General features: G+C 69.9%; 34 protein-coding genes (1 of these 34 only partly in view). 18 read left to right on the top strand and 16 right to left on the bottom strand.

Annotated elements, in window-relative coordinates; all coding sequences use genetic code 11:
• Window positions 1–22 precede the first annotated feature (22 nt).
• Window positions 23–1,228: an IS110 family RNA-guided transposase gene (locus MCHLDSM_RS19475; protein ID WP_006247666.1), complete on the bottom strand. Its 1,206-nt coding sequence runs from the start codon at window positions 1,226–1,228 to the stop codon at window positions 23–25.
• Window positions 1,229–1,583: 355 nt separating this feature from the next.
• Between MCHLDSM_RS19475 and MCHLDSM_RS19470 the strand changes: the two genes are divergently transcribed.
• Genes MCHLDSM_RS19470 through MCHLDSM_RS19445 form a run of 6 tightly spaced genes read left to right on the top strand, consistent with a single transcriptional unit; the run spans window position 1,584 to window position 12,602 of the window.
• The gene (locus tag MCHLDSM_RS19470) at window positions 1,584–3,338 is read left to right on the top strand and encodes an NAD(P)/FAD-dependent oxidoreductase (protein ID WP_048471607.1); all 1,755 of its coding nucleotides are present in this window, start codon (window positions 1,584–1,586) and stop codon (window positions 3,336–3,338) included.
• Between the two features lie 5 nt (window positions 3,339–3,343).
• Entirely contained in the window at window positions 3,344–8,845 is a 5,502-nt protein-coding gene (locus tag MCHLDSM_RS19465) for a type I polyketide synthase (RefSeq protein WP_048471606.1), read from the top strand.
• Between the two features lie 2 nt (window positions 8,846–8,847).
• Window positions 8,848–9,699 (top strand): ABC transporter ATP-binding protein, encoded by an 852-nt coding sequence (locus MCHLDSM_RS19460; protein WP_048471590.1) that lies wholly within the window; start codon window positions 8,848–8,850, stop codon window positions 9,697–9,699.
• Complete coding sequence (locus MCHLDSM_RS19455) at window positions 9,699–10,556, top strand: ABC transporter permease (RefSeq protein ID WP_048471589.1); 858 nt, start codon at window positions 9,699–9,701, stop codon at window positions 10,554–10,556. Before MCHLDSM_RS19460 ends, MCHLDSM_RS19455 begins: the two co-directional genes overlap by 1 nt.
• Window position 10,557: 1 nt before the next feature.
• Entirely contained in the window at window positions 10,558–11,901 is a 1,344-nt protein-coding gene (locus tag MCHLDSM_RS19450; protein ID WP_048471588.1) for a cation:proton antiporter, read from the top strand.
• 50 nt (window positions 11,902–11,951) lie between these two features.
• The gene (locus tag MCHLDSM_RS19445; protein ID WP_048471587.1) at window positions 11,952–12,602 is read left to right on the top strand and encodes a TetR/AcrR family transcriptional regulator; all 651 of its coding nucleotides are present in this window, start codon (window positions 11,952–11,954) and stop codon (window positions 12,600–12,602) included.
• Window positions 12,603–12,611: 9 nt separating this feature from the next.
• On the opposite strand, the gene MCHLDSM_RS19440 is transcribed toward MCHLDSM_RS19445, so the two are convergent.
• The 5 genes from MCHLDSM_RS19440 to MCHLDSM_RS19420 form a co-directional block, all read right to left on the bottom strand.
• Window positions 12,612–13,670 carry a hypothetical protein gene (locus tag MCHLDSM_RS19440; RefSeq protein WP_060937662.1) on the bottom strand — a complete coding sequence of 353 codons (1,059 nt, stop codon included), beginning with the start codon at window positions 13,668–13,670 and terminating at the stop codon, window positions 12,612–12,614.
• Window positions 13,671–13,754: 84 nt separating this feature from the next.
• Window positions 13,755–14,084: a heme-binding protein gene (locus MCHLDSM_RS19435; protein WP_407661927.1), complete on the bottom strand. Its 330-nt coding sequence runs from the start codon at window positions 14,082–14,084 to the stop codon at window positions 13,755–13,757.
• Window positions 14,085–14,113: 29 nt separating this feature from the next.
• Window positions 14,114–14,446, bottom strand: a complete 333-nt coding sequence (locus MCHLDSM_RS19430; protein ID WP_048471604.1) for a hypothetical protein — start codon at window positions 14,444–14,446, stop codon at window positions 14,114–14,116.
• A 95-nt stretch (window positions 14,447–14,541) separates the two neighbouring features.
• A complete protein-coding gene (locus MCHLDSM_RS19425) occupies window positions 14,542–14,877 on the bottom strand; it encodes a hypothetical protein (protein WP_053083030.1) in 336 nt (111 codons plus the stop codon).
• 246 nt (window positions 14,878–15,123) lie between these two features.
• Window positions 15,124–17,322: a winged helix-turn-helix domain-containing protein gene (locus MCHLDSM_RS19420; RefSeq protein WP_048471602.1), complete on the bottom strand. Its 2,199-nt coding sequence runs from the start codon at window positions 17,320–17,322 to the stop codon at window positions 15,124–15,126.
• Window positions 17,323–17,503: 181 nt separating this feature from the next.
• Between MCHLDSM_RS19420 and MCHLDSM_RS39550 the strand changes: the two genes are divergently transcribed.
• The 4 genes from MCHLDSM_RS39550 to MCHLDSM_RS19405 all read left to right on the top strand — a co-directional run bounded on the left by MCHLDSM_RS39550 (window position 17,504) and on the right by MCHLDSM_RS19405 (window position 24,025).
• Complete coding sequence (locus tag MCHLDSM_RS39550) at window positions 17,504–17,653, top strand: SDR family oxidoreductase (protein ID WP_280513800.1); 150 nt, start codon at window positions 17,504–17,506, stop codon at window positions 17,651–17,653.
• Between the two features lie 46 nt (window positions 17,654–17,699).
• Entirely contained in the window at window positions 17,700–22,229 is a 4,530-nt protein-coding gene (locus tag MCHLDSM_RS19415; protein ID WP_063840642.1) for an ATP-dependent helicase, read from the top strand.
• A complete protein-coding gene (gene nei2, locus MCHLDSM_RS19410) occupies window positions 22,229–22,990 on the top strand; it encodes an endonuclease VIII Nei2 (RefSeq protein WP_048471585.1) in 762 nt (253 codons plus the stop codon). Before MCHLDSM_RS19415 ends, nei2 begins: the two co-directional genes overlap by 1 nt.
• 111 nt (window positions 22,991–23,101) lie before the next feature.
• Complete coding sequence (locus MCHLDSM_RS19405; RefSeq protein WP_048471584.1) at window positions 23,102–24,025, top strand: type IV toxin-antitoxin system AbiEi family antitoxin; 924 nt, start codon at window positions 23,102–23,104, stop codon at window positions 24,023–24,025.
• Window positions 24,026–24,066: 41 nt separating this feature from the next.
• Here MCHLDSM_RS19405 and MCHLDSM_RS19400 read toward each other — a convergent pair whose 3' ends face one another.
• On the bottom strand, window positions 24,067–25,185 hold the full coding sequence (locus tag MCHLDSM_RS19400; protein ID WP_048471583.1) for a fatty acid desaturase family protein: 1,119 nt from the start codon (window positions 25,183–25,185) through the stop codon (window positions 24,067–24,069).
• A 45-nt stretch (window positions 25,186–25,230) separates the two neighbouring features.
• Window positions 25,231–26,286, bottom strand: a complete 1,056-nt coding sequence (locus MCHLDSM_RS19395) for a ferredoxin reductase (RefSeq protein WP_048471582.1) — start codon at window positions 26,284–26,286, stop codon at window positions 25,231–25,233.
• A 71-nt stretch (window positions 26,287–26,357) separates the two neighbouring features.
• Here MCHLDSM_RS19395 and MCHLDSM_RS19390 point away from each other — a divergent pair, with 71 nt between their 5' ends.
• Window positions 26,358–27,062 (top strand): TetR family transcriptional regulator, encoded by a 705-nt coding sequence (locus MCHLDSM_RS19390; RefSeq protein WP_048471581.1) that lies wholly within the window; start codon window positions 26,358–26,360, stop codon window positions 27,060–27,062.
• A gap of 10 nt (window positions 27,063–27,072) precedes the next feature.
• Entirely contained in the window at window positions 27,073–27,930 is an 858-nt protein-coding gene (locus MCHLDSM_RS19385) for an enoyl-CoA hydratase/isomerase family protein (RefSeq protein WP_082168978.1), read from the top strand.
• A gap of 3 nt (window positions 27,931–27,933) precedes the next feature.
• Here the strand turns inward: MCHLDSM_RS19385 and MCHLDSM_RS19380 are convergent, their stop codons facing one another.
• The 4 genes from MCHLDSM_RS19380 to MCHLDSM_RS19365 form a co-directional block, all read right to left on the bottom strand.
• Entirely contained in the window at window positions 27,934–28,704 is a 771-nt protein-coding gene (locus MCHLDSM_RS19380) for an SDR family NAD(P)-dependent oxidoreductase (RefSeq protein ID WP_048471580.1), read from the bottom strand.
• A 477-nt stretch (window positions 28,705–29,181) separates the two neighbouring features.
• Window positions 29,182–30,045: a pseudouridine synthase gene (locus MCHLDSM_RS19375; RefSeq protein ID WP_048471579.1), complete on the bottom strand. Its 864-nt coding sequence runs from the start codon at window positions 30,043–30,045 to the stop codon at window positions 29,182–29,184.
• On the bottom strand, window positions 30,042–31,772 hold the full coding sequence (gene glpD, locus MCHLDSM_RS19370; RefSeq protein ID WP_048471578.1) for a glycerol-3-phosphate dehydrogenase: 1,731 nt from the start codon (window positions 31,770–31,772) through the stop codon (window positions 30,042–30,044). The genes MCHLDSM_RS19375 and glpD overlap by 4 nt, the downstream gene beginning before the upstream one ends.
• 46 nt (window positions 31,773–31,818) lie before the next feature.
• The gene (locus MCHLDSM_RS19365) at window positions 31,819–33,234 is read right to left on the bottom strand and encodes an NAD(P)H-quinone dehydrogenase (protein ID WP_048471577.1); all 1,416 of its coding nucleotides are present in this window, start codon (window positions 33,232–33,234) and stop codon (window positions 31,819–31,821) included.
• A 41-nt stretch (window positions 33,235–33,275) separates the two neighbouring features.
• Here MCHLDSM_RS19365 and MCHLDSM_RS19360 point away from each other — a divergent pair, with 41 nt between their 5' ends.
• A complete protein-coding gene (locus tag MCHLDSM_RS19360) occupies window positions 33,276–33,755 on the top strand; it encodes a gamma-glutamylcyclotransferase family protein (protein WP_048471576.1) in 480 nt (159 codons plus the stop codon).
• Between the two features lie 3 nt (window positions 33,756–33,758).
• Here MCHLDSM_RS19360 and MCHLDSM_RS19355 read toward each other — a convergent pair whose 3' ends face one another.
• Window positions 33,759–34,925, bottom strand: coding sequence for an amidohydrolase (locus MCHLDSM_RS19355; RefSeq protein WP_048471575.1), 1,167 nt, complete (start codon window positions 34,923–34,925; stop codon window positions 33,759–33,761).
• Window positions 34,922–36,118: a M20 family metallopeptidase gene (locus tag MCHLDSM_RS19350; RefSeq protein WP_048471574.1), complete on the bottom strand. Its 1,197-nt coding sequence runs from the start codon at window positions 36,116–36,118 to the stop codon at window positions 34,922–34,924. Before MCHLDSM_RS19350 ends, MCHLDSM_RS19355 begins: the two co-directional genes overlap by 4 nt.
• 47 nt (window positions 36,119–36,165) lie before the next feature.
• On the opposite strand from MCHLDSM_RS19350, the gene MCHLDSM_RS19345 reads away from it, so the two are divergent.
• On the top strand, window positions 36,166–36,960 hold the full coding sequence (locus MCHLDSM_RS19345; protein ID WP_048471573.1) for a purine-nucleoside phosphorylase: 795 nt from the start codon (window positions 36,166–36,168) through the stop codon (window positions 36,958–36,960).
• Here MCHLDSM_RS19345 and MCHLDSM_RS19340 read toward each other — a convergent pair.
• The gene (locus tag MCHLDSM_RS19340) at window positions 36,906–38,027 is read right to left on the bottom strand and encodes an AbrB family protein (protein WP_048471572.1); all 1,122 of its coding nucleotides are present in this window, start codon (window positions 38,025–38,027) and stop codon (window positions 36,906–36,908) included. The genes MCHLDSM_RS19345 and MCHLDSM_RS19340 overlap by 55 nt on opposite strands.
• 88 nt (window positions 38,028–38,115) lie before the next feature.
• On the opposite strand from MCHLDSM_RS19340, the gene MCHLDSM_RS19335 reads away from it, so the two are divergent.
• Together MCHLDSM_RS19335 and MCHLDSM_RS19330 are read left to right on the top strand one after the other, a co-directional pair.
• Complete coding sequence (locus MCHLDSM_RS19335) at window positions 38,116–38,559, top strand: MarR family winged helix-turn-helix transcriptional regulator (protein WP_048471571.1); 444 nt, start codon at window positions 38,116–38,118, stop codon at window positions 38,557–38,559.
• Window positions 38,560–40,161: a phospho-sugar mutase gene (locus MCHLDSM_RS19330; RefSeq protein WP_048471570.1), complete on the top strand. Its 1,602-nt coding sequence runs from the start codon at window positions 38,560–38,562 to the stop codon at window positions 40,159–40,161.
• Window positions 40,162–40,168: 7 nt separating this feature from the next.
• Here the strand turns inward: MCHLDSM_RS19330 and upp are convergent, their stop codons facing one another.
• Window positions 40,169–40,792, bottom strand: coding sequence for a uracil phosphoribosyltransferase (upp, locus tag MCHLDSM_RS19325; RefSeq protein WP_048471569.1), 624 nt, complete (start codon window positions 40,790–40,792; stop codon window positions 40,169–40,171).
• Window positions 40,793–40,844: 52 nt separating this feature from the next.
• Here upp and MCHLDSM_RS37340 point away from each other — a divergent pair, with 52 nt between their 5' ends.
• Both MCHLDSM_RS37340 and MCHLDSM_RS19315 read left to right on the top strand, forming a co-directional pair.
• Entirely contained in the window at window positions 40,845–41,144 is a 300-nt protein-coding gene (locus MCHLDSM_RS37340) for a type VII secretion target (protein WP_048471568.1), read from the top strand.
• Window positions 41,144–41,481: the beginning of a C40 family peptidase gene (locus tag MCHLDSM_RS19315; RefSeq protein ID WP_048471567.1), read on the top strand. The gene runs 760 nt beyond the window's last position; 338 of the gene's 1,098 nt are visible here — the first part of the coding sequence; the start codon lies at window positions 41,144–41,146; its stop codon lies off the right edge, out of view. The genes MCHLDSM_RS37340 and MCHLDSM_RS19315 overlap by 1 nt, the downstream gene beginning before the upstream one ends.

Raw genomic sequence — 41,481 nt, 5'->3', positions numbered from 1 at the left:
GAAAGGACTCTCAATGAAGAAGTCAAGCCGCGGCGGTGACCGGGGGTGAATCAGGTTGCCAGGTCCGGTTGTCACGGATGAGGGCGTAGAGAACGTTGGTGCGCCGTCGCGCCAGGCAGATGGTGGCGGGGATCGGCCGCTTTCCTTCGTCTCGTTTGCGCTGGTAATAGGCCTTGGAATCTGGGTCGCAGCGGATCGCGGTCAACGCCGACATGTACATGACTCGGCGCAGTCGGCGACTGTAACGCTTGGGGGTGTGCAGTCGTCCGGTGCGCTTTCCGGAGTCTCGAGACACTGGCGCCAGGCCGGCCCAGGCCGCGAGTTGGTCAGCCGATCCGATCAGCGCGGGATCACCAACGGCGGCGAGGAATTCGGCGCCCAGCCGAAATCCTATGCCGGGCATGCTGGTGATCACCTCGGCGAGTGGATGGCGGCGAAATCGGCCCTCGATGTCGGCGTCGGTGGTCTTGATGCGGTCATCGAGGGCGATCACCTCCCGCGCCAGATCAGCGATCAACCCGGCGGCCACCTCTTCGCCGGGCAGGCGCATCGTCTGGGTTTTCACTGCAGCCACCGCAGCCGCCGCGATCGAGGCGGCGTTGCGCACACCGGCATCGGTCAAGACTTTGGTCAGCCGCGAAACACCGCTTTGTCGAATCGCTTTGGGACGCTGGTAGCGCGCCAGCAGTATCACCCAGCCACGGTCTTGGCTCGGTTGGGCGGCTCGTTCCAGGGCCGGGCAGACCGCGACGAGTTGCTGGCGCAGCCGGTTGATCGTGCGGGTGCGGTCGGCCACCAGGTCGGCGCGATGGCCGGTGAGCATCCGCAACTCGCTGATCAAGTCATCATCGGGATGCAGAACGGGCAAGTCCTGGCCGCGCATGCGCGCCTGGTCGGCGATCACCCGAGCGTCTTTGGCATCGGTTTTGGCCTCCCCACCGCGGTAGGTCGCCGAGGCCTGCCACACCGCCCGGCCGGCCAGATACCGGACCGTTTTGCCGGCGTCGGCCAGCACCGTCAACACCAGTGCGGCATACACCGTGGTCAGGTCCACCGTCCACGACACTCGCTCGGCCAGCTCGTCGATTTCAGCGACGAGCTCCCGGATCGGTTGCTCGTCGTTGACCAGCCGGCGCGACAACACCACCTTCCCGCTGTCGTCGACCGCACAAACCCAGTGATGCTCTTTACCAACATCCACTCCAGCCCACACCTGGCCCGTCGTCATCCCCCCTCTTTTCGCCTGTCTACCAACATGATCCCCATGGACAACCCCGCCAGCATTTCCTTAAACAAGCGATCACATCGCAGATCTCAATCAGCGGCCAGAGGAGTCCAGGCAGGCCGGGCGGCCAGTCCTTTCAAGCCGCACCACCAGGGCCGGCTACGACCATGCAGCCTCACCCGACCCACCCGGGTCACAGCCCAACGTAACAACACGAAGTAACTGCAACTACGAACTTAAGGANGCCGCACCACCAGGGCCGGCTACGACCATGCAGCCTCACCCGACCCACCCGGGTCACAGCCCAACGTAACAACACGAAGTAACTGCAACTACGAACTTAAGGACGACCGTGGACGTGCGAGCGCAGGTGTCGCAACTCGATGACAAGGCACGGGACGCTCTCGCCCGACGCATCAAATCGCGGCTCGCCGCGGCCGGTGACGACCCGAGCGAGCACCATGTCGCGATCATCGGCGGCGGTGTCGCGGCCCTGACGCTGGCGCTGCAACTGCGCTCCGAGCGCCCCGGGACCCGGGTCCTGGTCGTCGAGCCGACACCGCACCCGGTGCCCGAGATCACCCACACCGTCGGTGAGTCCACGGTCGAGATCTCCGCGCACTATCTGCGTGACCGGCTCGGCCTGGCCGATCACCTGCAGGACGCCCAGCTGCGCAAGATGGGGCTGCGGATGTTCTTCACCAACAACGGCAACACCGACATCGCCCAGCGGGTGGAGGTCGGCAGCAGCGCGTTCGTGCCGCAGACCACCTATCAGATCGACCGCGGCCGGCTGGAGAACGAGCTCTACCGCCGCTGCGTCGCCGACGGTGTCGCGTTCGCCACCGGCCGCGTCCGGTCGGTGGACCTCGGCGCCGGTACCGCGCCGCACCGGCTGTCCATCCAGCGCGACGACGACGTCACCGAGACCACCGCCCGCTGGGTCGTCGATGCGTCCGGCCGCAACCGGCTGCTCCCCCGCGAACTGGATCTCAAGCGCGCCAACGGACACCAGTGCAGCGCGGCGTGGCTGCGCATCAAGACCGAGATCGACGTCGGCGGCTGGAGCGACGACCCGACCTGGCATTCCCGGCTGACCGAGGGCCGACGCGAATTCTCGACCAATCACCTGATGGGCGAGGGCTATTGGGTGTGGCTGATCCGGCTCGCTTCCGGCGCCACCAGCGTCGGCATCGTGGCCGACCCGGCCTTCCACCCCTTCGACGAGTACAACACCCTGGACAAGGCGATGACCTGGCTGCGCCGGCACGAACCGCAATGCGCCGCCGTGCTCGACGAACACGCCGAGCAGATCCAGGACTTCCGGGTGATGAAGAACTACAGCCACACCGTCGACAAGGTCTACGACGGACAGGCCCGCTGGTGCCTCACCGGTGACGCGGGCGTCTTCCTCGATCCGCTCTACTCGTCGGGGCTGGACCTGGTCGCCATCGGCAACGGACTGGTCACCGACCTGATCACCCGCGAGCTCGACGGCGCCGACGTCGTCGCCCGCGCCGCCATCAGCGACTCCCTGTTCCGCTCGCTGACCGACATGTGGTGCAACATCTACCGCGATCAGTACGTGCTGATGGGCTCGCCGTCGGTGATGGCGGTCAAGGTCATCTGGGACATCGCCTTCTACTGGGGCTTCATCGGATTCCTGTACAGCAACGACCGATTCACCCAGGTCGCCGACGATCCCGAACTCGTGCCCTACCTGCAGGGGTTGATCGACCTGAGCAACCGCATGCAGCAGTTCCTGCGCGAGTGGGCCGCCGTCGAACACGACCCCTCGCCGCCGCGGTTCGTCGACCTGTACGTGCCGCTGAACTTCATGGCGGTGCTGCACCATTCGATGATGGGCACGTCCGCGGCGGTCCGTGAGCAGTTCGACGCCAATGCGCTGCTGCTGCGTCAGGTCGCCGGCCAGGTGATCGACGACGTGCTCACCGACAAGGCGTCGCGCTTCTCCGACGACGACGTGATGGCCCAGGCCCAGGCGTGGCAACGGGATTCGCTGCTGCGCGAACTCCGGTCGGTGTACCGCGAGCAGCAGGCGATCAACCCGATCAGCACCGACTGGGTTCTGTGCACCGCAGCGGCCCGATGACAGGCATGACCGAACCTGCCGACCAGCACCGGGAGCCGCTGGCGATCGTCGGCATCGGCTGCCGGCTACCCGGCGGAGTCGACTCGCCGCAGGACTACTGGCGGCTGCTGCTCAGTGAGACCGACGCCACCCGCGAGGTCCCCGAATCACGCTGGCACGCCCCCCGATTCCACGATCCGCATCCGGGCAAAGCCGGCAAGATGGTCACCCGACGCGGCGGATACCTCGAGGAGATCGACCAGTTCGACGCCGCGTTCTTCGGAATCTCCCCGCGCGAGGCGAACCTTCTCGATCCCCAGCAGCGCCTGCTGCTCCACGCCACCTGGGAGGCGCTCGAAGACGGCGGCATCCCCGCAGAAGGATTGGCCGGCACCGACGTCGGCGTGTTCATCGGCGGCTTCACGCTCGACTACCAGCTGCTGCAGAACCAGGGCCGCACCAGCCGGTTCCGCTTCAAGCCGCATTCCGCGACCGGGATGATGATGACGATGCTCGCGAACCGGATCTCGTTCGCGTTCGACTTCCGCGGTCCGAGCATGGCGATCGACACCGCCTGCTCCAGCTCACTGGTCGCCGTCCACCTTGCCGCACAGAGCATCTGGAACGGTGACTGCACCCTCGCGCTGGCCGGCGGGGTCAACATCATCGTCGGCCCCAACACCGCGATCGCCGAATCCAAGAGCGGCTTCCTCAGCCCCGACGGTCGCTGCAAGGCCTTCGACGAATCCGCCGACGGCTATGCCCGCGGCGAGGGCGGCGCCGTCGTCGTCATCAAACCCCTGTCCGAGGCGGTGCGCGACGGCGACCACATCTACGCCCAGATCCTCGGCACCGCCGTCACCCAGGACGGCCACACCGACGGCATCACCGTGCCCAGCGAAGACGCCCAACGTGCGGCGATCACCACCGCGTTGCAGCGGGCCGGTGTGCAGCCCGGCGACGTCGGCTACGTCGAGGCGCACGGCACCGGAACCCCGGTGGGCGACCCCGTCGAGACACGGGCGCTGGCCGGTGCGCTCGCCGCCGACCGTTCCGCCGACGACCCGCTGCTGATCGGCTCGGTGAAAACCAACATCGGCCACCTCGAGGCCGGTGCCGGCGTCGCGGGGCTGATCAAAGCCGCACTGGCGCTGCAGCACGGGACGATCCCGGCGAGCCTGCACCTCACTACCCCGAGCAGCCCGCTGGCCGACCTGCATCTCGACGTCCCGCGCACCGCGCAGCCGTTCCCCGGCGGGAAGCGGCGCGTCGCCGGCGTGAACTCGTTCGGGTTCGGCGGGACCAACGCCCACGTCGTGCTCGCCGAACCGCCGACCGTCACCGCTGCACCCCGTGAGTCTCGTGCGGACGCGGCCCTGACGCTGCTGCCCCTGTCCGCCCGCTCCGAGGAGGCGCTGACCGCCACGGCCCGGCAGCTCGCCGATCACGTTCGCGCGCAACCGGATCTGGCGCTGGCCGACCTGGGCTACACCCTGAGTCGGCGCCGTTCGCACCTGAGCTACCGCCGCACCCTGACCGTCGACGGCATCGACGACGCCCGCGATCAGCTCGACGCCCTGGCCGCCGGCGGCGGACAGGCCGTCCTGGGACGCTCGGGGCCGGAGACGCCGAAGCTGGCGTTCGTCTGCACCGGCATGGGCCCGCAGTGGGCGCAGATGTGCCGGGGGCTGCTCGACGTCTACCCCGTCTTCACCGCCAGCATCGAGCGCACCGACCGCGAGTTCGCCCGCCACAGCGGCTGGTCACTGCTGGAAGAACTGCGGCGCGACGACGACTCGACCCGGATGGGTGAGACCGAGGTCGCGCAGCCGGCCAATTTCGCGATCCAGATCGCGCTGGCCGAGCAGCTGCGCCACTTCGGTGTGGTGCCCGACGCGGTGATCGGGCACAGTGCCGGCGAGGTGGCCGCGCACCATCTCGCCGGGCTGCTCACCTTCGAGCAGGCCGTGTCGGTGATCTACCACCGCAGCCGGCTGCAGCAGCGCACCACCGGGCTGGGCCGCATGGTCGCCGTGGGCCTCGGCGCCGAAGCGCTGATGCAGACGATCGACCCCGCCAGCGCCGCGGAATTCGGCCGCCGGGTGTCCGTCGCGGCGATCAACAGCCCGCACGCCGTGACGATCGCCGGTGACGAGGACGTCCTCGCTGAGATCGTCCGTCAACTCGACGAGGCGCAGATCTTCAACCGCTACCTCGCGGTGAAGGTGCCCTATCACACGCACTACATGGACACCGTGAGAGAGGACCTGTACGCCGCGTTCGACGGCCTGTCGTCGGCGACGGCGACCCTGCCGCTGTACTCGACCGTCACCGGCGAACGGCTCACCGACTACGCAGCCGGCGCCGCCTACTGGTGGCAGAACACCCGCGCCACCGTGCTTTTCGAAGCCGCCGCGCGCCGGATGCTCGACGACGGCTACACCCATTTCGTGGAGCTGGGCCCGCACCCGGTGCTGGCCGCGTCACTGCTGGAGATCGCCGGATCCCAACGCGTGCTCACGGTGCCGAGCCAGCGGCGCGGCGACGACGACGCCCGCACCCTGATGAACTGCGTCGCCACCGTGCACAGCCACGGCCACGACATCGATTGGGAGACGGTGCATCCCGCCGACGGTGCGCGCCTCGTCGGGCTGCCGACCTACCCGTGGCAGTCGAAGCGGTACTGGAACGAGACCCCGGAGGCGGCCGAGGATCTGCACTACCAGCCGGTGCATCCGCTCCTGGGACAGCCGGTGGCGGGCGCGCACCCGGCATGGGAGGTCGAGCTCAGCACCACCGTGCTGCCGTTCCTGGCCGACCACCAGGTGCAGGGCACCGTGGTGGTCCCCGGCGCCGTGTTCCTCGAGATGGCATTGGCCGCAGCGTCGGTGACCTACGGATCTGCTTGCAGCGTCGACGATCTCGAACTCCACCGCGCCCTCATCCTGGACGACACGTGCGACCCTGTCGTGCGGACGACCCTCGACGAGGCCAAGGGCACGATCGAGTTCACCGCGTTCACCGCGATCGGCGACGGCGATTTCGGGTGGACGGTGACCGCGACCGCCGAACTCAACACCCTCGGCTCGCCGCCCGCGCACGACGTCGCCACCGACGACCGGACCGCGGTGCACCTGAGCGCCGACGAGTTCTACGCCCGCACCGCGTCGCTCGGCTTCGAGTACGGAGAGGTGTTCCGCCCGGTGCGCGACGTCGCCGGCGGCGAGGGCTGGGCCAGAGCGCAACTCGCCGTCCCGGCCGGGGTCGCCACCGATCTCGAGGACTTCCACTTCCATCCCGCGCTGATCGACGGCGCGTTCCAGACACTGTTCGGCACGACGGCCGTCACCGGGGCGGACGCAGGCACCTACCTCCCGACACGGGTGCGGCACAGCGCCGTCTACGGCAGGCCGCAACAGGACATGACGGTCCACGTGCGCGTCGTGTCGGCCGGGCGGGAGGAGATCGAGAGCGACATCACGATCGTCGACCGACTCGGCGAGACCCTGGCGGTGCTGCACGGGTTCACGGTCCAGTCGCTCAGCGCATCCTCGGCGATGTCGACCGAGCGCATCGACCGCGGCCTCTACGAGGTGCAGTGGCAAGCCCTCCCGGCAACCGCCGAGGCTGAGGAGGCCGAGGAGGCTGAAGCCACCGGGGCCGGTTCGTGGCTGATCTTCGACGACACCGTCGGATTCGGCGCGGCACTCGGCCGGCAACTGCGCGCACGCGGACACCGCGTCTGCGAGGTCATCCACCAACCGGTCGACACACTCACCGCGGTCGACGAGGGGTACGCCGTCAACCCGCAACGGGCAGAACAGGTTCGGGAGCTCCTTGCCGTACTGGCCGCACGGGACGGCGCACTGACCGGCGTCGTCGACCTCTGGCCCGTGGACATCTACGCCGGCTCCGACGACCGGCTCGGTGTCATCACGCTGCTGCACCTGGTCAACGCGCTCGCCCAACTCGACGGGGCCAAACCGCGCCTGCACGTGGTCACCGCCAACGCGCAACCGGCGCTGGGCACCGAGGAACTGGCCGTCGACCAGGCCACCGTGTGGGGTCTGGGCCGGGTCATCGGACATCAGGAATTCCCCGAACTGTGGGGCGGACTGGTCGACATCGACGACACCGACGACGTGGACCTGACCGCCGAACAGCTCTGCCGGCACCTGCTCGGCACCGACGGCGAGGACCAGATCGCGCTCCGGAGCGACGCCACGCTGGCGCCCCGCCTGCGTCCCTGCGCGACACTGACCAAACCGTTCCCGACCAAGCTGAGCGCCAACGCCACCTACGTCGTCACCGGTGGCACCGGAGCGCTCGGCCGCAGCGTCGCCCTCTACCTCGCCGAGCGCGGTGCGCGGCACATCACGCTGCTGAGCCGCCGGGAGATCCCCGCCCGCGCCCTGTGGCCGCATCTACCGCAGGACGACCCGCAAGCCGAAACCGTCGAGACGATCCGCCGGATCGAACGCCTCGGCGCCCAGGTGCGGTGCGCCGCTGTCGATATCACCGATGCCGAGCAGGTCGAACGCTGGCGCGACGAGTACCTGCAGGGCGGCCTGCCCCCGATCCGCGGCATCGTGCACGCCGCCGGATCGGTCGACGACCGGTTGCTGGTGAACATGACCGAGCAGGATTTCGCCACGGTGATGGCCCCCAAGGTCATCGGAACCCGGCTGTTGCACAACGCCTTCGAGAAGGCCGAGCTCGAGTTCTTCGTGATGTTCGGGTCGGCCGGCTCGGTGATCGCCTCCCCCGGGCAGGGCAACTACGCCGCCGCCAACGCCTACCTCGACGCCTTCGCGCACTACCGCCGGCTGCGCGGGCTGCCCGCGTTGACGATCGGCTGGGGTCCGTGGTCGGTCGGCATGGTCGAGGAGCTGAAGCTGGAACGGATCTATGCGCAGCGGGGCATCGAGCTGATCACCCCCGGCGCGGGCGTGCGGATCCTCGATCGGCTCCTCGCGCAGAAGACGCCGCACGTCGTCGCGATCACCGCCGACTGGGGGCGCGCCCGCCAGGCCAGCTTCAGCGCACACCTGCCGGCGATCTTCGGCGACCTCCAGGACACCGGCGCCGCAGGCGGGGACGCCGGAGGGGCCTCGATCATCGACATCCTGGCCGCCACCCCCGATGACGAACGGCTCGGCGTCGTGACCGAACACGTCCGCACCGTGGTGGCCAACGTGTTCGATTGCGCGCCGAGCGATATCGATCCCGAGGTGATGCTCGACGACCTGGGCCTGGACTCGATGATGGCGATGGAGTTCCGGGTGCGGGTGAACAGCATGTTCTCCATCGACCTGCCGGTGCTCGAGATCCTGCGCGGTGTCAGCGTGAACTCCCTCGCGGCACGGATACTCTCCGAGCTCCGGCAGATCCACGCGGACAGCGAGGCCGAGGCGGCCGGCCACGACGCCGAGACCGCGGTTCCCGCAGAGGACTTCGACCGCCTGATCGAGACGCTGTCCGACGACGAACTGCGCGCCTTGCTCGACGACCTGGAAGGGGCCGGCTAGCGGTGACCGCGGCAGATCAGGCGCCTGCCGTCCACGTCCGGGGGCTCAGCAAGTCCTACGGCCGGCTGGCCGCCGTCCGCGACGTCGACCTGGACGTCGCTTACGGCGAGATCGTCGCGATCCTGGGACCCAACGGCGCAGGCAAGTCGACGACCATCGAGATCCTCGAGGGACACCGCACGCGGGATGCGGGGCAGGTCAGGGTGCTCGGCGAAGATCCCGGAACCGCGGATCGGCAGTGGCGTGCCAAGATCGGTATCGTGCTGCAGGAGGCCAGCGACTTCGGTGTGCTCACCGTCGCCGAGACCGTGCAGATGTTCCGGCAGTGCTACGGACAGGCCCGCGCGGCCGACGACGTGCTCGACCTCGTCGGGCTCGCGGCGACCGCGGACTCCCGGGTGCGGACCCTGTCGGGCGGTCAGCGCCGCCGGCTCGACGTCGCGCTCGGCATCATCGCCACCCCCGAACTGCTGTTCATGGACGAACCGACCACCGGCTTCGACCCGGAGGCGCGACGTCAATTCTGGGATCTGATCCGGCTTCTCGCCGCCGACGGCACCACCATCGTGCTCACCACCCACTACCTGGAGGAGGCCGCCACGCTGGCCGACCGCGTCGCGGTCATCGCCGGTGGCCGCGTGGTGGCCGTCGACACGCCCGAACGCCTGACCGCGCAGGCGAACTCGGTGGCCACGGTGCGGTGGACGGAACACGGCGAGACCCGCGTCGTGGAGACCGACCGCCCGACCGAGTTCATCCGGACGCGGTCGGCCGACGGCACCGAGATGACCGACCTCACCGTCACCCGGCCCACGCTCGAGGACGCGTATCTGACCCTGATCGGGCAGCCGTGATGGCGACCAATCGTATCGACCAGCCGGCACGGTCCCGGCACAGTGCCGTCCCGTCGTCGCCTGCGCTGCCCTCGGCGTTGCGCATCGGGGTGTCGCGCATCGTGCCGGAACTCAAGATGTTCTACCGGCGCCCCGAGCAGGTGGTGCTGACGTTCTCGATGCCGGCGATCATCTGCCTGCTGCTCGGATCGATCTTCTCGGCGGCGATGCCCGGCAGCGACGTCAGCACCGGGGCGGTGATCGCGGCGAGCATGCTCGCCTACGGCATCCTCTCGACGTCGTTCATCAACCTGGGCATCAGCGTCGCCGCCGACCGCGAGACCGGGGCGCTGCGCCGGCTGCGCGGCACTCCGGCGACGGCCACGTCGTATTTCGTCGGCAAGATCGCACTGGTCGCGATCGCCAGCCTGGCCGAGGCGGTCATCCTGCTCGCGGTCGGGGTGCTCGTCTTCGGCCTGCGGCTGCCGACCGGCCTGGCCGAATGGTGGACGCTGGGTTGGGTTTTCGCGCTCGGCATCACGAGCTGTTCGCTGCTGGGGGTACTGGTCAGCAACATCGCGAACAACGCGGTGTCGGCGGCGGTGCTGACCAATGGCCCCGCGGTCGGGCTGCAGTTCGTCTCGGGCACCTACGTGCCGCTGATCATGCTGCCGACCTGGATGCTGATCATCGGATCGCTGTTCCCGGTGAAGTGGATGGCCCAGGGTTTCCGGTCGGTGCTGTTACCCCCGCAGATGGTCACGGCCGAGCCGGCCGGCAGTTGGGAGCACGGCCGGATCTTCCTGGTGCTCGCCGCGTGGACCGTCATCGGTCTGCTGGCCTGCCTGCGGGCCTTCCGATGGTCGGAGCAGCGCTGACATGCCGCCGCTGCTGACCATCACCTACCACTTCTTCTTGCAGATCGTGGTGATCCTGGCGACCTACCGGCTGCTGTGGCCGCTGTTCCGCCGCCTCGGCCAGGTTCAGGTGGTCGCCATCATGGTGGCCGGATTCCTGCTCGGCCCTTCGGTTCTCGGGTGGCTGTGGCCGGCCGCGCAGCAGTGGCTGTTCCCGAAGAAGCTGACCATCGGCGCCGAGACCATCACCCATCCCAACCTGATCGCCATCTACGTCGTCGGCCAGCTCGGGCTCGTGCTCTACATGTTCCTGGTCGGATCGTCGTTCAAGCTCGACATCCTCGGCGCGCACAGCCGGCAGGCGGGCGCGACGTCGGCGGCCGGCATCGGCGTCCCGCTCGTTCTCGGCGGCGTGCTCGGCTGGTGGATGGTCGATTCCGGCGGCTACTTCACCGACAAGGTCGCGCATTGGCAGGGCGGTCTTTTCGTGGCGGCGGCCGTGGCGATCACCGCGTTCCCGATGCTGGCGTGGATCGTCTACGACTCCGGGTTGCTGAACACCCGGCTGGGCACGATGTCGCTGTCCTGCGCCGCGGTCGACGACGCCTGCTCGTGGGTGCTGCTGGCGACCGTGGTGGCGACGGCGAAGGGCAGCCTGCTCGGCGCGGTCGTGGCCGTCGGCGGCGGCCTGCTCTATCTGCTGTTCATGCTGTACCTCGGCCGGCCGCTGCTGGCGCGCCTCGAGACGTGGACACCGCGCCGCGCCGACACCGAACGCACCGGCGGCCTGCCGATCGCGCAGCTGAGCATCATCCTGCTGGTGGTGCTGACCGCGAGCTGGTTCACCGACCTGGTCGGGATCTATTCGGTGTTCGGCGCTTTCGTGGCCGGGCTGGTGATGCCGCGCGGCGCGCTGCTCGACACGGTCCGCGAGCGGTTCGAACCGCTGACCGCCTACCTGTTGCTGCCGGCGTTCTTCATCTACTCGGGCCTGAACACCCAGCTGAACCTGATCCTCGACGGTTCCACCCTGCTGATGGCGGCCATCGTGCTGCTGGTGTCGTTCGCCGCGAAGTTCGGCGCCGTCGGGTTGGCGGCGCGCTGGCAGGGCATGAGCTGGTACGAGGCCGGGTCGATGGGCGCACTCGCCAACGCCCGCGGCCTGATGGAACTCATCCTGCTCAACATCGGCCTGGAGGCGGGCCTGATCTCGGGCAAGCTGTACACGATCCTGGCGGTGATGACGATCATCACGACGTTCGTCGCCACACCGCTGCAGCGACTTTTCGAACGCCGCCTGAAGCGCACCGGGGCACGGTTCGGCCCCAGCGGGGTGCAACCCGACCGGGAGGCGTCGCAGGCCTAGGCGGCGAGCCTGCTCTCGACCGCTGTCGGACATGTGTCAGGATCGGAGTCATGGCGGGACCACGCCGACGCCTGTCACCCGACGCGCGCCGCACCGAACTGCTCGCACTCGGCGCCGAGGTGTTCGGCCAGCGGCCGTACGACAACGTCCGCATCGACGAGATCGCCGAACGGGCCGGGGTTTCCCGCGCGCTGATGTACCACTACTTTCCCGACAAGCGAGCCTTCTTCGCCGCCGTCGTGCGCGCCGAAGGTGAGCGCCTGTTCGAGGCGACCAACACACCGCCGCTGCCCGGGCAGACACTCTTCGGGCAGGTGCGCTGCGGAGTGCTGGCGTACCTGCGCTACGACGAGGAACATCCGCACCGCGCGTGGGCCGCGTCGTCGGGCATCGGCCGCACGGATCCGCTGCTGCGGGGCATCGAGGACATCGACAACGACCGCCAGGCCGACCGCATCCTCGGCCGGATGACCGCCGTCGTCGGCGGGCCGATGGACGACAAGGTGGAACGGGATCTGCGCGCGACGGTCTACGGCTGGCTGGCGTTCACGTTCGAGATGTGCCGACAGCGGTTGATGGACCCGTCGCTGGACGTCGACCTCATCGCCGACCTCTGCGCGCACACGCTGATGGACGGCGTCGGCCGGGTGCCGGGCATTCCGGCGGTGCTCGCCGACGCGGTCGCCGCGCCGCAGCGCTGACCGGTCGCGTTATTCCGTGCCGCTGTCGGCAGAGTCGCTGCCGGCAGAGTCGCTGCCGGCAGAGTCGTTGTCGGCCTGCGCGGCAGCGCCCGAGTCCTTCGCAGTGTCTTTCGCAGTGTCCTTGGTGGTGTCCTCGGCCGTGTCGCTCGTCGTGTTCTCGGTCGTGTCGGCGGGATCGGCGTCCGGAGTCGCCTCCGCGTCCTGGCTCGCACCAGTGGCATCGGCGACGTCGTCGTGGGCGGCATCCTCAGTGACGGCGGCCTCCTGCGCGTCACCGGGAGCCGTCTCGTCGGGAGCTGCCTCGTCGGGAGCTGTCTCGTCGGGAGTCGCCTCCTGCGGCGTCGACTCGTTCTCAGCGGGCGCGTCGGTCGGGACCTCCGGCGCACGCGCGGCTTCCTGCGCCGGCGGCGCCGCCTCGGCCACCAGCTGATCAGCCGCGGCCGGTTCGGCATTCGCCGTCGCAACCCGACCACCGAAGATCGGCGGCCACGGCGGCAACGGCGGCAGGATCCAGTTCAACTCGTTGACGCCCAACTGCACGGTCGCGTTCCAGCTGTCGCGGGCGATGTTGCCGATGCCCTCGACGAAGGTGACATTCCCGTCGATCCAGTTGGCGAAATTGAACACCACGCTCTGCACGATGCTCTCGCCGAAGTCGTAGAAGATGCCGATCTGCGGTGCCAGCCAGCCGACGACCGGGACCCATCCGACCGCGTACTGCGCGACATCGAATCCCCACGCCACCCACGGTTCCACCGCGTTGTAGACGCCGATGATCGCGGAGCCGAGCGCTGGGAACGCAGCGAGGTCCACCGTCGACACCTGCGGCGCAATGGGATTCGCGGTCGCGGTGGAGGCCTTCGGCATGACGGCGACGGCGACCCTGCGATCCCCTGCCGGTGACGGCAGGGGTATCACCGCCGCCGACAACGCGACATCGACCGTCGTGTGGCCGGCCACCAGCGGTGGCGTCGGCGGCCTGTGCTCGACCGGCGCGATGACCGCTGCGGCCCCGAGGATCGTCGCCACGCCGGCCGACACGACCGACTGGACACCGAGATTCACCATGTTCCCCACCTCGCTCGAACACCCCCCGGCGAAATGACGATAGCGTCAAAGCTCAGGGGGCGAGGAGGTTTCGGCGCTTCTCTGTCACCCGCAGCGGTTGCGGAAGTCGACGGCGGGCTGCCGGATGCCCTGCAACTCCGCCTGCACCTGCGGGTTGGCGGTCGCGTAGTCGGACAGTGCCGCCTGGCGGTCCTCCTTCGGCACGTCCTTGAGGGACGTGAAGAAGTCGTTGACCTGAGGGTGGGTGAACAGGTAGGCCGACGTCGCAGCGGTGATGCCCGACATAATGCCCGCGAGATCGGCTGCCGTGCAGTTGGGTTGCGCCTGCGCGGGCACGGCGCCACCGGCCATGACGGCAGCGACGCCGAGCACCCCCGCCAACAGCCGCCTCGCGGTGATGAATTGAATGGCCACTGTCTTCTCCTCGATCGTCACTGATTTCGTCAACGCCGTCCCCCACGTCCACCGCCGCCGCCACCGCCGCCGCCCGGCCGGTTTCCCGGCCGGCCCGGCGCCCCGATGCCGACCCCCGGGTCCCAATCCATGTTGATGTCCCAGGTGACCCCGTCGTTGCAGTACCAGTCGTAATCGCACGGGTACGGCACGTACGGACCACCCCCCGTGCCGGGCCCCGCCCCGTTGTCGGCGCCGCGCACTTCGCCCTGCGAGCAGATCGTGGTGCCCCCCGAGCTCACACAATCGGCACGCGCGCTCGGAGCCGCCTCCAGACCCGCGCCCACCAGGACGGCGGTCGCCAGCACTGCGGCCACAGGCATCGGCCGGATCATGCCGAGCACGGCGCCACCGCGCGAAGGATGCCTCGCAACCGATGAAACCGCGCCATCGCCAACGACTTTCCGAATACGTGTCATCATCGCCCTCCGCCGCCGCCGCCCGGGCGGTTACCGGGCCGGCCGGGCTGACCGATGTCGGGCCGGCCGGGTCTGCCGATGTCGGGCGGCGGTCCCGGAGTAGGCACGTCGATGTCCAGCCCCATGTCCCACGAGGAACCGTCGTAGCAGTACCAGTCCAGATCACAGGGATAGGGCACCGCCGGACCACTGCCTGCGTCACTTCCGCTGTCGCATACCGAGATCCCGTTGGTCTTCACGCACCCGGCGGCAGCCATCGGCGTCGAGGTCATGGGTACGACGGCCAGGCCGGCCGCGACCAGGGCCGGCGTGACGACCAAGGAGAGACGGCGCACGCTTCACCCCCTCTGCCGACGATTCCGCTGATGGCCGTGCGGCCACCGCGTCACTGCTTCCGACGCTAGGAGGCGCTGCCGTCCGGGACATCCCCCACAACGGGTGAAATGCCGAAACAACGCCCAAACGATTTGCCCGCGGGGTAGTCTCCCCATCGCCTGGGGTCAGCGCAGGGTCGGCCTTCCCTTGCGCCGCACTCGGCTGCTGACCCCGGGCCTCGTCAGCCGGCTGTTCGAGCACCGAGATCAGCCGCTGAGAAGTCCAATTCTTCTGGCCTCCGCCACGGCGGCGCCGCGCGTGGACACACTGAGCTTCCGATAGATCGACGTCGCCTGACTCTTGGCGGTTTCGCGACCGATGACGAGGTCGTCGGCGATTTGCTGCAGCGATTTGTGCGTCGCCAGCAGCGGCAGCAGCCGCAACTCCGCTCCTGTCAGCGGGTGGGTACTGCCCGCCACCATGGCACGCACCCGGTCGACACGAGCCGACAGCGCGGTGGCGCCGGGTTCACGCCGACGGGCCCGTTCGGCGGCGTCGAGATGGGTGCCGAGCAGATCCCGATCGCCCAGCACCGCGGCCGTCCACGCGAGCAGCCCGTGCCCGAGCAGCGACGTGCGGGCCGCCAACCGGCCCAGCCGGACCAGCAGCCGCTCGGTCACCTCCACCGACTCGCGGGCCGCCGACGCGTCACCGATCCGGGCGGCCATCACCGCACTCACCGCATAGACGACCACCATCGGCACCACGTCACACAGGTCGTACTTGTCGACGAGTGTCCGCGCGGCATCGCTGCGTTCGATCGCACCAGCGTCGTCGCCGGCCGCCAGATCGAGCAGCGCGAGGTGGGCCAGAGCGGCTGCCTGGAATCCCGGGAGGTCTTCGGTCACCGGCAGAGCGGATTCGAGGAGCAGCCGAGCGTGCTGTGTCTGACCGCGCATCGACTCGGCGGCGCCCTTCATCACCGTGGCCGCTCCCCACCACGGATTGACCAGGCTGTCGCCGGCTGCGCGGACGATGTCGGCATGGCGCACCACCTCGTCGATGCCACCGACGCCGACCAGCGAACCGATCAGGGCCGCAGCCACTTCCACCGACGGCGTGCCGTCGGCCAGCGGTTCTCCCTGATCGGCCTGGTGGGCGAGCATCAGCGACCGGTGGATCGTGTCGGCATCCCCGGTGGTGACGCCGAGCCAGGCCCGCGCGAGCGCCGCATCGGGATATTCGACGAAGATCCGGTCCTCCAGCATCGCCAACCGACGCGCGAGCACGCCAGCACGACCGTCGAATCCGAGGCGCGCCGCATCCCGGCCCACCAACGCGGCGGCGCGGGGACGATCGCCTGCCGCGATCGCGTGCACCAGGGCACCGTCGATGTCGCCTTCCCGCTCCATGAGCTCAGCGGCCCGAGTCGCCAACTCGCGGAACCGCTTCGGCGTCTGCGTCTGCATCCGCTGACGCAGCACGTCGGCGAAAAGCCGGTGATAGCGGAACCACACCCCGTGCTGACCGAGAACCACGAGAAACGGATTGCCCCCGTCGGCGAGCCGGTCGAGCATCGCGGCGGAGTCGTCGCGGCCGAGGACCATGTTGAGCTGTGCCGCGCTGAAGCGTTCCAGCACAGACGATTCGAGGAGGAACGTCACGGCGGAGGGATCGATCCGCTCGAGCACCTCCTCGACCAGGTAGTCGACCACCGGACCCCGCCTGCCGACGAGCGCGTCGACCGGTGCCCCGTCCCGAAGAGCCATGGCCGCCAGCATGATTCCGGCCGGCCAGCCCTCACAGAGCTCGACGACCGCCGCGACCGCGCGGGCGCCGCGCTCCGCCCCGATCACCGACACCAGCGCCGCGGTCGCCTCCACGTCGGAGAACATCAGCGCCGACGCATCGATCTCCACGACGTCGTCGGTCAATCGGCGTCGGGCCAATTCGAGTCGGGGGTGCACGCGCCCGAGCACGACGATCGTGGTGTGGGCCGGTGCGGCGGCGATCAGCGCCTGCAGAGCCTCCAACGCGTCGGGCGACGTCACATGATGGGCGTCGTCGAGAACGATGACCAGCGGGTCGGCGGCCTCGAGCGCCGCGCCCAGTGCCGGCAGCAGATGGGTGAGTGGATCGCGGCCGGGCCCGCGCAGATAGCTCAGCACGGCGCCGTCGACCGTCGCCACCGCCGCGACGGCCGTCGCGATGTGCAGCAGCAGATGTGCGGGATCCTCGTCGAGTTGGTCCATGCGCGCCCACGCGAAAGGCCGGCTGTCGGCGTCGTCCCACAGCGCCGCCGCACTGGTCTTGCCGTACCCCGCGGGCGCGGTGAGCACCACCAGCTGGGCGCCGTCGGCGGTCAGCCGTCGAAGCACGTCCTCGCGGGCTACCAGGGAACCCCGGGTGTGCGGTCGCCCGATCGTGGCCGCCGGCACATTCGCCCGCCAATCCCCGGCCACCACGGATTCATCGTAGGCTTCGTGCCACTGTTGCCGCTGGTGAACGCGGGTATCGACCGGGTCGGCGGAGGTCCATTGCACGGTGGATCACGACCGTGGACGCCCCGCGCATTTCACCGTCGCAGCGTCACCGTCAACAACGTGCAGCCGGGCCCGATCGCCACCGACATGAATCCCGACGAGGGTGACTTCGCCGATCAGCTACGGCCGATGCTGGCGACCGGTAAACGGCCAGCCCGGCGACGTGGCCAACGCCGTGGCATTCCTCGCCCGACGGGACACGGGATACATCACCGGGTCCACGCTCAACGTCGACGGCGGCTTCACGCTCTGAGGGCACGGGCGCCGTTGTTGTCGGTGGTTCTTGGCACCATGGACACGTGCCCCTGACCACCGACCCGCTCGCCCGCTTCAGCGCGTTGACGCGCGAGTGGTTCGCGGGCACGTTCGTCGAGCCCACGCCGGCCCAGGCCCAGGCCTGGAACGCCATCGCCGACGGGGACAACACCCTGGTCATCGCCCCGACGGGATCCGGGAAGACCCTCGCGGCCTTCCTGTGGGCGATCGACGGCCTGGCCAGGTCCCCGGCGTCCGAGCCGGCCACGCGGGTGCTGTACGTGTCCCCGCTCAAGGCGTTGGCCGTCGACGTCGAGCGCAACCTGCGCACACCGCTGACCGGGATCTCCCGCATCGCCGAGCGCGGTGGTCAGGAGCCGCCCAAGATCAGCGTCGGAGTCCGCTCTGGGGACACCACGCCCGCCAAGCGCCGCGAGCTGATCACCAAACCGCCCGACATCCTGATCACCACGCCCGAGTCGCTGTTCCTGATGCTGACCTCCGCCGCGCGGGAGACGCTGGCCGGCGTCCAGACCGTCATCGTCGACGAGGTGCACGCGGTGGCGGGCACCAAGCGCGGCGCCCATCTGGCGGTGTCGCTGGAGCGGCTCGACGCGATGCTCGAGCGGCCCGCGCAGCGCATCGGGCTCTCGGCGACGGTGCGTCCCCCCGAGGAAGTGGCCCGCTTCTTGTCCGGAGCCGCGCCGACCACGATCGTGGCGCCGCCGGCGGCGAAGACGTTCGACCTGACCGTGCAGGTCCCGGTGCCGGACATGGCCAACCTGGAGAACAACTCGATCTGGCCCGACGTCGAGGAACGCATCGTCGACCTGATCGAGGCACACAACAGCTCGATCGTGTTCACCAACTCGCGGCGGCTGGCCGAGCGCCTGACCGCCCGCCTCAACGAGATCCACGCCGAACGCAACGGCATCGAACTGGGCGGTCCGAACCCGGGCGTGGCCGGGGGTGCCCCCGCTCATCTGATGGGCAGCGGGCAGTCCTACGGCGCCGAGCCGCTGCTGGCCCGTGCCCACCACGGCTCGGTCAGCAAGGAGGCCCGCGCCGACGTCGAGGACGCGCTCAAGAGCGGCCGGCTCAAAGCCGTCGTCGCGACGTCCAGCCTGGAGCTCGGCATCGACATGGGCGCGGTCGATCTGGTGATCCAGGTCGAGACGCCGCCGTCGGTGGCCAGCGGGCTACAGCGCATCGGCCGGGCCGGCCACCAGGTCGGCGAGATCAGCCAGGGCGTGCTGTTCCCCAAGCACCGCACCGACCTGATCGGATGCGCGGTCAGTGTGCAACGCATGCTGGGCGGGCAGATCGAGACGATGCGGGTGCCGGCCAACCCGCTCGACGTACTGGCCCAGCACACCGTGGCCGCCTGTGCGCTCGAGCCGATCAACGCCGAGTCGTGGTTCGACACCGTGCGGCGCAGCGCACCGTTCGCGACGTTGCCGCGCAGCGCGTTCGAGGCGACGCTCGACCTGCTGTCCGGGAAGTACCCGTCGACCGAATTCGCCGAGCTGCGACCCCGCATCGTCTACGACCGCGACGCCGGCACCCTCACCGCACGGCCCGGCGCGCAGCGGCTCGCGGTCACCTCCGGGGGCGCCATCCCCGACCGGGGAATGTTCACCGTGTTCCTCGCCTCCAGCGCGGACTCCGAAAAGCCCTCGCGGGTCGGCGAACTCGACGAGGAGATGGTCTACGAATCCCGCCCCGGTGACGTCATCTCACTCGGCGCGACCAGCTGGCGGATCACCGAGATCACGCACGACCGGGTGCTCGTCATCCCCGCCCCGGGTGAACCCGCCCGGTTGCCTTTCTGGCGCGGTGACGGCGTCGGCAGGCCCGCCGAACTGGGTGCGGCGATCGGCGCCTTCACCGGCGAGCTGGCCCGCCTGGATCGCGGCGCCTTCGAGACACGTTGCCAGAGCGTGGGATTCGATGCGTTCGCCACCGACAACCTGTGGCAGCTCATCGACGAGCAGCGCAACGCGACGTCGGCGGTGCCGTCGGACACCACGCTCGTGGTGGAGCGGTTCCGCGACGAACTCGGCGACTGGCGGATCATCCTGCACTCCCCCTACGGCCTGCGGGTGCACGGCCCGCTGGCTCTCGCGGTGGGCAAGCGGCTCTACGAGCGGTTCGGCATCGACGAGAAGCCCACCGCCTCCGACGACGGGATCATCGTCCGGCTGCCCGACACCGACGACACCGCCCCGGGCGCCGACATCTTCGTGTTCGACCCCGACGAAATCGAACCCTTGGTCACCACCGAGGTCAGCTCTTCGGCGCTGTTCGCCTCCCGGTTCCGAGAATGCGCCGCCCGGGCGCTGCTGCTGCCCCGCCGCCACCCCGGTAAGCGGTCCCCGCTGTGGCATCAGCGCCAGCGCGCGGCGCAACTTCTCGACGTGGCCCGCAACTATCCCGACTTCCCCGTCGTCCTCGAAGCCGTGCGCGAGTGCCTGCAGGACGTCTACGACGTGCCGATGCTCACCGACCTGATGGCCCGCATCGCGCAACGCCGGGTGCGGCTGCTGGAGGTCGAGACGCCCACACCGTCACCCTTCGCGGCGTCCCTGCTGTTCGGCTACGTCGGCGCGTTCATGTACGAAGGCGACAGCCCGCTGGCCGAACGGCGAGCCGCCGCACTGGCATTGGACCCCACCCTGCTGGCCGAGCTGCTGGGCCGCGTCGAACTGCGCGAACTGCTCGACGCCGACGTGGTGGCCAACACCACCCGGCAGCTCCAGCACCTGACGCCCGAACGGACGGTGCGCGACGCCGAAGGAGTCGCCGACCTTCTCCGGATGCTCGGCCCCCTGACGGTCGACGAGATCGCCACGCGCTGCACGGCCGACGACGTCGGCGGCTGGCTCGAGGGGCTGCTGACGGCCAAACGGATCGTCAACGTGTCCTACGCCGGGCAGACCTGGTGGGCCAGCGTCGAGGACATCGGCCGGCTGCGCGACGGCGTCGGGGTCGCCGTCCCGGTGGGTGTGCCGATCGCGTTCCTCGAGCCGGTCGTCGACCCGCTGGGCGAGCTGCTGTCGCGGTACGCCCGCACCCGGGGGCCCTTCACCACCGGTGAGGCGGCGGCGCGGTTCGGGCTCGGGCTGCGGGTGGCGGCCGACGTGCTGGGCCGGCTCGCTGCGGACGGCAAGCTGGTCCGTGGCGAATTCACCGACACGCCGGTCGATTCGGGCGACCAGTGGTGCGACGCCGAGGTGCTGCGGATCCTGCGCCGACGCTCGCTGGCGGCACTGCGCGCTCAGATCGAGCCGGTCAGCACTGCGGCGTTCGGCCGCTTCCTGCCGGCGTGGCAGCAACTGGGCAACGACAGGGTGTCCGGGGTCGACGGCCTGGCGTCGGTGATCGACCAGTTGGCGGGCGTGCCGGTGCCGGCGTCGGCGGTCGAGCCGCTCATCTTCGGGCAGCGGGTGCGCGACTACCAGCCCGGCATGCTCGACGAACTGTTGGCGTCCGGCGAGGTGTTGTGGTCGGGCGCCGGGTCACTGTCGTCGTCCGACGGCTGGGTCGCCTTCCATCCCGCCGACACCGCGCCGCTCTCGCTCGCCCCGCCCGGCGAACTCGATCTCACCGATACCCATCACTCCGTCCTCGGCGCACTCAGCGGCGGCGGCGCGTACTTCTTCCGCCAGCTCAGTGTTGACGGGGTCAGTGCCGAATCGCTGAAAGAAGCGCTGTGGCAGTTGATCTGGGCCGGCTATGTCGGCGGCGACACCTTCGCCCCGGTGCGGGCGCTGTTGGCGGGCACCCGCGGCTCCGGTACTCGGCGCACCGCCGCCCCGGCGCACCGGCACCGGCGGGCGCCGCGGCTGAGTCGCTACAGCATCAGCACGGCCGGGCTGGGCGCGCACCGTGACACCGATCCGACGGTGGCGGGCCGGTGGGCCGCGCTGCCGACGGCCGAGGTGGACACCACCGTGCGGGCGTCGTACCAGGCAGACCAGCTTCTGGCCCGGCACGGGGTGCTCACCAAAGGCGCCGTCGCCGCGGAGAACATCGCCGGCGGATTCGCGTCGATGTACAAGGTGCTGACCACGATGGAGGAGGCGGGGCGGTGTCAGCGCGGCTATTTCGTCGAATCGCTGGGCGGTGCGCAGTTCGCGACCGCCAGCACCGTCGACCGGCTGCGCAGCCACGCCGACAGCATCGACGACAAACAGCAGAACCTCCGCGCGATCGCGCTGGCCGCCACCGACCCGGCCAATCCGTTCGGGGCGGCGCTGCCGTGGCCGGCCCAGGGCGAGGCCGCGCACCGGCCGGGCCGCAAGGCGGGCGCGTTGGTGGTGCTCGTCGACGGAGAATTGGCGTGGTTCGTCGAGCGGGGTGGACGGTCGCTGCTGAGCTTCACCACTGACGCCGAAGTGCACAACGCCGCAGCGGCCGCACTGGCGGAACTGGTCACGCGGCAACGTGTTCCGGCGCTTCTGGTCGAGCGGATCGACGGTGTGCCAGTGCTCGAGAGCCGAGACTCGCTGGCGGCCGAGTCGCTGGTGCACGCCGGATTCTCCCGGACGCCGCGCGGGCTGCGGCTGCGCTGATGCCCGAAGGTGACACCGTCTTCCGCACCGCCGACAAGCTGCGCACAGCGCTGGAGGGCAAGACGCTGACGCGCTGCGACGTCCGCGTCCCCCGCTACGCCGCGGTCGACCTGAGCGGTCAGGTGGTCGACGAGGTGATCAGCCGCGGCAAGCATCTGTTCATCCGGGTCGGTGAGGCCAGCATCCACTCGCACCTGAAGATGGACGGGGCGTGGGTGATCGGCCGGGTTCGGGCGCCGGCGTACAAGATTCGCATCGTGTTGGGGACGGCCGATTCGGTGGCATCGGGCATCGACCTCGGGGTGCTCGAGGTCCTCGAGCGTGCGCATGACATGGACGCGGTCGCGCACCTGGGGCCGGACCTGCTCGGCGCGGACTGGTCGGCGGAGGCCGCGGAGACGGCGGCGACGAACCTGATGGCCGACCCGTCGCGGCCGGTGGCCGAGGCGCTGCTCGATCAGCGGGTGATGGCGGGGGTCGGCAACGTGTACGCCAACGAGATGTCGTTCGTGTTCGGGTTGCGGCCCACCACGCCGGTCGGCGAGCTCACCGATCCGCTGCGGGTGGTCAGCCGGGCCCAGCAGATGTTGTGGCTCAACCGGTTACGGATCAACCGCACGACGACCGGTAACACCCGACCCGGCCAGGACGTCTGGGTGTACGGGCGCGCCGGGCTGCCGTGCCGGCGCTGCGGCACGCGCATCGAGACCGACAAGGACGGCGACCGCGTCACCTACTGGTGCCCCACCTGCCAGCGCTGACCCGCGCCCCGTCGGCGCCGAAACTGTATTCCACGTGCTTATTTGGGGATAAACCCCGCGCCATAGGCAATCTCGGCGAAATCTGTCGCACGCGTCGCCGACGATGCAGAGATGAACACCATCCTCATCGGCACCGAGGCAGTCGCGAAAGGTGTCGTCACCAGCCACGAACTGCGCAGTCGCTATCGCCCGATCTTTCCCAACGTTCACGGGCCGGCCGACGTCCAGCTCACGCTGCGAGACCGCACCGAGGGCGCTTGGCTGTGGGCCCGCCGTAGCGGCATCATCACCGGGCTGGCGGCGTCGGCTCTGCACGGTGCGCGATGGGTTGACGCCGATGCCGACATCGAAATGATCTACTGCTGCACCCGGCCGCCGCGGGGCATCATCGCCCGCAACGAGCGCATCGCCGGTGACGAGTGGCAGTGGCTCGGCGGGCTTGCCGTCACCACTCCCGCTCGGACCGCCTTCGACCTCGGCCGTTTTCGACGCTACGACGCCTTGGCACGCCTCGATGCCTTGATGCGCGCGCGACCCCACTCCGCGGACGACGTCATGGCGTTGGCCGAGCGCTATCGAGGTGCTCGAGGCGTGGCGTTGCTCAAGGCAGTCCTCCCCTATGTAGACGGCGGCGCAGAATCACCTCGGGAATCCTGGTGGCGAAAGCTCGTCATCGACGCCGGGTTTCCGAAGCCGGCGACCCAGATCCGCGTCGTCGACGTTGACGGCCGACATGTCCGTCTCCTCGATTTCGGTTGGCGCGACTATGGCGTCGCCGTGGAGTACGACGGGGAACAGCACCAGTCAGATCGCGCGCAGTACCTCAAGGATCGGATGGTGATGCCGGTGCTTCGGCGGCTGGGCTGGCACGTGCTCGGGGTCGTGCGCGAAGACAACCCCGTTCACGTCATCGGGGAGCTGCATGAGGCCATGGCCGCCCGAGGATGGCGGGGCACTGTGCAGATTCCGCGCTACGCGTACGCCTACGCACAGCGAAACGCCGAAACTGCATTCCACGCGGCGAAATCGGCGTAAAGGCCGCGTGGAATACAGTTTCGGCGCTGAGGGTGGGTCGATCAGTTCCAGGGCATCGCGAGCTTGACGATCTTGCGGACCACCGTCGCGAACTGCCGCGGCAGCGGGCCGCTGTTGTAGGGCACGCCGTAGCGCTCGCAGATGTCGCGCACCTTCGGGGCGATCTCCGCGTGCCGGAACGCCGGGATGTCCGGGAACAGGTGGTGCTCGATCTGGAAGCTCAGGTTGCCGCTGAGAATGTGGAACAGCTTGCCGCCGGTCAGGTTCGCCGACCCGAGCACCTGGCGGAAGTACCACTGCCCCCGCGTCTCGGCCTTGGTCTCCTCGATCGAGAACTCCTGCACGTCCTCGGGGAAGTGCCCGCAGAAGATGATCATGTAGGCCCACACGTTGCGCATCAGGTTCGCGGTGAGGTTGCCCGCGAACACCCACGGCGCGAACGGGCCGGCCAGCAGCGGGAAGGCCACGTAGTCCTTGAGCGTCTGCCGCTTGGTCTTGCGCCAGATGCCCTCGAGGATGTCGCGCTTGTCGGCGATGGTGATCTCACCGGCGCGGATCCGCTCGGTCTCCAACTCGTGCAGCGCGACTCCGTACTGGAACAGCACCATCAGCAGGAAGGCGTACACCGGGTTGCCCAGGAAGTAGGGCGACCACTTCTGGTCCGGGCTCATCCGCAGGATGCCGTAGCCCACGTCGCGGTCCATCCCGACGATGTTGGTGTAGGTGTGGTGCATGTAGTTGTGCGAATGGCGCCACTGCTCGGCCGGGCAGGCGGTGTCCCATTCGAAGCCGCGCGACGAGATCGCCGGATCGCCCATCCAGTCGTACTGGCCGTGCATGACGTTATGGCCGATCTCCATGTTGTCGATGATCTTCGACAGGCCCAGCATCGCGGTGCCCGCGAGCCAGAACGGCGGGAAGATGCCGCCGAACAGCAATGCCCGGCCACCGATCTCGAGGCCGCGCTGCGCCTTGATCATGCGGCGGATGTAGGTCGCGTCGCGTTCGCCGAGGTCGGCGATGACGCTTTCCTTCAGCGCGTCGAGCTCACGGCCGAAGGCCTCGGCCTGCTCGGGGGTCAGCGTGACCGTGCGGCCGCCGACCGTCTTCGTCAGCGTCTTGGCCTGGGGGGTGGTGGTGGTTTCCAAGGTCTCGGTCATCTCGGTTCCTCTCTCGGAGAGCGTGATGTTCTGGGTGTTGGTGGTCTAGAGCGCGATGTCGACGTCACCGACCGGGGCGGACACGCAGATCTGCACGTCTTCCTCCTCGGCCGACGACACCGCACCGGTGACGACGTTGCGCACCACGCCGCTGGTCTTGCGTCGTGTGCAGGAGAAGCAGATCCCCATGCGGCAGCCGCTCTCCGGGCTCAGACCCGCATCCTCGGCCTGGTTGAGCAGCGGCCGGCCGTCGTCGGTGACGGCCACCCCGCTGTCGCTGAACGTGACCTGCCCGCCGGAGGCTTCACCCTCGAAGACCGGCGGCACGAAGGTCTCGTACCGGGCGGACGGGAACATCTCGCGGACCGCGTCCACCAGCGCGGGCGGCCCGCAGACGTACACCGCCTCGGGATCTGCGATCGGCAGGTGGTCGGCGGCGAGCCGGCCGGACAGGTCCGACTCGGCCGTCTCGCGGGTGAACCCATGGTGCACAGTCACATTCGGCATCGTCGCCGCGATCTCAGCGAGTTCCCCGCGATAGCACGCCTCGTGCGCCGATCGCGCGTAGTGCACGAACGCGACCTCCCCTCGATGACCGCGTGCGCGCAGCGTCCGCAGCATGGACATCACCGGCGTGATGCCGCTGCCACCCGAGACGAACAGGATCCGCTCGGGCAGTCGCTGCGGCAGGGTGAACTCCCCGGCCACCGAGTCCAGGCCGACGATCATGCCGGGCCGGGCGTGGTCGAAGAGATAGGTGGAGACCAGTCCGCCGTCGTGGCGGCCGACGGTCAGCTCGATGTGCCGGTCAGTCTCGGCGTTGGCCGGCGAGTACGGCCGCGTGCGTCGGCGACCGTCGATCTCGACCGACAGGTTGATGTGCTGGCCGGCCCGGAAACCCGAGAACGCACGGTTGGGTGCGAGGGTCAACGTCACGCTGCGCGGCGTGGAGCGGCGCACCGCGACGACCCGGGCGCGGGCCTGGCCGCGCGTCCAGGTCGGGTCGACCAGTTCGGTGTAGCGATCGACGCCGTGGGGACCCGTGAGGAGATCCAGCAGCCCCGACCGCCGCACCCGCGTGGTCAACGTTTCAGTGAACATGTGTACACCATTGGACAATCGACCGTCTCATGTCAATGGGTCCTTGCAGGTTGTGGTAGGTTTCACAGGCAGTGAACAGTCGTACGCCCAGATCACACTCCGACCGGTCCGGGAGGTCGAGCAGGTCGCGCGATTCGTCTCGGACCAGGGACAGCGAGAGATCCGGCCTGACCCGCGAGCAGCGCAAGGAAGCGACCCGGCGCGCCATCGTCGACGCGGCACTGCACCTGCTCGCCGAACGCAGCTTCACCGCGCTGAGCCTGCGCGAGGTCACCCGCGAGGCCGGCATCGTGCCCGCCGCGTTCTACCGCCACTTCGAATCGATGGAAGCGCTCGGCCTCGTCCTCATCGACGAGTCGTTCCGCAGCCTGCGCGACATGCTGCGCGGCGCGCGCGCCGGCAAGCTCGACCCCAACCGGGTGATCGAGTCGTCGGTCGACATCCTCATCGACGGTGTGCAGGAACGCCGCGAACACTGGTTGTTCATCGGACGGGAACGCAACAGCGGCGTCACGGTGCTGCGCTACGCCATCCGCACCGAGATCCGGCTCATCACCTCCGAACTCGCGATCGACCTCGCCCGCTTCCCCGGCCTGAACACCTGGAGCGGTGAAGACCTCAACATCCTGGCCAGCGTGTTCGTCAACTCGATGATCGTGATCGCCGAGTCACTCGAGGACACCACCGACCCGACGACCGTGGCCGAGATCCGGCGGATCGCCATCAAACAGCTGCGGATGATCACCATCGGCGTGGCCGGCTGGCGCAGCAGTTAGCGTGACGGGCATGGCGTCCGTTCTGGAAGTGACACACCCCCTGCCCGAGATCGCGGTGCTGACCCTCAACCGGCCCGACAAGCTCAACGCCCTGTCCTACGAACTCGTCGAAGCGCTGCACGCCGAACTCGACGCCCTCGCCGCCGACAACACCTGCCGGGTGGCGGTGCTGACCGGCGCCGGACGCGGATTCTGCTCCGGCCTGGATCTGGGCGCCCCCAGCCCCGACGAGGCCGGTGGCGGCACCGAGTTCCCCCGGTCGGGCATGCGCTGGCAGGAACGCATCGCCGACCTCACCGCGAAGATCCACCGGTTGCGCCAACCGGTGATCGCGGCCGTCAACGGCGTCGCCTACGGCGGCGGGCTGGGTATCGCGGCCGCCTGCGACATCAGGGTCGCGGGCCGGTCGGCGAAGTTCTGCACCCAGTTCATCAAGCTCGGCCTGGGCGGCTGCGACATCGGGGTGAGCTACACGCTGCCCCGAATCGTCGGCGCCGGAACGGCTTTCGACCTGATCCTCACCGCTCGGGCTGTCGACGCCGACGAGGCGCTGCGCCTCGGGCTGGTGTCCCGGATCGCCGACTCCGCCCTGGACGAGGCCCTGACGATCGCCGAGACACTCTGTGGCTACGGCAAATTCGGCCTCGAATCGACCAAGCAGGTGCTGTGGGCCAACCTCGACGCAGGCAGCCTCGAGGCGGCCCTGCACCTGGAGAACCGCAGCCAGATCCTGGCGTCGACGAGCGGCGAGATGCGCGAGGCCGCGTCGAAGGTACTGCGAAAGCCTGATCCCCCGCCGAGACTGCAGCCTGCGTCGAAAAACGCCCGAAAAGTCCACGCGGAATGCAATTTCGGCGGGAGGGGGTGACGGCTAGCGCGGGGTGCCGCCCCCGTCGACCATGATCACCTGTCCGGTCATGTAGCTGCCCGCGTCCGACGTCAACAGCAGTGCGGAACCGACCATTTCGTCGGCCGTGGCGAGCCGGCGCATCAGCGTCCCGCTCACCATCCCGTCGATCGCCTCCTGCGGGTTCTTGCGCATCATGTCGGTGTCGACAGGTCCGGGCGCCAGCGCGTTGACACGGATGCCGTCGTGCACCAGCTCGGCGGCCATCGATCGGGTGAACGACATCATCGCGGCCTTCATCGACGCGTAGATCGCCAGCATCGGCGCGAAGATGAACGCCCCGATCGACACCATGTTCAGGATCGCGGCGTGCTCGCTCGCCTTCAGATGCGGGAGCGCGGCCTGCACCAGGAACACCGGACCGCGCAGGTTCACGTCGAACGACTTCGTCAGCCCGTCGACCGTCATCTGCTCCAGCGGCTGCGCCAACGGGTTGGCGGCGTTGTTGACCAGCACGTCGAGCCCGCCGAACTCGGCGACCGTGCGGTCGACGAGCGCGCTGAGATCGTCGACCTCGCCGAGATGGGTGGGGATCCCGATCGCCTCCCCACCGAGCTCCCGCAGATGGGCTGCGGCCCGCTCGCACGCGTCGGCCTTGCGGCTGGCCACCGCCACCCGGGCGCCGGCCAGCACGTAGCCCTCGGCCAGGGCGAGCCCGATCCCGCGGGTGCCGCCGGTGACGATCACCGTGCGGCCGGTCATGTCGAAGAGCCGATCGAACGCGGAGCGGTCCATTACACGCACCCGATCACGGCGGTTGCGACGAGCCAGGTGATGCGCACTCACACTCCTTCTCAACCGCGGCGGGCCCGCGGACACGCGTCGATTGTGGCAGTCGGCGCTCCGCCCCGCGGCCGAACACGCCCGGCGGACAGCGAGGGAGGCGGCGACGGCCGATGCGGGGCTCTTTGCCAGCGTTCGACGTTCGCGCATCGACGCTCGGCGTCTGCACAGTACACGGGTATTGCGGCGGGGTCAGCGCCACAGCGGCCCGACGTAGCGGTCGGACGACACCCCACGAGCAAAGGTCGGTTTCCGGGCAATCTTCACAGAATCCCTCGTGAGGCACTCTTTGACGACATCAACGATTCGCCCAGCGAACTTCTTGACGATGTCGTACATTTCGGGGGTGCGCCGCTTTTCCGCGCACAGTGTGCGTTCAGATCGCAATCGCGCGTCACCGTCCGAGGGGAGTTGCGATCTGAGCGCACACTAGGGGCCGGCGAGGGTGCGCGTACTCGCGAACCGGCGCCGGACGCCCGTCAGCGGGTCGTCGAATTCGAGGCTGTGGGCGAGCAGCTGCAGCGGCGTGGAGAAGTCGTCGGGGGCCACGTCGATGACGTCGGGATACAGCGGATCACCGGTGATCGGGATCCCGAGCGCCGCCATGTGTACACGGAGCTGGTGGGTGCGGCCCGTGCGCGGTGTCAGCCGGTACACCGGGTCACAGCGCTCGATCACCGTCTCCGCGTTCGGCTCCCCGGGCTCCTCGACCGCCTGCAGACACCCGCGCCGTTTGACGATGCGGCTGCGCACCGTCAGCGGGAACGTGAGGCCCGCATCGACGGGTGCGTGCGCCAGATAGGTCTTGGTCACCCGCCCCCGGGCGAACAGCGTCTGATACGCGCCGCGCACCTCGCGGCGCGCGGTGAACACCAGCACGCCCGCGGTCAACCGGTCCAGCCGGTGCGCCGGGCTCAACTCCGGCAGCTCGAGTGAGCGGCGCAGCCGCACCAGCGCCGTCTGCGCGACGTGACCACCGCGGGGCATCGTCGCCAGGAAGTGCGGCTTGTCGACGACGACGAGGTTCTCGTCGCGGTACAGGATCGGCATGTCGAACGGGACCGGCACCTCGTCGGGAAGATCCCGGTAGAGGTAGACGTGCGCGTCGGGCGGAAGGACGGTCGACGCCGTCACAGCCGTACCGTCAGCGCAGAGCACCTCTCCGGCAAGCACTTTGGCGGCCGCCTGCTCGCCGAAGCGGTCGGCCAGCTCGACCAGCACCGCACCGCCCCGCAACCGCACCCGCGCCGGCCCGAGCCCGTCGCGCACGGGAAGCGGTGCGGGACGCCTCACGTGAGGGGAACCGGCTCGAGAATCTCCGCGCGGGCCTCGGGCGCCGCGACGCGCAACGCGTCGGCCGACGCATCGTCGGGCTGGGTCTGCGACAGCACCTCGGCGTCCACCCGGGCCCGATAGGTCTCCACCTCGCGATCCACGTCCTGCGGGCTCCAGCCCAGCACCGGCGCGACGATCTCGGCGACCTCCCGGGCGCAGTCGACACCGCGGTGCGGGTACTCGATCGAGATCCGCATGCGCCGCGCCAGGATGTCCTCGAGATGCAGCGCGCCCTCGGCGGCCGCCGCGTACGCCGCCTCCACCTTGAGGTAGACGGGCGCGTCGGTGATCGGCTCCAGCAGCTCAGGCCGATCGTCGGCCATGGCGAGCACCTCGTCGATCAGCGAGCCGTAGCGGTCGAGCAGGTGCCGGACCCGGTACGGGTGCAGGCCGTGATGCTTGCCCACGGTCTGCGTCTGATTGACCAGCGCGAAGTAGCCGTCGGCGCCCATCAGCGGAACCTTCTCGGTGATCGACTTCGCCACCCGGGTCGGTACGAACTCCGCCGCGGCGTCGATCGCGTCCTCGGCCATCACCCGGTAGGTGGTGTACTTGCCGCCGGCGATGGCCACCAGACCGGGAGCCGGGACGGCGACCGCGTGCTCGCGCGACAGCTTCGAGGTCTCCTCACTCTCCCCGGCCAGCAGCGGGCGCAGCCCCGCGTAGACACCGTCGATGTCGTCGTGGGTCAGCGGCGTGGCCAGCACGGTGTTGACGGTCCGCAGGATGTAGTCGATGTCGGCCTTGGTGGCCGCGGGATGGGCCAGGTCGAGCTTCCAGTCGGTGTCGGTGGTGCCGATGATCCAGTGCGTGCCCCACGGAATCACGAACAGCACCGACTTCTCGGTGCGCAGGATGATCGCGACCTCGCTGACGATGCGGTCCCGCGGCACCACGATGTGCACGCCCTTCGAGGCGCGCACCCGGAACCGGCCCCGCTGCTTGGACAGCGCCTGGATCTCGTCGGTCCACACCCCGGTGGCGTTGACGACGACGTGCCCGCGCACCTCGGTGACGGTGCCGTCCTCGGAGTCGCGCACCCGCACACCGGTGACCCGGTCGCCTTCGCGTAGCAGCGCCACCACCTGCGTCGAGGTCCGCACCACCGCCCCGTAGTGCGCCGCGGTGCGGGCCACCATCATGGTGTGCCGGGCGTCGTCGACGACGGTGTCGTAGTAGCGGATGCCGCCGATCAGCGAGCTGCGCTTCAGGCCCGGCGAGAGCCGCAGCGCCCCCGCCCGCGTCAGATGTTTCTGCGCCGGAACGGATTTCGCGCCACCGAGGCTGTCGTAGAGGAAGATGCCCGCCGCGATGTAGGGCCGTTCCCACCAGCGGTTGGTCAGCGGGAACAGGAACGGCAGCGGCTTGACCAGATGCGGCGCCAGCGTGGTCAGCGACAGCTCGCGCTCGTGCAGCGCCTCGCGCACCAGACCGAACTCGAGTTGCTCGAGGTAGCGCAGTCCGCCGTGGAACATCTTGCTGCTGCGGCTCGACGTGCCCGACGCGAAGTCGCGCGCCTCCACGAGCGCGACCTTGAGCCCGCGGGTCGCGGCGTCGAGCGCCGCGCCGGCGCCGACGACGCCGCCGCCGATCACGACCACGTCGAACTGCTCGGTGCCGAGCCGCTGCCACGCTCGCGCACGCTGATCTGGGCCGAGAAACGAGTCCGGGGCCTGGTTGCTCACGCGCACCTTCCTTGTTACCGGTCAGTACGGGACCAGCCTACGTGGCTCAGTCCAGATCGTCGTGCGCCATCAACCGGCGCGCGGCCTCCACGATCGATCCGGACAGCGAGGGATACACCGACAGCGTCTGGGCCAGGTCGGTCACCGAGATGCGGTTCTGCACCGCCAGCGCGATCGGCAGGATGAGCTCCGAGGCGATCGGCGCGACCACCACCCCGCCGATCACCACACCCGTCGCCGGGCGGCAGAAGATCTTGACGAAACCGTGCCTGAGCAGCGACATCTTCGCGCGGGCGTTGGTGTTCAGCGGGAGCATCAACGTGCGGGCGGGGACGCTGCCGTCGTCGATCGCCGACTGCGGGATGCCGACCGCGCCGATCTCGGGGCGGGTGAACGTCGCCGACGCGACGGTGCGCAGCCGGATCGGGGAGACGCCCTCGCCGAGCGCGTGGTACATCGCGATGCGGCCCTGCATCGCCGCGACCGAGGCCAGCGGCAGCAGGCCGGTGCAGTCGCCGGCGGCGTAGACGCCCGACGCGGGTGTGCGTGACACCCGGTCGACCGGGATGTAGCCGCCCGGCTTGAGCTCGACGCCGATGCGGTCGAGGCCCAGGCCCGCAGTGTTGGGCACCGAGCCCACGGTCATCAGCGCATGGCTGCCCTCGACGACGCGGCCGTCGGCGATCGCGACCCGGACACCGGTGTCGGTGCGGGTCACCGAGTCGGCGCGGGCGTTCTTGACCAGCGTCACGCCGCGTTCGTTGAACACCTCCTCCAGCGCCGCCGCCGCGTCCGAGTCCTCGTGGGGAAGGATCTGATCGCGGCTCGCGACGACCGTCACCGTCACGCCGAGTTCGGTGTAGGCGTTGCAGAACTCCGCGCCCGTCACCCCGGACCCGACGATGATCAGGTGCTCGGGCAGCGTCTCGAGGTCGTACACCTGCCGCCAGGTCAGGATCCGGTCGCCGTCGGGCACCGCGTTCGGCAGCACCCGCGGGCTGGCGCCGGTCGCGATCAACACGATGTCGGCCTTGAGCACACCGACCTTGCCGTCGGGTGTGGTGACCTTGACCCGGTGGTGGGCCATGCCGGCGATGTCGTCGACGAGCTCACCGCGGCCGCCGATGATCGTGACACCCTGATTGAGCAGCTGACTGCCGATGTCGGCGGACTGGGAGGCAGCCAGCGTCTTGACGCGGTTGTTGATCTCCGGCAGCGAGATCGGCGCCGCGTCGATGCCGATGTCGTAGCCCAGCCCCTGGGCGCGGCGCAGTTCGGTGCGCACGCCCGTGGAGGCGATCAACGTCTTCGACGGCACACAGTCATAGAGCACGCAGGCGCCGCCCAGGCCGTCGGAGTCGACGACCGTCACCTGCGCGACGTCACGTCCATGAGCGGCCGCGACCAGCGCCGCCTCGTAGCCCGCCGGCCCGCCGCCGATGATCACGATCCGCGTTACCACGCCACCAACCTATTGCACAAAGATGCGTTTAAGCTTCTCGCGTGCCGCTCTACGCCGCCTACGGGTCGAACATGCATCCCGAGCAGATGCTGCAACGGGCCCCTCATTCGCCGATGGCGGGCACGGGCTGGCTGCACGGGTGGCGGCTGACATTCGGCGGCGAGGACATCGGCTGGGAAGGCGCGCTGGCCACCATCGTCGAGGATCCCGGCTCCAAGGTGTTCGTCGTGCTCTACGACGTCACCAGGGAGGACGAGGAGAACCTCGACCGCTGGGAGGGCTCGGAGCTCGGCATCCACAAGAAGATCCGCTGCCGGGTGGAACGCACCGCGTCCGACACCGACACCGACCCCGCGTTGGCGTGGCTGTACGTGGTGGACGCCTGGGAGGGCGGCATCCCGTCGGCGCGGTACCTGGGGGTGATGGCCGACGCGGCCGAAATCGCCGGAGCGCCAGCGGAATACGTGTACGACCTGCGGACGCGGCCGTCGAGCAACATCGGCCCGGGCCCGGGAGGCTAGGGGTCAGGCGCTGTTGGCGATGATGTTGACCAGCAGGCGCACCCCGACACCGAGCGCCCGCTCGTCGAGATCGAACGTCGGCTGGTGCAGATCCAGCTGCGGGCCCTGCCCGCTCCACACGCCCAGCCGCGCCATCGCGCCCGGCACCTCCTCCAGATACCAGGAGAAGTCCTCGCCGCCGCCGGACTGCCGGGTGTCGGCGAGCACGTCCGGGCCGATCGACTCGATGGCGTGGGTGAGGATGCGCGTGGACACCTCTTCGTTGACCACCGGCGGGACGCCGCGCCGGTAGTTCACCACATGTTCGATGCCCAGCGGCGCCAGCAGTGACGAAATCGTCTCGGTGACAAGGCCTTCCATCGTCACCCAGGTCTCGCGACTGGCCGTGCGGATGGTGCCTGCCAGCGTGCCGGTCTGCGGGATCGCGTTGGCGGCCACCCCGGCGTTCACCGCACCCCACACCATCACCGTGCTGTTGCGCGGGTCGATGCGCCGCGACAGCACGCCCGGCAGGCCGGTGATCAGCGTGCCGATCCCATAGACCAGATCGCCGGTCAGATGCGGCCGCGACGTGTGCCCGCCCGGCGAATGCAGCACCACCTCGAGCTGATCGGCCGCCGACGTGATGGGGCCCGGCTTGACCGCGACACGGCCGACCTCCAGATGCGGATCGCAGTGCAGCGCATAGATCCGCGACACCCCCGTCAGCGCGCCCGCCGCAATCGCGTCGATCGCGCCGCCGGGCATCAGTTCTTCGGCGGCCTGGAAGATCAGCCGCACCCCCACCGGCAGCTCCGGCACCGACGCCAGCGCCAGCGCGGCGCCCAACAGCACTACCGTGTGCGCGTCGTGACCGCAGGCGTGCGCGATGCCCGGCACCACCGACGCGTACGGCGCCTCGGTCCGCTCGGCCATCGGCAACGCGTCCATGTCGGCGCGCAGCGCCACCCGCGGCCCGTCATCAGGACCGAAATCGCACGTCAGGCCCGTCCCACCGGGCAGCACTTTCGGGTTGAGCCCCGCGTCGGCCAGCACCGAAGCGACGAACTGCGTGGTCGCGAACTCCTGACGACCGAGCTCGGGATGCATGTGCAGATGCCGCCGCCACGCCACGAGGTCGTCGTAGCGAGCCGACAGGAAACGCGCCGCGGCGTGCGCCAACACACTCATGACGCCCGCCTCTGCTGCAGTTCCAGCACCCGGTCTCGCTGTGCGGCGTCACCGGCCAGCGCCACCACGGTGCGGGACAGCATGATCGCGCCCTCGATCACCGCGCCGTCGGCACTCGCGCCGGCCGCGGCCGCGGCGAACTCCGGCTGGTGGATCGACGCGCCCCCCGCGTCGATGCCGACGATCGGGTGGATACCCGGCATCACCTGCGTGACGTTGCCCATGTCCGTGCTGCCCAACGGCACTGACGCCTCGACCTCCTCGGGAACCGGGCTGCGGTCGAACCGCAGCATCTCCGCCCGGACCGTCGCCGACAGCCACGGATCCGGGATCAACTCGGCGTAGGCGGGCGCGGTCTCTTCCACGGTGTGCTCGCAGCCGGTGGCCACCGCCCCCGCGGCGAAACAGCCCGCCATCCGGGTTTCCAACGCGCGCAACGACTCCGAATTCGTCGCCCGCATCGTGTAACGCAGCTCCGCCGACGCCGGGATGACGTTGGCGGCCTGACCGCCGTCGGTGACGATGCCGTGGCACATCTGCCCCGGGGCGAGCTGCTGGCGCAGCAGGCCGATCGCGACCTGCGCGACGGTCACCGCGTCCGCGGCGTTGACGCCGAGATACGGCGCGACGGCGGCGTGCGCTTCGCGGCCGGTGTAGCGGATCGTCGCCTCCGACAGGGCCAGCGAGCGCGCCGCGGCGATGTCGATCGGACCGGGGTGCAGCATCACCGTCGCGGCGATGTCGTCGAACACACCGGCGTCGAGCATCAGGACCTTGCCTCCCCCGGCCTCCTCGGCCGGAGTGCCGAGCAGCACCACCGTCAGCCCGAGGTCGTCGGCCACCTCGGCCAGCGCGAGCGCGGTGCCGACGGCCGACGCGGCGATGATGTTGTGCCCGCAGGCGTGCCCGATCCCCGGCAGCGCGTCGTACTCGGCGCAGATCCCGACGACCAGCGGCCCGCTGCCAAACTCGGCCCGGAACGCGGTGTCCAGCCCGCCCGCGTTCGCCGTCACCTCGAAGCCGCGCTCGGCGACCAGGGCCTGCGTCTTGGCGCAGCTGCGGTGTTCGGCGAAGGCCAGCTCGGGCTCGGCGTGCAGGGAATGCGACAACTCGAGCAACTCACCGCTGCGCCGGCGCACCACGTCCTCGACGGTCGTCGACGCATGAGACGACGACGCGGCGGCGGTAGGCATGCAGGCAAGTATCTCACTGCCCCGACACCCCCACTAAGCTGCCGGTCGTGGACGATCCCGGGACAGCCGCGCAGCAGGCGGCCCGGGCCCTGGCCGAGCGCACCGGCGTCGACCGCCATGACGTCGCCGTCGTCCTCGGATCGGGCTGGGCACCGGCCGCCGAGCGGCTCGGGGAGCCGACCGCCGTCGTCCCGATGGCCGAGCTGCCCGGTTTCACCCCGCCCAGCGCGCAGGGCCACGGCGGCCAGGTGCTCTCCCTGCGAGTCGGCGAGCACCGGGTTCTGGTGCTGCTGGGCCGGATTCACGCCTACGAGGGCCACGACCTGCGCCACGTCGTGCATCCGGTGCGCACCGCCTGCGCCGCCGGCGTGCACACCGTGGTGCTGACCAACGCCGCCGGCGGCCTGCGCCCGGAGTTCAGCGTGGGTCAACCGGTGCTGATCAGCGACCACCTCAACCTCACCGCCCGCTCACCGCTGGTCGGCGCACAGTTCGTCGACCTGGTGGACGCGTACGCGCCGCGGCTGCGGGCCCTCGCCCGGGAGATCGACCCGACCCTGGCCGAGGGCGTCTACGCCGGCCTGCCCGGACCCCATTACGAGACGCCCGCCGAGATCCGGATGCTGCGCACCCTCGGCGCCGACCTCGTCGGGATGTCGACAGTGCACGAGACCATCACGGCGCGCGCGGCCGGCGCGGCGGTGCTGGGGGTGTCGCTGGTGACCAACCTGGCCGCCGGGATGACCGGGCAGCCGCTGAGCCACGACGAGGTGCTCGAGGCCGGCCGTCAGTCGGCGACTCGGATGGGTTCCCTGCTCTCGGCCGTGATCTCCCGGCTCTGATCGCCGCCGATCCGCCGGCTCACCCACACCACGGCGCGGGCCAGCAGCGGCGCCGCGAAGAGCATCATCAGGATCCGCACCACCTGCGCGGCGATCACGAACGTCACGTTCGACCCCGTCTCCACCGCGGTCGCCAGCACCGCGTAGACGCCGCCGGGACTGGTCGCGAGGTACCCCTCCAGCGGCGTCAGCCCGGCGACCCGGGCCAGCAGCACGCCCAGACCCGCGGTGGCGACACCGATCGCGACGATGAGCGTGATCGCGGCGGGCAGCAGCCGGCCGACAGCGCGCAGCGACGCACGGGTGAACGCCAGACCCGCCTGCCATCCGATCAGGACATAACCGGCCTGCACCAGCAGCGTCGGTACCCACAGGCCGAACGAGAACCCGCTGACCTCCAGGGCGACGGTGAGCGCGAGCGGGCCGAGCAGTCCCGCGCCGGGCAGCCGGATCAGCCGTCCGACGGTGGCGCCGACGAGCACCAGCACGACGAGCATCGCCAGGCTCAGGTACCACGGCGCCTGCCCGGGTTGCGTCACGGCGTCAGCGCTGCCGCGGGACTTGTCGGCGTGGTAGATCAGCGTGACCACGACGGGCATCGACGCGGTGACCAGTCCGACCCGCAGGTACTGCACCACGGCCACCACACGGTCGTCGCCGCCGAGTTCCCGGGCGATCGCGACGAGCCCGGACGCGCCGCCGGCCACCAGCGCCAGTGAGCCGGTGAGCGGGGTGACGCCGCGATGCAGGCCCAGCAGCGCGCCGGCGACGACGCTGAGCAGCAGGGTGCCGACCGCGACGCCGAGAACGACGGGCCAGTCCCCGCCGAGGGTGCCGAGCGCATCCTGCTGCACCATCGTGCCGATGTAGACGCCGAGCACGCCCTGCGCGGCAATGCCGAGTTTGCGGGGCACGCCGGCGGGGCCCGCCGAGAGCAGCGCGAACGCGATGCCGACCACCAGCGCGGCGAACAGCGCCGCCGACGGCACCCCCAGCAGCGTGAGCGGGGCGGTGACCGCCACCGTCGCCGCCAGCAGTGCCGTCCACCTCAGCAAGCGCTTCGTCATCAATGGCAAGTATGCTCTTGGTAAATCAAGATCTCAAACAGCGACGTTGTGCGTGACTTGCGTGGTGATGCCAAGGTATAACTTGGTAATGGGTATCGAGGCGTCGGCGGCGACCGAGCTGCGGGAGTCGATGATGGCGGTCACCCGGCAGCTGCGGCGGCACCGTCCGGACAACGGGCTGACGCTGAGTCAGATGCAGTTGCTCGGCGAGGTCAGCCGGGCGGGCATCACGACACCCGCGGAGCTGGGCGTGCGACTGGGCGTCAAGGCGCAGTCGCTGACCGATTCGCTCAACGAGCTCGAGTCGCGGCGGCTGGTCGCCCGCAGGCCCGACGCCGCCGACCGCCGACGCCAGCTCGTCGAGATCACCGCTGACGGCACCACGCTGCTGGAGGCCGACCGCGCCGAGCGCGACGCGTGGCTGCACACCACCATGCGGGAACGGCTGTCCACCCTCGAGTTCGATCTGCTGATGCTCGTGGCGCCCATCCTGCGCAAGCTCGCCGACCCCGATACGGGCACACTGACCTAGGTGACGTCCGACCTCCACGCGGCGGTCCGGGAGTGGCTGGCTCACGACCCGGATCCCGGCGCGGCCGCCGAACTGGCCGCCTGCACCGACACCGACCTCGCCGATCGCTTCGCCGCGCCGCTGACGTTCGGCACCGCAGGCCTGCGCGGCCCGCTGCGCGCCGGCCCCAACGGTGTGAACCTCGCGGTGGTGCTACGCGCGACGTGGGCGGTGGCGACGGTGCTGGGCCGGCGCGGACTCGGCGACGATCACGTCGTCGTCGGCTACGACGCCCGGCACCGGTCCGCGGAGTTCGGCCGTGCTTGTGCGGAAGTGTTTGCCGCCCAGGGATTTCCGGTGCTGTTGATGTTCGCGCCCGTGCCCACCCCCGTGGTGGCGTTCACGGTGCGGCACACCGGCGCGGCGGCCGGCGTGCAGATCACCGCGTCGCACAATCCCGCGTCGGACAACGGCTACAAGGTGTACTTCCCCGGCGGGTTGCAGATCATCCCGCCCGTCGACGCGGAGATCGAGGCGGCCATCGCCACCGCCCCGCCCGCCGACGAGATCCCCCGCTCCCCCGTCGCGGTGTCCGGCGCCGAGCAGATCCGCGCCTACGTCGAACGAGCCGCCGGCGTGCGCCGCGCCACCGGATCGGTGCGCATAGCGCTGACAGCGATGCACGGAGTCGGCGGCGAGTACGCCCTCGACGCGCTCGCGCTCGCCGGTTTCGCCGACGTGCACGTGGTGGCGTCGCAGTTCGCGCCCGACCCCGACTTCCCCACCGTCGCGTTCCCCAATCCCGAAGAGCCCGGCGCCACGGACGCACTCCTGGCGCTGGCGGCCGACGTCGGCGCCGACATCGCCGTCGCGCTGGATCCCGACGCCGACCGATGCGCCATCGGCGTGCCGACTGAGGCCGGCTGGCGGATGCTCTCCGGCGACGAAACCGGTTGGCTACTGGGCGATTACCTCCTCTCGCGGGGCGATGCTTCGACGGCGGTGGTGGCGAGCACCGTGGTGTCGTCGCGGATGCTGGCGAGCATCGCCGCGAGTTACGGCGCGCGGCATGTCGAGACGCTCACCGGGTTCAAGTGGCTCGCGCGCGCCGACTCCGACGTGCCCGGGACGCTGGTGTACGCCTACGAGGAGGCGATCGGGCACTGCGTGGATCCGGCCGCGGTGCGCGACAAGGACGGCATCAGCGCCGCCGTCCTGGCCTGCGACCTGGTGGCCGCACTGCGCGACGAGGGACGGTCGGTGCCCGACGCGCTGGACGAGCTGGCCCGCCGCCACGGTGTGCACACCACCACCGCCGTCACCCGGCGCGTCCAATCACCCTCAGCCGCAGCAGAAGTCATGGTGAGCCTGCGCAGCGAGCCACCGACCCGACTGGCCGGCTTCTCCGTCGGCGTCACCGATCTGGCGGAACGCACCGATGCGCTGGTGTTCACTGGCGGCGATGACACGACGTCGGTGCGGGTGGTGGTGCGGCCGTCGGGTACGGAGCCGAAACTGAAGTGCTACCTGGAAGTTCGGTGCACGGGTGACCTCGCGGCGGCACGGGAGCGGGCTGCACGGGTGCAGTCCATGCTCGCCGACGACATCCGATCGCTGGTGTAGCGCCGGGTCAGCGCGGACCGAACTGACGGTCGCCGGCGTCGCCGAGACCCGGGACGATGTAGGCGATCTCGTTGAGACCGGAGTCGATGCTCGCGGTGAACAGCCGTAGTTCGGGCGCCGCCTTCTCCAGTGCCGCAACACCTTCGGGGGCGCAGACGACGCAGATGGCGGTGACATCGACGGCGTCGCGGGCGAACAGCAGCTCCAGCGTGTGCACCATCGACCCGCCGGTGGCCAGCATCGGGTCCAGCACGATCACCGGCCGTGCGCTCAGGTCGTCGGGCAGCGACTCCAGATACGGGGTCGGCTGATGCGTCTCCTCGTTGCGGGCCACCCCGACGAACCCCACCTGGGCCTCGGGGATCAGCGCGTGCGCCTGATCCACCATGCCCAGCCCCGCGCGCAGCACCGGAACCAGCAGCGGCGGATTCGCCAGCCGTGCGCCGGCCGTCTCCGCCATCGGGGTGCGTACCGGGATGGTCTCGACGCGCAGATCGCGGGTGGCCTCGTACACCAGCATCAACGTCAGGTCGCGCAGCGCCGCGCGGAAGCCGGCGTTGTCGGTCCGCTCGTCGCGCAGAGTGGTCAGCCGCGCCGCGGCCAGCGGGTGGTCGACAACGCGCACATCCATGGGGTCAGACCTTAACGGGAACCGTGCGGCGTTTCCCGGCGTCTAACCCTCTATGTTCGCCCGACTGTCCGTCGACACCGACACCGTGCGCGGCTACGGCCGCGCCGCGAGCGGCCACGCCGCCACTCTGCACGACGCCGCGTCCCGGCTGACCGCCGCGGCGGACGGCGCCGCCGCCTTCGGGCCGGTCGGCGTACGGTTCCTGACCGCCCTCGGCCGAGCCGCCGGCGACGACGCCGCGGCCGTGACCGGCCTGGGCGGCACGCTGGCTGCGGCACGCGAGGCCGCCCTGCGGTCAGCTCAGGCCTACGACGGCGCCGACGCGCGGGCCGCCACGCGGATCGCGCTCTGATGCCCAGCGCCCTGGTCAGCACCCTCGCCGCGCCGATCCGCCGGGTACAGGCCCTGGTGGGTCCCGGCTGGTCGGGCGATCCGTCCGGCGACCCCGCCGCGGTGCTGACCGGGGTGCGCGACACGCTGACGGACGTCGCCGACGCAGCCGGACAGGCCTGGCGCGACGCCGAGGCGGGCTGGTCGGGCACCGGTGCGGACGCCGCAGCCGAGTTCGCAGCGACGACGTCCGCGGCCATCGACGAGGCCGCCTCACGGGCCGGGTCGCTGGGCTCGGTGGCCCGCGAGGCCGCCGGGGCGGTCGCCGCGGCCCACCGCCGCCTGCAGGACATCGTCGA

It is taken from the genome of Mycolicibacterium chlorophenolicum, from assembly GCF_001044235.1.
GTDB classification, from domain to species: Bacteria; Actinomycetota; Actinomycetes; order Mycobacteriales; family Mycobacteriaceae; genus Mycobacterium; species Mycobacterium chlorophenolicum.
This window is presented reverse-complemented; position numbering and strand designations above follow the sequence as displayed.

Bases quoted from the DNA above. Each gene is read 5' to 3' on its own strand.
- MCHLDSM_RS19450 (WP_048471588.1), top strand. From the start codon at position 10,558: ATGCCGCCGCTGCTGACCATCACCTACCACTTCTTCTTGCAGATCGTG.
- MCHLDSM_RS19380 (WP_048471580.1), bottom strand. From the start codon at position 28,704: ATGGACCGCTCCGCGTTCGATCGGCTCTTCGACATGACCGGCCGCACG.
- MCHLDSM_RS19440 (WP_060937662.1), bottom strand. From the start codon at position 13,670: ATGGTGAATCTCGGTGTCCAGTCGGTCGTGTCGGCCGGCGTGGCGACG.
- MCHLDSM_RS19385 (WP_082168978.1), top strand. From the start codon at position 27,073: ATGGCGTCCGTTCTGGAAGTGACACACCCCCTGCCCGAGATCGCGGTG.
- MCHLDSM_RS19405 (WP_048471584.1), top strand. From the start codon at position 23,102: ATGAACACCATCCTCATCGGCACCGAGGCAGTCGCGAAAGGTGTCGTC.
- MCHLDSM_RS19355 (WP_048471575.1), bottom strand. From the start codon at position 34,925: ATGAGTGTGTTGGCGCACGCCGCGGCGCGTTTCCTGTCGGCTCGCTAC.
- nei2 (WP_048471585.1), top strand. From the start codon at position 22,229: ATGCCCGAAGGTGACACCGTCTTCCGCACCGCCGACAAGCTGCGCACA.
- MCHLDSM_RS19475 (WP_006247666.1), bottom strand. From the start codon at position 1,228: ATGACGACGGGCCAGGTGTGGGCTGGAGTGGATGTTGGTAAAGAGCAT.
- MCHLDSM_RS19400 (WP_048471583.1), bottom strand. From the start codon at position 25,185: ATGACCGAGACCTTGGAAACCACCACCACCCCCCAGGCCAAGACGCTG.
- MCHLDSM_RS19395 (WP_048471582.1), bottom strand. From the start codon at position 26,286: ATGTTCACTGAAACGTTGACCACGCGGGTGCGGCGGTCGGGGCTGCTG.
- MCHLDSM_RS19445 (WP_048471587.1), top strand. From the start codon at position 11,952: ATGGCGGGACCACGCCGACGCCTGTCACCCGACGCGCGCCGCACCGAA.
- MCHLDSM_RS19465 (WP_048471606.1), top strand. From the start codon at position 3,344: ATGACCGAACCTGCCGACCAGCACCGGGAGCCGCTGGCGATCGTCGGC.
- upp (WP_048471569.1), bottom strand. From the start codon at position 40,792: ATGGATGTGCGCGTTGTCGACCACCCGCTGGCCGCGGCGCGGCTGACC.
- MCHLDSM_RS19455 (WP_048471589.1), top strand. From the start codon at position 9,699: ATGGCGACCAATCGTATCGACCAGCCGGCACGGTCCCGGCACAGTGCC.
- MCHLDSM_RS19335 (WP_048471571.1), top strand. From the start codon at position 38,116: ATGGGTATCGAGGCGTCGGCGGCGACCGAGCTGCGGGAGTCGATGATG.
- MCHLDSM_RS37340 (WP_048471568.1), top strand. From the start codon at position 40,845: ATGTTCGCCCGACTGTCCGTCGACACCGACACCGTGCGCGGCTACGGC.
- MCHLDSM_RS19350 (WP_048471574.1), bottom strand. From the start codon at position 36,118: ATGCCTACCGCCGCCGCGTCGTCGTCTCATGCGTCGACGACCGTCGAG.
- MCHLDSM_RS19340 (WP_048471572.1), bottom strand. From the start codon at position 38,027: ATGACGAAGCGCTTGCTGAGGTGGACGGCACTGCTGGCGGCGACGGTG.
- MCHLDSM_RS19430 (WP_048471604.1), bottom strand. From the start codon at position 14,446: ATGCCTGTGGCCGCAGTGCTGGCGACCGCCGTCCTGGTGGGCGCGGGT.